The organism is Enterobacteriaceae endosymbiont of Plateumaris braccata, assembly GCF_012563325.1.
GTDB lineage: Bacteria > Pseudomonadota > Gammaproteobacteria > Enterobacterales > Enterobacteriaceae.
Genome location: NZ_CP046232.1, coordinates 117,663 through 175,333, shown reverse-complemented (window position 1 = coordinate 175,333; position 57,671 = coordinate 117,663). Strand labels below are relative to the sequence as shown.

Below are 57,671 nucleotides of genomic sequence, written 5' to 3'. Positions count from 1 at the left end.
TAGTACTGTCAAGAAAATTATTTTAAATTATATTAATAATATATAATTAAATAAAGTTTATATATAATTATTATGTTACAATCAAAATAAATTTTTCAAAATATTATACCGAAGTGGCGAAATAGGTAGACGCAGTTGATTCAAAATCAACCATCATTTTATGATATATCGGTTCAAATCCGATCTTCGGTAATTTATAAGGATTATTATGTTATTTTATAATAAAACATCTAATATTAAATTAAAAAAAATCATGTTTAAAAAAAATGAAGAAAGAAAAATATTATCTTTTTATAAATATTTTTTTATAAAAAATCCATTATCATTATGTAATGATATTTATATTTTGTTCAATGCTTTAGATATTTTAGGTAGAATATATATTTCTCATGAAGGAATAAATGCACAAATTAGTATTCCTTGTTATTTTTATGAAATAATAAAAAATTTTTTATATAAATTACATCCTAAATTAAAAAATTTATATATAAATTTAGCAATAGAACATAAAAAAAATGCATTTTGGGTTTTAAGGGTCATACATAAAAAAAATATTTTAAATGATAATATAAAAAATTTTAATTTTTTAAAATTTAATACTGTTGGAAAATATTTAAATGCTTTTCAGGTAAACAAAATGATAGATAATGTCAATACTATTATTGTTGATATAAGAAATTATTATGAATATGAAATAGGGCATTTTAATAATGCTATTATATTCAAATCATCAAATAGTTTTAGAGAACAAATGTCAATGTTATTATATAATTTAAAAAAATATAAAAATAAAAACATTATTTTATATTGTACTGGTGGTATTCGTTGTGAAAAAGCTACTTCTTGGTTAATATTTAATAAATTTAAAAATATTTTTCATATTAAAGGTGGGATTATTAGTTATATTAATAATGCCAAAAAAAATAATTTACCTATTAAATTTAAAGGCAAAAACTTTGTTTTTGATAATAGAATGTCAGAATTAGTAACTAAGGATATTATCTCACATTGTTATCAATGTAATAATTATTATGATATTCACACTAATTGTAAAAATAATTATTGTCATTTATTATTTATTCAATGTCCTTCATGTAAAGAAAAATATCATAATTGTTGTAGTAAAAATTGTAAAAATATTATTTCTAAATAATGAAGAAATTTCATTAAAATATTTTTTATAAGTTTTTTAATTTTTGAAAATAAATTTCATATTCTTTATTAATATTATCTCCTATAAAATTTTGCCATTCACCCTTTTTAATTATTTTATCATTTGGATATAATGTATTATCATTAATCATATTTTTAGGTAATAATTTTTTTGCTTCTAAATTTGGTGTAGAATATCCTGTTATTTGTGCTACTTGTGCTGCTATTTTAGCTCTTAATAAAAAATTAATTAATTTTAAAGCACCTTCTACATTTTTTGCATTAGAAGGAATAGCAAAACTATCCATCCAAAAAATTCCACCTTCTTTAGGCCAAATAATTTTTAAAGGAATACCTAATTTTTTAACTGCATATGCAGACCCATTCCATATCATTCCTAATGTAGCTTCTCCTTCTATAAAAGGAATACCAGGATTATCTGAATTAAATGTAATAATATTAGGCATTAATTTTTTTAATTCTTCAAATGCAGTTTTAATATGATTTAAATTGGTATCATTCCCTGGATAACCTAATTTCATTAATGCCATTTGAAAAACTTCTCTAGCATCATTAACTAATGAAACGGAATTTTTATATTTAGGATTCCATAAATCAGACCAACTATTTATATTATTTAAATTTATTTCATTACTATTTATGGCAATAGTTGTAACACCCCATATATATGGAATTGAATAATCATTATTAGGGTCAAAAGATTTATTCAAAAATTTAGAATCTAAATTAACAAAATTTGTTAATCTTTTTTTATTAATTTTTTGTAACATTCCTTCATTTCTCATTTTAGCAATAAAATATGTAGAAGGTACAATAAGGTCATAAGATTCTTTTTTATAAGTTTTTAACTTTGCATACATATTTTCATTAGATTCATATGTTGAATAAATAACTTTGATTCCAGTTTCTTTAGTAAATTCTTCTAATAAACCTGCGGGAACATATTCTGTCCAATTATAAAAAACAACTGTATTATTATTAGTAATTGCGTATAAACATTTAATTTGTATATTAAATATCAAAAAAATAAATATTAATTTTATCCAAAAAATCATATTATTTACCTTATTAAGAATAATTATTTTTTATTACTTTATGGCTATAGCTTCAATTTCAATTTTTGCATTTTTAGGTAAACGTGATACTTCTATACAAGTTCTAGCAGGATAATGTGCGTTATTTTTAATAAAAAAATCTTTGTATATATTATTTATAATATTTAAATCATCTAAATTTATTAAATATATTGTAGTTTTTACTATATTTTGAATAGAATAATTTGCTTTATTAATAATATATTTAATATTTTTTAATACTTGTATTGTTTGTTTTTCTATATTAAAACTTTCAATCTTATTATTTAAAGGATTAATAGGTATTTGACCTGAAGTAAAAATTATATTATTAGATATAATTCCTTGTATATATGGTCCTATAGGTATAGGAGCTTTTTTACTATAAATGATATTTTTCATAAAAAATAAATGCCTAAATAAATTTATATTAATTTAATATTTAATATAATTTTACTAATATTATAATATAATTTTAATAATATTGAAAATAAATTATATTTAATAAAATTAATAATTAAAAAATTTTTATATATTGTAAGATATATTTAATATTTATTTTTTAATAAAGTTAATAATATTATTGCTTTAATAACATGAAGTTTATTTTCTGATTGTTTAAAAATAATACTATTTTTAGATTCAAAAACTTCATCTGTAATTTCTAATCCATTAAATAAATTATATTTAGATATAATTGTATTATTAAAATATTTTTTATAATGATTATATAAATGTAATGATGGTAAACAATGCATAACTTTTACATTTTTATTTTTAGTTTTTAATAACAATTTTTTGTTTATTTGATAAATATGTAAATCATGAATTCTTGATTCCCATAATTTAGAAGATTCTCCCATTGACAACCATACATCAGTATAAATAAAATCTGTATTATTTATACCTTCATCAATATTATCTGTTATAAAAATTTTATCTTGATTTAATAAATTATTTAATAATGTATTATTATTAGGCCATAATTTTTTTGGTGATATTAAATTTAAACGAAATCCAATAATTAATGATGCTTCTATAAGACTATTAGCAATATTATTATTTATATCACCTATATACGTTAATATTATTTTGTCTAAAGATTTATTAATTAAATATTCTTGTATTGTTAGTAAATCTGCTAATATTTGGATAGGATGAAATTCTTTTGTTAAACCATTCCAAACAGGAATATTTGAATATTGTGATAAAATTTCTATATCTTTTTGACTTTTTCCTCGAAAAACTATTCCATCATATATTTGACTTAATATACGTGCAGTATCTTTAATTGATTCTTTATATCCTATATGACTGTTATGTTTATCTAAATATGTTATTTTAGCATCTTGATCATAACATGCTATTTCAAAAGAACATCTCGTTCTAGTTGATTCTTTTTCAAAAATCAGAATAATATTTTTATTATATAATTTTTTAATTTCTTTATTTTTTTTTTTATCATTTTTAAGTTTTAATGAAATTCTAAGTAATTCAAAAATATCTCTTTTAGAAAAATCTGATAATTTTAAAAAATGGCGATTATAAAATTGATTCATAATGATTACCCATAAATAAAATTTATATTTAACATAAAATAATTGAATATTTAATATTATAAAATTTTAATTAATTTTTGTTTTTTTATTAACTCTATTTCTATTTTTTTACACTTTTTTAATTTTTGAATATTACTTTCAACAATATTTTTAGGTGCATTTTTTAAAAAATTTTTATTATTAATCATGTTGTTTAAATAATCTATTGATTGTTTATTATATTTTAATTCTTCATTAATTTTAATTAATACATATTTTTTATCAATTAAATCATTATTTATAGGAATCGATAATTCAATATCATCTATTTTTTTTATAAATGATATTTTAGGAAATAATTCTTTTGGTAAAATAAAAAAAATTTGATTAATATTTAAAAAATTTTGCAATAAATTTGCATTATTTTTTAAAAATAAAAATATTTCCTTATTTTTATTTTTTAAATAAAGATTAATTTTTTTATTATTTTTTATATATATTTCAATTTTTATTTTACGAATAACAGTAATTAATTTCATAAAAATTTTAAAAAAATTTACAGCTTCATTATCTATTTCCATTTTATTAAATTTTGGAAAAGATTGTATCATGATACTATCATTATATTGTTCTTCTTTTTTTTTCTTAATTTTCTGCCATATAACTTCAGTTATAAAAGGAATAATAGGATGAGCAAGTTTTAATAGTGACTCAAAAACATTATATAATGTATAAGATATACTCATATATTGAATTTTAATTTTATTTTTAAAAATTATTTTTGCATATTCTAAATACCAATCACAAAATTTATTCCATATAAAATTATATAAAATATTAGTAGCTTGATCGAAACGATATTTATTTAATGCATGTGAATATAATTTTATTACTATATTATATTCACTAATAATCCATTTATCAGCAATAGATAATTTGTCTTTATTACTAATATATTTATATTTTATATTTTTTAAAATAAAAATACTAGCATTCCAAAGTTTATTACAAAAATTACGATAACCATCTAAACGATACATATCCCAATATATATCTCTTCCTGTAGAAGATAAAGCAGCCAATGTAAATCTTAAAGCATCTGTTCCATAACTTTTACTACCATTTGAAAATTGTTTCTTTGTATGATTTTTGATTAATTGTATATATTTTTCTTCTGTTATATTAACAAGTCTTTTTTTTAATAAATCATTAAATGAAATACCATCAATAATGTCAATTGGATCAATAACATTACCTTTGGATTTTGACATTTTTTTCCCTTTTTCATCTCTAATTAATCCAGTCATTAAAATATCTTTAAATGGAATTTGTGGTGTATTATCTTTATTTTTAACAAAATGCATTGTCATCATAATCATTCTAGATATCCAAAAAAATATGATATCAAAACCACTAACAATAACATTTGTTGGATGAAAAAGGGAAAATTCTTTTGTATAAGTTGGCCAATCTAAAGTAACAAAAGTCCATAAACTAGATGAAAACCAAGTATCTAATACATTTTTATCTTGTTTAATAAAAAAATTTTTTTTTAAATTATATGCAACACGTATTTCTTTTTCATTTTTTCCAACATAAATTTTTTTATTAATATCATACCATATTGGTATTTGATGTCCCCACCATAATTGACGAGATATACACCAATCTTGAATATTGTTCATCCAAGAATAAAACATATTTTCATAAATTTGAGGAAAAAATTTAATCTGTTTTTTTTTAACTGCATTTATTGCTGTTTTAGCTAATTTTTTAATATTTAAATACCATTGACTAGTTAACATAGGTTGAATAATAGTATTACTACGAGAACTATATGGTACTAATATTAATTTTTGTTCATATAATTCAAGTAATCCATCATTTTTAATCATATTAATAATAATTTTTCTTGCTTTTATATAATGTAAATTTTGAAATATATTAGGTATATTGTTAGAATAAATTTTTATTTTTTTACCATAAATATCATAAATTTGGTATTTATTTAAAATAATACCATGACTATTAAATATATTTATTAAAGGTAAATTATTTCTTACTGCTACTTGATAATCATCGAAATTATGTGCTGGACTTATTTTTACACATCCAGTTCCTTTATTTATATCTGCATGATTATCTATAATAATAGGTATTTTTCTATTTATTAATGGTACTATTACAAATTTTCCTATTAAATTAGAATAACGTTTATCTAATGGATTAATAGCTATAGCAGTATCAGCTAATAATGTTTCTGGCCTTGTAGTAGATATAACTAAATAATTTTTACCAGTTAATGTTGTTATATTTTTTTCTAATGAATAACGAATATACCAAATGTAAGTATTAAGTTTTTTATGTTCTACTTCTAAATCAGATATTGCAGTATGAAGTTTTAGATCCCAGTGTGTTAATCTCTTTTTTTTATATATTAATCCTTCTTTATAGAGAGATATAAAAATATTTATTACAGATTTAGAAAAATTATCATCCATGGTAAATCTTTTACGATTCCAATCTGCAGACAAACCTAATCTACGCATTTGATTAAATATTATATTACAACATTTTTTTTTCCATTTCCACACTTCATTTAAAAAAAAATTTTTATCATATTGACATCGAGTTTTATTTTTTTTTATAAAAAATTTTTGTTCTATCATACTTTGAGTAGCAATTCCTGCATGATCAGTACCTATTTGACATAAAATATTTTTTCCTAACATACGTTGATAACGTGTTATTATATCAATAATAATATATTGTAATGCATGTCCCATATGTAAAGAACCAGTAATGTTAGGTGGTGGTACCATAATAGAAAAATTATTTTTTGATTTATCCGTTGTACATTTAAAATATCCATTATTTTCCCAAAAAAAATATATTTTTTTTTCAAATTCTTTAGGATTATATATTGTATGCATTATAAAATAATATCCTTTTATATAAAATTATTTATAATAATTAATTCTTATTATTTGAATAATTTAATAAAAATTGACATAACATATTAACAGGTCTACCAGATGCAAAAGCTTTATTATTTTCATTATAATTCCATGCTGTTCCTGCAATATCTATATGAGCCCATTTATATTTTTTAGTAAATTTTGATAAAAAACATGCTGCTGTAATAGCTCCACCAGCATTAGAATTTCCAGTATTTCTTATATCAGCGATATCTGATTGTAATTGATCATAATAATTTTTATCATTAATAGGTAATTCCCAAACACGATCATCTACATCTAGTGATGCTTTTATTATGTTTTTTGATAATTCTAAATTATTAGACATAAGTCCACTAATATTATTTCCTAATGCTATTACACAAGCTCCTGTTAATGTTGCAATATCAATAACTATAGAAGGATTAAATCTATTTACATATGTTAATACATCACATAAAACTAATCTTCCTTCTGCATCAGTATTAATTATTTCTACTGTTTTTCCTGACATTGTTTGAATAATATCACTAGGACGAAATGCATTACTATCAGGCATATTTTCACATCCTGCAATAATACCAATAACTTTAAGTGGTAATTTTAATTCAGATATAATATTCATTACTCCATATACACATGCTGCACCACACATATCATATTTCATTTCATCCATATTAAAACTTGGTTTTAATGATATTCCTCCTGAATCAAAAGTTAAACCTTTGCCTATTAAAACTATAGGTTGACTATGATCAAATAAATTATCATATTTAATAACAGACATTACTGATTTATTTTTTGAACCATGACCTACAGCTAAGTAAGCATTCATACCTAAATGTTTCATTTTTACTTCATCAATAATTTCTACCGAAATATTTTTTATATATTTTTCAGATAATTTATATGATTTTAAAGATAAATATTGAGGATTACATATATTAGGAGGTAAATTTGCAATATTTTTAGTTTGTATTATTCCAATACTAATTGCTTTAGAATGTGTAATTGCTTTTTTATAAACTTGAATATTATTATTATTTATATTAAATTTAATAAGATCTAATGTATATTTTTTTATTTTTTTAAATTTGTTAAAAGTATAGATATTTTCTTCGATAATACTTATCGTATCTCTTATATTCCAATATAAGTCAATATTTTTAATGATTAAATCTGTTAAACACCAAAAAATATCTTTTATTTTAATTGTTTTTAATTGATTTATTACTTTTTTAATAATAATTTTATTTTTTTTTCTATTAAATTTTTCTTTAATACCACATCCAATAATTAATATTTTTTTTATTAAAATATTAGGTACTTCATATAACATAATTATTTGATTCATTTTTCCTTTAAAATTATTATTTTTTAAAATATTTAATATATAATTATTAGATATCGTATTTAAAATATTAGCAATATAAGATAATTGATATTTTTCAAATATTCCAATAACCATACAATCTGATTTATATTTTTTTGAAAAATTTATTTTTTCTGCTAAATATTTCATCATTATTCTCCAATTATATTACAAAAACAAATTAAATTATTATATTATTACATATAATATAAAATTGTGAAAATAATTGTTTCTATATAATTTTATATTATACAAAAATATATTTAATATATAAATTAATTTAAATATTTATTTTAAATCAAATTTAAAATAAATTTTACATTTAGACTTGATGCTTTGAGATGAGTCCCCATTTTCCTTTCATCAAGGATTATGATTTTTAAAAATATATCATGTTAAATTTATTAAATGATTTATATAATTAAATAATATTTTATAGAGGAGTACTATTTGAATGGGTAAAATAATTGGTATCGATTTAGGTACAACTAATTCTTGTGTTGCTATAATAGATGGGACAAAAGCTCGTGTACTAGAAAATGCAGAAGGTGATAGAACTACTCCTTCTATTATTGCTTATACTAAAGATGGTGAAATTTTAGTAGGTCAACCAGCTAAACGTCAGGCTATTACTAATCCACAAAATACTCTTTTTGCAATTAAGAGACTTATTGGCCGTCGTTTTCAAGATGAAGAAGTACAACGTGATATAAAAATTATGCCTTATAAGATTGTTGAATCTAATAATGGTGATGCATGGTTACATGTTAAAGGAAAAAAAATAGCACCACCACAAATATCTGCTGAAGTATTAAAAAAAATGAAAAAAACTGCAGAAGATTTTTTAGGCACTAAAGTTAGTGAAGCTGTAATTACAGTTCCTGCTTATTTTAATGATGCTCAAAGACAAGCTACTAAAGATGCAGGTCGTATAGCGGGATTAGAAGTAAAACGTATTATTAATGAACCAACAGCTGCAGCTTTAGCCTATGGATTAGATAAAGGAAAAGGTAATCATACTATTGCAGTATATGATTTAGGTGGTGGTACATTTGATATTTCAATTATTGAAATAGATGAAGTTGATGGAGAAAAAACTTTTGAAGTATTAGCAACAAATGGTGATACTCATTTAGGAGGAGAAGATTTTGATAGTCGTTTAATTAATTATTTAGTATCAGAATTTAAAAAAGATCAAGGAGTTGATTTGACTAATGATCCATTAGCAATGCAACGTTTAAAAGAAACTGCAGAAAAAGCAAAAATTGAATTATCATCAACTCAACAAACAGATGTTAACTTACCATATATTACTGCAGATTCTTCGGGTCCTAAACATTTAAATATCAAAGTGACAAGAGCAAAATTAGAATCTTTAGTTGAAGATTTAATAAATAAATCAATAGATCCATTGAAAATGGCTTTAAAAGATGCACATTTATCTATTTCTGATATTAATGATGTAATTTTAGTAGGTGGACAAACAAGAATGCCTATGGTTCAAAAAAAAGTTGCTGAATTTTTTGGTAAAGATCCTAGAAAAGATGTTAATCCTGATGAAGCAGTTGCTATTGGAGCTGCTGTTCAAGGTGGTGTATTAGCTGGTGATGTAAAAGATGTATTATTATTAGATGTTACTCCTTTATCATTAGGAATAGAAACAATAGGAGGTATTATGACTCCTTTAATTAATAAAAATACTACTATTCCTACAAAACATAGTCAAATTTTTTCAACTGCTGAAGATAATCAATCTGCTGTTACTATTCATGTTGTTCAAGGAGAACGTAAAAGAGCAAATGATAACAAATCTTTAGGACAATTTAATTTAGATGGTATTAGTCCTGCACCTCGTGGTATTCCACAAATAGAAGTTACTTTTGATATAGATGCTGATGGAATATTACATGTATCTGCAAAAGATAAAAAAAGTGGCAAAGAACAAAAAATTATAATAAAAGCTTCATCCGGTTTAAATGAAAAAGAAGTAGAAAAAATGATAAGAGATGCAGAATCTAATGCAGAATCAGATCTTAGATTTGAAGAATTAATTAAAATACGTAATGAATCTGATCAACTTATTCATAGTACAAAGAAAAAAATGGTAGAAGTTGGTGATAAACTTACTAAAGAAGATAAATCTTTTATTACAAATGCAATAGATCAACTTAACATATCATTAAAAAAAGAAGATAAAAATGACATTCAAACAAAAATGCAATTATTAATTCAAGCATCTAGTAAAATTTCAGATATTATGGAAAATAATAATCAACAAAAAATGAATAATAATAAAAATAATAGTAAATCTAAAAATAAAAATAATAATGTTGTTGATGCTGAGTTTGAAGAAGTAAAAAATAATAAAAAATAATTGCCTTCTCAATCATTAAATTATTTTCACTAATTAATTATAGAAATTATATTAATACCGATTTATTATATTAATAAATTTTATTTTTAATATATAAACGGTATTAAAATTATAAGATTAGGAAAGGTAGTAATATATTATGTCAGAAAAAGATTATTATGAAATTTTAGGTGTTGCTAAAAATGCAAAAGATCGTGAAATTAAACAAGCTTATAAACGTTTAGCTATAAAATTTCATCCAGATCGTAATCAAGGAAAAAAAGAAGCTGAAAATAAATTTAAAGAAATTAAACAAGCTTATGAAATTTTAAGTGATAAACAAAAAAGATCTGCTTATGATCAATATGGACATTCTGCTTTTGAACAAGATAATATTAATAATACAACCGATTTTGGTGATATTTTTGGAGATGTTTTTGGAGATATTTTTGGAAATTCAAGAAATTATAAATCTAATAAAGGTAATGATTTAAAATATGCTATTAATATTTCTTTAGAAGAAGCAGTTAAAGGAACAATAAAAGAAATAAAAATTCCATTTTTAAAAAAATGTACTAATTGTAATGGTACTGGAGCTCAAGGTTCTCTTCAGAATTGTTATACTTGTAATGGTCATGGACAAATACAAATGAGACAAGGATTTTTTACTGTACAACAAACTTGTCCTAATTGTAATGGTAAAGGTACCTTAATAAAAAAATTATGTATTACATGTAAAGGAAAAGGGAAAGTAGAAAAATATAAAATTTTATCTATAAAAATTCCATCAGGTATTAATACTGGAGATCGTATTAGATTGAATGGAGAAGGAGATTTAGGTAATAATGGTGCCCCTTCTGGGGATTTATATATAGAAATAAGGATTAAAAAACATCCTCTTTTTGTAAGAGAGGAAAATAATTTGTTTTGTGAATTACCTATTAATTTTTCTATAGCAGCATTAGGTGGGAATTTAGATATTCCGACATTAAACGGATATGTAAAAATTAAAATTCCTCCAGAAACTCAAACAGGTAAAATATTTAGATTACGTAATAAGGGGATTAAATCTATAAGAGATAATCTTATTGGAGATTTATTATGTAAAATTATTGTAGAAACACCAGTAAATTTAAATGATAAACAAAAAATAATGTTACATAATCTGGGAAAAACTTTTTTTAAATCAAATAATTATAAAAATATTCCTAAATATAAAAAATTTATAAAAAATATAAAACTTTTTTTTGATAATTTAAAAAATTAATTACAATAGAGGGTATAGAAAATAAAATTTTATTTTCTATACCCTCTATTGTAATTTTAAATGTTAACTATTTAATTTTCCATGACAAAATTTATATTTTTTTTTCGAAGAACATGGACATAAATCATTTCTACCAATTTTTTTTAACGAATAAATATTATTATTTTGTTTTTTTTTATCTATAAAATAACGATAATCTTCTTGAGAAAGATTTAAACTATTTATAATTTTTTCGTTATTTTTATTTCTAAAATTTTTTAATTGTATTGAAGATTTAATTCTATTTTTTTCTGGTAAACTGATTGATATTTGACTTATTATAATAATAATTTCTTTTTTTAATAAATCTATCATTGAACGAAACATATGAAAAGATTCAATTTTATATTCTTGTTTAGGATCTTTTTGTGCATATCCTCTTAAATGAATTCCTTCTCTTAAATAATCCATAGCAGAAAGATGTTCTTTCCATAAACTGTCTAATAATTGAAGCATTATATTTTTTTCAAAATTACGTATAATATCATTACCTAATATTATTTCTTTTTTATTATATTCTTGCTCAGAAAACTCAATTATTTTTTTTAAGAAATTTTTCTTATTAATAGTTTTTACATTATTCTTTTCAGAAACTTGTAATAATTTATTAATAGGTAAATATATATGAAATTTTTTTTTAAAAAAATTATCTAATTTTATTAAATTCCATTCATCTTCTGAAAAAAAATTAGATTTTATACATTTATCTATAATTTTTGTAAATACATCAATTCTAAATTGTTTTATAATTTTATAAACATTAATAGTTTGTAATAATTTATTTCTTTGTTTATATATAGCTAAACGCTGATCATTAGCTATATTATCATATTCTAATAATTGTTTACGTATATCAAAATTATAATTTTCTACTTTTTCTTGTGCTCTAGCTATAGCTTTAGTTATCCATGGATGTTCAATAGATTCATTTTCTTTCATACCAAATTTATACATAATTTTTGATATTTTATCTGGAGCAAAAATACGCATTAATGAATCTTCCATAGATAAATAAAATCTTGAAGAACCACAATCACCTTGACGTCCAGAACGTCCTCTTAATTGATTATCAATTCTTCTAGATTCATGACGTTCAGTACCGATAACATGTAATCCTCCTAATAATAAAACTTCATTATGTTCTTTTAACCAAGACAACTTTATATTTTGTATTTGATCTTCACTTAATTTATTATCTAATTTTAATTGAATATTACCACCTAAAACAATATCTGTACCTCTTCCTGCCATATTAGTAGCAATAGTAACAGCATTTTTTTTACCTGCTTGAGATATAATTTCAGCTTCTTTCAAATGTAATTTTGCATTTAAAACATTATGTTTAATACCCATTAAAGTTAATTTTTTTGAAATTAATTCTGATTTTTCTATTGAAATGGTACCAACTAATACTGGTTGACCTTTATAATATTTATTTTTTATATCATTTATAATAGCTTTAATTTTTTCTTTTTCAGTAATATATACTAAATCAGATAAATCTTCTCTTATCATTGGTTTATTAGTAGGAATAACAATAGTATCTAATTTATAAATTTCTTTAAATTCAAATGCTTCCGTATTAGCAGTACCTGTCATTCCTGATAACTTTTTATATAACCTAAAATAATTTTGAAATGTAATAGAAGCTAAAGTTTGATTTTCACTATTAATTTTTACATTTTCTTTTGCTTCTATAGCTTGATGTAATCCATCTGACCATCTTCGTCCTTGCATAATACGTCCTGTGTGTTCATCTACTATAATAATTTGATTATTTTTTACAATATAATCAATATTTTTCTTAAATAATTTATGAGCTCTTAAACCAGCAATAATATGATGCATAATAATAATATTAGAATTAGAATATAGTGATTCTTCTTTCTTTATAATTTTTTTTTCTACTAAAATTTTTTCTATATAAATTAATCCATTTTCTGTTAAATATGCTTGACGTGATTTTTCATCTATAAAGTAATGTCCTTCACCTTTAGAAAGGTTAGAATTTTCTTTTTCTTGATATATTAATTTTGGAATAATTTTGTTAATTTGAATATATAATTTTGAATTATCTTCAGTAGGACCAGATATTATTAATGGAGTTCTTGCTTCATCTATAAGAATAGAATCAACTTCATCTATTATAGCATAGTATAAATTTCTTTGTACTTTGTCCGAATAATGAAAAACCATATTATCTCTTAAAAAATCAAACCCAAATTCATTGTTTGTACCATAAGTAATATCGGCTAAATAAGATATTTTTTTTTCACTAGGTGACATTCCTGATAAATTAACACCAACAGTTAATCCTAAAAATTCAAATAATATTTTATTATTTTCTGCGTCACGTTTAGCTAAATAATCATTTACAGTAACAATATGAACATTATTACCGGTCAAAGCATTAAGATAAGCTGGTAATGTTGCTGTTAAAGTTTTTCCTTCACCTGTGCGCATTTCAGCAACACAATTATTGTTTAATACTATTCCTCCTATTAACTGGACATCAAAATGTCTCATACCAAATAATCTTTTACTTGCTTCTCTAACTACTGCAAAAGCTTCTGGTAAAATATTTTCTAATGTAATATTTTCTTTTATTTTTTTTTTAAATAAAAAAGTTTTATTTTTTAATTCTAGATCAGTTAATTTTTCAAAATTTTTTTCCAAACTATTTATATAGTTGACTATTTTTTTTATACGGCGTAAAACATGATCATTATGACTACCAAAAATTTTTGATAAAAAATTTTTTAACATATATATACTCTTAAATAAAATTTATGATGATATTTAAAAAGTGTAAAATTATTAATTTAAACTATTAAATAATTATTTAAATTAATTATATTAAAAGGATAAATATTTTTATGCGTAATAATAAATTACTTTCAATTAAAAAAATATTTTATAATAGACATAATTATTCATATTATTCAAAAATATTTATAAAATTAAAATTACATATAAATATTCTAAACAAAATCAATCAAATAATTAAAAATTATTTTCCAAAAAAATTACATAATTGGTATAATGCAAAAAGTTTTGTAAACAATATTTTAATTATAGAAACAAATAATTCTAGTTCTATGATGAGATTTTTATATGTAAAACAAAATATTATATCACTTTTAAAAAAAAATATTTTACCTTCTTTAAAAAATATAAATATTAAAATTAATCCAACGTTATTAACAAGTAATAATACTACTCATAATAAATATTTATTTAAACAAAATATTTTAAGTAAAAATAGTGCTATAAAATTACTTAATTTAGCTAAAAAAAGTCCTATAAAATTACGTTATATCATAGAACAATTAGCATCTTTAGCTAATTTAAACTAATTAAAATATAAATTTTGCATTATAATATAATAAAAAAATTATTTAGCTAAAAACAATATTTCATCAATAACATCACAAAAAGATAAACCAGCTTTTTTTGCAGCCATTGGAAATAAACTATTAGGGGTCATTCCAGGACAAGTATTTATTTCTAGTAATTGAAAATTATTTTTTTTATCTAAAATTATATCTACTCTTCCCCAACCACTACATTCTAGTACATTCCATGCTTTCATAGCCAATTCAGATAATTCTTTTTCTTTATACTGATTTAATCCACTAGGACAAAAATATTGAGTATTTTTATCAATATATTTTGCTTCATAATTATAAAATGAATAAAATGATTTAATTTTAATTGATGGTAATGTTTTATTACCCAATATACCAACTGTATATTCTATACCTTCAATATATTTTTCAATTAATATATTATTACTATATACAAAAGCTTTTTTTATAGCATCTAATAAATAATTAACATTGTTTATTTTTGAAATACCTAAACTTGATCCAGTAGAATTAGGTTTTACACATACAGGAAAATTTAATTTTAAAATATTTTTTTTAATTTCTAAGTAATTTTTTTTTATAAAATCTATTTTTCTTAAAAAAACATGAGGATAAACAGGTAAACCATATTCTTTCCATAAAGTTTTTGCAATAAATTTATTAAAGGTTATAGAAGAAGCAAATGATTTACTACCAGTATAAGGAATATTTAAATATTCTAATATAGTTTGTATACTACCATCTTCTCCACCTTCACCATGTAAAGCAATAAAGATTTTTTTAAATTTCTTTTTTTTTAATAAAAATAGTGGGAAATCTCTAATATCTAATCCATAAGCTTCAATACCCATTTTTTTTAATGCGTTTAATATTGTATTACCTGAAATTAAAGATATTTCTCTTTCTGGTGAATTACCACCATATAAAACAGCTATTTTATTAGACATATATAAATTTTTTATAAAAAATATTTAAATCTTATAATATAAATTATAATTTAAATTTTTTTTTCACTAATAGTGATGATATTTTATTAATATCTCCAGCTCCTTGAATTAATAGTATATCATTTTTAGTAAATTTTGAATATAAATTTATAATTATTTCATGATAATTTTTTCCTAAACCAAAAATTGGATTAATTTTTCCATAATTTTTAATACCTTTATATAAAGAAATACTATCTCCACCTGAGATATAATCTTCTCCTGCAGAATATACATTTAATATAAATAATACATCAACAGTAGATAATGTTTTAATAAATTTATTTAATAAATTTGCAGTTCTAGAATATCGATGTGGTTGGAATATCATTATAATTTTTTTTTGTGGCCAAATTTCGCGTACTGTATTAATTGTTACATTTATTTCTGTTGGATGATGTCCATAATCTTCAATAAGTGTAATATTATTTATTAAATTATTTTTTTTATATTCAAAAGTACCTAAAATATCAAATCTTCTTTTTATACCTGAAAAATTTTCTAATGCTTTTAATATGTTTTTATAATTCATTCCTGTATAAGAAGATACAGCAAAAGCTGCAGTAGCATTTAAAACATTATGTTTACCTGGTAAATTTAAACTTACTTCTAAAGATATATTTTCTTTTACTTTTAACAAATTAAATTTACTTTTTAAATTACATTGTTGATAATTATATATTTTTATATCAGCATCTTTACTAAAACCATAAGTAATAATATTATTATGTATTAAATTATTTTTTAATAAATCTCTAATAGCAAGATTATCAATACAAATAATTATACAACCATAAAAAGGTATATTTTTTAAATAATTTAAAAAATTTTTTTTTAATATTTCAATATTATATTGATAATATTCTAAATGTTCATCTTCAATATTAGTAATTACATTAATTATAGGTCTTAAATTTAAAAAAGAAGCATCACTTTCATCTGCTTCTGCTATGAAATATTTACTTTTTCCTAAATGAGCATATAATGATGATTTTTTTAAAATTCCTCCATTAATGAATGTTGGATCAAATCCTAATAATGAGTATATGTAATATATCATTGCAGTAGTAGTAGTTTTACCATGACTACCTGTGATTGTTATACTATAATAAAATCTCATTATTTCAGATAACATTTTAGCTCTACTAATTATAATAATATTATTTTTTTTAGCCGCAATTATTTCTGGATTATTATCTTTTATTGCTGAAGAAACTACAACAACATTGGTATTATTAATATTTTTAGCATTATGTTGAAAATATATTTTTACTCCTAAAGAAATTAAACTATTTGTAATTTCATTAGAGATTATATCTGATCCGCTTATTTTATATCCTTGTTTAACTAAAATATAAGCTATACCACCCATACCAAAACCACCAATTCCAATAAAGTGAATATTGTGAATATTATCCATTTTAGGTGTTATATAATCTGTTTTTTTAGAAAATTTTTTATTTATCATATATTTAATTTTATATTATAGATAATTACAATTAATTGAAATATTCATTTATTTCTTTATAAATTAATTCTGTAGAATTAATTAAAGAAACACTACGAGATTTTTTTGAAATTTGTATTAACATTTGTTTATTCCAAGATAATAAAACATTTATAATATTATGAATATTTATATTATCTTGATCAAAAATTTCTGCTGCACCAATTTGTTTTAATCTTAATGCATTAAAATATTGTTGATTATCTTTATGTTTAAAAGGTATAAAAATAGCTGGTAATCCTATAGCAGAAATTTCACTTACAGTCATAGCACCTGATCTACTAATAATAATATCTGCCCACTTGTATGCATAATGTATTTTATAAATATATTCTGTAATAAAATAAAATTTTTTTTCATTTTTATTTAGAAAAGATAAAGAAATATCCTTTAAATTACCTTTACCTACTTGATGTAATATTATTACTTTATTTTTTAAAATTTTTGCTAAATTTATTCCTATAGAATTTATTATATTAGATCCTTGACTACCACCCATAATTAGTAAGTGTAATGGATTATTATTTTTTAAAAATTTTTTTTTACATAAAGATAATTTAGTTATTTCTTTACTTAAAGGATTACCAACCAATATACCATTTTTAAATGTATGAGGGTATGCTTGCATACTTTTTTTAGATATTTTTGATAAAAAATTATTAGTAAAACCTGGAATACTATTTTGTTCATGGATTATTAATGGAATACCACATAACCATGCTGCTATTCCACTTGGTCCTGATATATAACTACCCATAGCTAAAACTATATTAGGTTTATAAGATTTATAAATTAAAATAGTTTTATACATAGGTTTTATTAATTTAAATAGGGTAATTATTTTTGACCAAATATTTTTTTTTTTAAATTTTAAAAATTTAATTAAATAAATTTTAATTTTTTTTTTAGGAATAATTTCTGCTTCCATTCTATCAATTGATCCTATCCAACGAACATCCCATCCTTTTTCTATTAGTTTATACGCTATATTAAGAGCAGGATAAATATGTCCACCTGTTCCACCAGATACTATAATAATTCTTTTAGACATTTTATTATTTATATAATTTTAAATCAATTAAACAAGAACATAATTCTATCATAATTTAAATTAATTAAATTAAAACATTTGAATATTTTTAATTATTAAAAATATTACTTTTATGAATAATATTTTAATTATTTTGTTTAACTAATTCAATAAATTTTATACCTCGATCTTTAAAATTTTTAAATTGATCAATACTAGAACATGCTGGAGATAATAAAACTATATCACCATATTTTAATAGTTTTGAAATATTTTTTATAGCATCGGCCATAGTTCTTACTAGTATTGCTTTAGGATATAAAGACATTATTTTTTTACTAGCTAATCCAAAACAATAAATATGAATTTTATTATTCATTAAATATTTTTTTAATAAATGAAATTCACAATTTTTATCATATCCTCCTAATAATAACCATATTCTTTTATCTTTACCTAAAAAATTTAAAGCTGCTTTTGTACTATTTACATTAGTAGATTTAGAATCATTAATCCAAATCACTCCATTTTTTCTATGTATAATTTGTAATGTATGATTATTTAATTCATAATTACAGATATATTTTAAAGATATTTTTCTAGGTATATGTAATATATCTGCTATAGCTAATACAGCTAAAGCATTAACATAATTATGTGTTCCTAGTAGTTTTGTATGATTAAAATTTAAAATTATATCATTATTAATTTTTAAATAATTATTATTTTGATTTTTATATAATTGATATTTTCCTTTATTTATACCAAAACTAATATATTGTTGATGTATTTGTAAATTATTAGGATATGTTAAAAAATCATTAGCATTATATATACATATAGAAGAATTTTTATAAATTTTTAATTTTGTTTCTTGATATTGTTTGATTCCTAAAGGATAGCGATCCATATGATCAGATGAAATATTTAGTATAACAGAAATAAATGGCTTAAATTTTTTTACAGTTTCTAATTGAAAACTAGATAATTCTATTATATAAAAATTTTGAAAATTAGATAATAAATCTAATACTGGACATCCAATATTTCCTCCAATACCTGCACTATAATAATTATTTATAATTTTACCTATCATATTAGTAACTGTACTTTTACCATTAGTACCTGTAATAGCAATAATAGGAGTTTTTGTTGAATTATAGAATAATTCAATATCTCCTATTATTTTTATTCCTTTTTTTGCAGCATCTTTTAATAATGGATGAAATAAAGAAATACCTGGACTAATAACAATTAAACTAGCTGTTAAAATCCAATCTTTATTCAAATACCCAACACAATATTTAACTGAAGATGGTATTTTTTTTATAAAAGGAGGATTAGTTCTACTATCCATAACATATGGTATAATTCCCTGTTTAATAAAAAATTTAATACATGAAAAACCAGTAACTCCTAAACCTATAATTAATACTTTTTTAGTCATATTTATTAGCATACCTTTAATATTGATAAAGTAATCAATAATAATATTAATGATATAATTCCAAATCTAGCAACAATATGAGATTCTGGATATCCTTTTAATTCAAAATGATGATGTATAGGTGCCATAAGAAATACACGATATTTTTTATATTTATAAAAAAAAACTTGTATTATAACCGATAATGATTCCAATAAAAATATTCCACCCATTATTAGTAATAATATTTCTTGTCTTATTAATATAGTAATTATACCTATAGCACTTCCTAAAGATAATGATCCTATATCTCCCATAAATATAGTTGCTGGATATGTATTAAACCACAGGAAACCTAATCCTGAACCAATAATAGCAGTACATATAATTACTAATTCTTTTGTATATTTTAAATATGGTAAATTAAAATATTTAGAATATTGTATATCTCCTGTAATATATGATAATAGAGCTAAACCAAAAACAATTAATATTACTGAAATAATAGCCATACCATCTAAACCATCTGTTAAATTTACAGAATTACTAATCCATAATATAATTAGATAAGAAATTATTAAATATGTAATAAAATTTAAATAAATTTTTATATGTTTAAAAAATGGAATTATAAATTGTAATGCAGATTTTTCTGTATTATTTACATAAAATAATGTAACAATTATTATTGTTATAATTGTTTGTAAAAAAATTTTTTTAGAAATTGTTAAACCAATAGAATTATCTAATATTATTTTATAAAAATCATCAATAAAACCAATTAATGCATAAAATAATATTATCGTTAATACATACCATAAGTATGGATTATATAAGTCTGACCAAAATAATACTGAAGTAATAAATGATATTAATATTATAATACCACCCATGGTAGGAATATTTTTTTTTTTTAAATGAGATTTTGGACCATCTAATCGTATTACTTGAGAAAAATTTTTTTTTTGAAAAAAAGTAATAAAATATGGAGTAATACACAATGAAATAATAAAAGATGTTAAAAGACTAATAATAGCACGCAAAGTAAAACTAATAAGAAAATTAGATATTTGAAAATAAAATTTTAAATATTTAGCTAATATTAAAATCATTTAAATTGCTCCTGTTTTAATAACATATTTATTAAAACTTCTACTTGAGCTTTTCTTGATCCTTTAAATAATATAGTAAAATTATTTAAATTAGTTAATATTTTAATTAATCGTGTTATTAATTTTTTTTTATTTAAAAAATATTCAAAATTATTATTATATTTTGTAATATATTTACTATATAAACCAATACTTAAAACAAAATCTAAATTAGATTTTAAAATAAAATTTTTAATTTGATTATGATAAAAAAATGAATATGAACCTAATTCCATCATATCTCCAATAACCAAAATTTTTTTTCCATTCATTTTTTTAAGAACGTTAATAGCTGCTATAACTGATTGAGGATTAGCGTTATATGTATCATTTAAAATCAATTTATTATATCCTAATTTTATAGGGGAAAGCCTACCAGATATTGATCTAAAACTAGCTAAACCTTTAGATATATCATCTAAAGAAGCACCTGCAGATAATGAAAGTGCCGATGCAGCTAATGCATTACTTACATTATGTAATCCACCAATAATAAATAAATTAATAAATATTTTTCCTATTGGTGTATGTAAATTAAAACAAATTTTGTTTTGTAAAATTTTTAGATTACTAGTAAAAAAATTAGCATTATGATTTTTTATAGAAAATGTCCATTTTTTTTTATTAATTAATTTATATAAAATTTTTTTATGATTTACATCATCAAAATTAATAATAGCTCTATCACTATTTAATAAATATTGAAATATATGACTTTTACATCTAACAATATTTTCAAAAGATTTAAATCCCTCTAAATGAGATACTGATATATTATTAATTATAGCAGTATTAGGTCTAACTAAATTACTTGAATATTTAATATCACTTAAATTATTACCTCCTAATTCAATAATTATATATTTATGTTGACTATTTAAATTTAATAAAGTTAAAGATACTCCAATAATATTATTCATATTATCTTTAGTAAATAATATCTTTCCAATATTTTTTAATATTGATACAGTCATTTCTTTAACAGATGTTTTACCAGATGAACCTGTTATTCCTATAAAATGAGATTTTGATTGTAATCTTTTCCATAAACTAATTTTGCCTAAACTAATAATTGTATCAAATACAATTATTTGAGGTATTGAAATTTGTAAATATTTATTAACAATTACAGCTAATGCTCCATTATTTATAGCATCTTGAACAAAATTATGTCCATCAAAATTTTTTCCACGAATAGCAATAAATAAACATTTAAAATCAATTTTTTTGCTATTTATAGAAAAATTTAATATATCAATATTTTCTCCAATTAATTTACCATTAACAATTTTTGTTAACTTTTTTAAATTAATTATTTCATTCATGAGATATTTTTTTTAAAAAAATTATTAACAACATCATAATCAGAATAATTAAAAATTTTATTTCCAATAATTTGATATTGTTCATGACCTTTACCTGCTATAAGTATAGTATCATTTTTATCAGCATTATTTATTGCGTAATGTATTGCTTCTAATCTATTTAAAATTATATGTAAATTATTTTTATTTTTATATTCTTTTGTAATATCATTAATAATATTTATTATATTTTCTGATCTAGGATTATCAGTAGTGATAATTACAATATCTGAGATATTTTTTGCAATAATGCCCATAATTGAACGCTTTCCAATATCTCTTTCTCCACCACACCCAAATATACACCATATTTTATTTTTACAATATAATTTAATAGTCAAAAGTACATTTTTTAATGCATCAGGAGTATGTGCATAATCAATGATAATTGTTGGATAATTTTTATACAAAGGCAATATTTCCATTCTTCCATAAACAGAATGTAATTTAGTAGAAGTGTTTATAAGATCTTTTAAAGAAAAATTTAAAGTTAATAATGTAGTTATACTTAAAATGATATTAATTACATTAAAATATCCAATCAAAAATATTTGAATAATTCCTTTACCCCAACTTGAATTAAATTCAATAATAGTATTGGTTTTAAAAAAATTTATTTTAGTAACCTTAAAATATAAATTGTTTTTTACATAAATATTTTTTTTAGTAGTAACAGCAATAGTTTTGTTATAAGATAATTTTTTAAACCAATTATATCCCACAATATCATCAATATTTATAATATTTTTTTTGATTTTATGTTCAGAAAAAAATTTCCATTTAGTTAACTCATAATCTTTCATATTCAAATGATAATCTAAATGATCTCTACTTAAATTTGTAAAAATTCCTACTTCAAATTTTAAACTAGAAATTCTACTTTGATTTAACCCATGTGAAGAAATTTCTATAATAACTATATCTGCTTTTTGTTCTATAAAAGTTTTTAATTTATATTGAATTTCAATAGCAGAATCTGTTGTATTATTAGTAGATACTAAATTATTATAAAAACCATTTCCTAATGTACTACAAATTGCTGCTTTTTTCCCTAATAAGTTAATCCATTGCATCAAAAAACTAGTAACACTTGTTTTTCCATTAGTTCCTGTAATTCCAATAACAGGTATTTTATAACTAGGATTATTATATAATTTTCCTGCAAAAAAAGAAATTTTTTCTTGTAAATTTGATAGAAAAATTATAGGAATATTTTTTTTAAAAATTATATTATAAGGTTGTAATTTATTGTTATTTTCAGTAATAATAGCAACAGCTCCATTTTTAATAGCATCATCTATAAAAATTCTACCGTCTAATTTATGACCTTTAATAGCTAAAAATAAACAATTTTTACCCTCAATTTGTCGACTATCTAAAACTATTTTTTTTATTAAAATATTAGGTAATGTGTAATTATTTATATAATTATCTAATAATTCTAATAAACTTAAACTATAATTGTTCAATTTTATACCTTATAAAATATCTGTTTTAAATTTTATTAAATTATATTCATATTATGAATATATAAAAGATAAAAAATAATATAATAAAATTTTATATTTTTTGTCCTACACGTAATATTGCACTTCTTGATCTAGGATTATTATAAATTTCTTTAGGGTTAGGAAATATTCTATTAATTATTTTTAATTTATAATTTTTTTTAGATAAATTATTTATTTCTTTTTCGGTTAAGGGTACACCAAAATGATATTTATCATTATTTATACTGTGCATTTTCATAAATTTTTTTATAATACGATCTTCTAATGAATGAAAACTAATTACAGATATTATACCTCCTTTTTTTAATATTCTTAATGAATTATACAAAGCTTTTTTAAGTTCTTCTAATTCTTTATTAATAAAAATTCTTATTGCTTGAAATGATCTTGTTGCTGGATGTTTATATTTTTTTTTATTTTTTTTAAATTTATATACAATAGAACATATTAATTTGCTTAAATCGATAGTATTATTTAATTTATTTTTTTTAATATATTGTTTAATATTACATGCTATTTTTTTAGCAAATTTTTCTTCACCATATTTTTTTAATACGTAAGATAATTTATCTTTACTAACTTTTTGAATCCATTGAGCAGCAGTTATTCCATTACTTTGATTAAAACGCATATCTAAAGGACCATTAGATATAAAAGAAAAACCTCTTTTGGGATCATTTAATTGAAAAGAGGAAAAACCTAAGTCAAATAAAATTCCATCTATTGTGCCCAATACTTTAGAATCTAAAATATTTATTAAATTAGAAAATTTTTCATTTATGTATATAATACGTTTATCAATAATTTTATTAAAAAGTATTGTTTTTATATCACAATCTACTGCGTATATACGACCTTTTTCTCCTAATTTAGATAAAATTAATTTTGTATGACCTCCACATCCATATGTAGCATCTATATAAATTCCGTTTTTTTTTACATTTAGACTATTAATAGATTCTTTTAACATAACCGGTATATGTTTTATCATAATTTATATTTATTATTTAATTAATAAAATACTTATTTTTTAATAAATTTTACTTAATATAATTTTTATTAATATATTATTATATGTATATATTACAAAAATATTTTAAAATAAACTTTTAGTTTAAAATTATATAATTTATTTTGTAAAGCATTTATTTTTTTGATTTATATATTCTATATTATTATGATATTGAAATTGTTGTATTTAAAATTTTTTATAAAATAAAACATTTAATTTTAAATTTTATCAATTTAATATATATTATATTAATAAATAACAATTAAAATATTTTTTAAAAAATATATTACTAATAATAAAAAAATTAAAAAAATCTGATTTTATTATTTTAAATAAAATATAAAATTTATTATTTTATTTTTTATAAAAATTGTATTTGAATATTATTTAAAATAACTTTGAAAATAAAATTCATAAATTTAAAAAAAATATTCTTAAAAATTTTTTATTAATATAATTTAATTATATATTTAATATAAAACATTATAAAATTTTACTTAATTATGAATATAAACAATATTAAATGTACTCCTATAATGAAACAATATTTTAAAATAAAAAATCAATATCCTAATATTTTACTTTTTTATCGTATGGGTGATTTTTATGAAATGTTTTTTGAAGATGCTAAAAAAGCATCAAAAATATTAAATATTGTTTTAACGAAAAGAGGCGTATTAAATAATGAACCTATACCGATGGCAGGAATACCATATCATAGTTTAAATAATTATTTATCTAAACTAATTAATTTAGGTGAATCTGTAGCAATTTGTGAACAAATTAATAATACAAATAAAAATAAAACTTCTAATAAAATATTAGAGCGTAAAATTGTACGTATTATTACTCCTGGTACTGTAAGTGATGATATTTTATTGAAGAATAATCAAGATAGCTTATTAGCATCTATATGGCAAGAAATAAATTATGGTTTTGGATATGCAACTTTAAATATGAGCTCTGGAAGTTTTAAAATTATAGAAAGTAAAAATTATGATATAATATCTGGTGAATTACAAAAAACTAATCCTAGTGAATTGTTATATCCAGAAAATTTTCATTATATGAAGTTAATAGAAAATAGAAATTGTATTAGACGTAGACCTATATGGGAATATGATCTTGAAACTGCTCATCAACAATTAAATATGCAATTTAATACTAAAAGTTTAAAGAGTTTTGGTGTTGAAAAAGCATCAATGGCTATTAAAGCTGCTGGATGCTTAATACAATATGTTAAAGATACACAACGTGTTTTTTTACCTCATATAAATAATATCAAATTAAAAAATTCTTCTAGTGAAATTATAATGGATGAGAATACTAGAAAAAATCTTGAAATTACAGAAAGTATATCAGGTAACAAAGATAATACTTTAATAAGTATTCTAGATTATACTAGTACTTCAATGGGTAGTCGTTTATTAAAACGTTGGTTGCATTCTCCAATACGTAATATTAAAATTATTATTGATCGTCAAAATAGTATTTCAAAATTACAAAAACATTTTGTAGATTTTAAAAAATTATTAATTAAAATTAATGATATTGAGAGAATTATTGCAAGATTATCATTACGAACGGCTAAACCTAAAGATTTAGTTTCTTTAAGAAAAACTTTTAATATTTTACCTAAAATACATAATATTTTAAATATTACAGAAGATTGTTATATTAAAAATAAAATTTTTGATATAGGATTATTTAAAAAATTAAAATATTTATTAGAAAAATCAATTAAAAAAAATCCATCTTCTACATTAAAAGATGGGAATGTTATTGCTACAGGATATAATAAAACCTTAGATAAATTAAGAAAAATATCTAAAAATTCTAAAGAATATTTAATTTCTTTAGAAAAAAAAGAACGTCAACTATTAAATATAGAAAAATTAAAAATAGGATTTAATACTATCCATGGATATTATATCCAAATAACTAAAAATCAAAAAATTAAAAAGTTACCAAAAAAATATTTAAAAATTCAAACATTAAAACATTGTCATAGATATATTATTCCTGAATTAAAAAATTATCAAGAAATGGTTTTTTTATCTAAAAATAAATTATTTCTTTTAGAAAAATTTTTATATAATCAATTATTTGATTTTATCAACCCTGAATTAAAAAAATTACAAAAAGTAGTTTTATTAATATCTGAATTAGATGTATTATGTAATTTAGCAGAAAGATCGATAACATTAAATTATACATGTCCTATTATTACTAATAAGTTAGGTTTGTTTATAGAAAAATCTCGTCATCCTATTGTAGAAAATATTCTTAAAGATCAATTTATTCCTAATAATTTATTGTTAACTCCTGAAAATCATATGTTAATAATTACTGGTCCTAATATGGGTGGTAAAAGTACTTATATGCGTCAAATTGCATTAATTATTTTAATGGCTTACATAGGTAGTTATATACCTGCAGATAAAGCTATTATAGGCCCAATAGATCGTATATTTACAAGAATTGGTTCTATGGATGATATTTCTTCTGGTTTATCTACTTTTATGATAGAAATGATGGAAACTGCAAATATTTTAAGAAACGCTAATAAATATAGTTTAGTATTAATGGATGAAATTGGAAGAGGTACATCTACATATGATGGATTATCAATTGCTTGGGCTTGTGCTGAAAATATTGTAAAAAAAATAAAATCAATGACTTTATTTTCTACAAATTATATTGAATTAACTAATTTATCTTTAAAAAATAAAGGAATTAAAAATGTTTTTTTTGATGCTATAGAGTTTAATAAATCTATTGTATTTATGTATTCATTGAAAAATGGCATCATTAATAAAAATTATGGTTTGTTTGTTGCTTCTTTAGCTGGTATCCCTACAGAAGTTATTAAATTAGCTAAAAAAAAAATTATTAAATTAGAAAAAATATATAAGTATTAATTTTTACTAAAAATATGTTTTGTTATAATTTAATTATTATAATAATAAAAAATTTTTATCAAATAGTAATTAATAATTTTAGTTTAATCTTATTAAGATTATTTCTAAAAAAATTAATAGAATATAATTAATTATGTTAAAATTAATATAATAATATATTAATATATAGTTAAAGGATAATAATTTATATGGGTTCTTTTTCTAAAGAAATTAATTCAATTCATATTGAAGAAGAATTAAAAAATTCATATTTGGATTATGCTATGTCTGTTATAATAGGCAGAGCATTACCAGATGCAAGAGATGGATTAAAACCTGTACATAGAAGAATGTTATATGCTATGTATATATTAGGTAATACATGGAATAAACCTTATAAAAAATCAGCTCGTATTGTTGGAGATGTTATAGGAAAATACCATCCTCATGGTGATTCTGCAGTTTATGATACTATAGTAAGATTGGCACAATCATTTTCTTTAAGATATACATTAATAGATGGTCAAGGTAATTTTGGTTCTATTGATGGTGATTCTGCTGCAGCTATGCGTTATACTGAAATAAGAATGACTAAAATAACTCAAGAAATAATTAACGATCTTGAAAAACAAACAGTAGATTTTCTGCCTAATTATGATCTTACAGAAAAAATTCCTGAAGTAATGCCTACAAAAATTCCTAATTTATTAATTAATGGATCTTCTGGAATAGCTGTAGGAATGACTACTAATATACCTCCACATAATCTTACAGAAGTTATAAATGCGTGTTTAGCATATATAAAAAATGAAAATATTTCAATTCATCAATTAATGAAATATATTAAAGGACCAGATTTTCCTACAGCAGGAATTATAAATGATGATAATGGTATTGAAAAAGCTTATATAACAGGAAAAGGAAAAATTTTTATTCGTGGACGCAGTAAAATTATTGTAAATAATAATTTTAAATCAATTATTATATATGAATTACCATATCAAGTAAATAAAGCTAAACTAATAGAAAAAATTGCAGAATTAATCAAAGAAAAAAGGATTCATGGTATTAAAAATTTAAGAGATGAATCAGATAAAGATGGAATTAGAATTGTTATAGAAATTAAAAAAGATATATCTACAGATTTTATCTTAAATAATTTATATTCTTTAACTCAATTACAAATTTCTTTTAGTATTAATATGGTCTCCTTATATAAAGGAGAACCTAAAATTATGTCTTTAAAAAATATTATTGAAGCATTTATATCACATCGTCGTGAAGTAGTAATCCGTAGAACTAATTATGAAATTAATAAATTTCGTAATAAAGCTCATATTTTAGAAGGATTAATAGTAGCATTATCTAATATACAATCAATAATAAAAATTATTCGTTCTTCTTCTGTTATAGAAGTTATAAAAAATAAAATTTATTCTAAACTATGGAATGTCAATAATGTATTATCTAATTTAAAATTACAAGAAAAAAAAGAAGAAAATATTTATTTAAATAGTTTAAATTTAATTCAATCTAATAATAGTTATTCTTTTAGCCATGATCAAGTACAAGCTATTTTAGATTTAAAATTACATAAATTAACCAGTTTAGAACATACAAAATTATTTCAAGAATATCAAAATATTATATATAAAATATCAGAACTTATTAAAATAATTGATGATTATCAATGTTTAATGAAAGTTATTTATAAAGAACTAATTTTTATTAAAGAAGAATTTGGTGATAAAAGAAAAACTGAAATTATTAGAAATAAATCTTTTATAAATATGGAAGATTTAATTAATGCTGAAGAAGTCATAATTACATTATCATATCAAGGTTATATTAAATATCAAAAATTATCTGATTATGAAGTTCAACATAGAGGTGGAAAAGGAAAAATAGCAGTTAAAACAAAAGAAAAAGATTTTATTAACTGTATAATTATAGCTAATACACATGATACTCTTTTATGTTTTTCTAATATAGGACGTGTATATTGGATTAAAGTATATAATTTACCAATATGTAATAGATATGCCAAAGGTAGACCTATTGTTAATATTTTGTCACTAAAAAATTATGAAAGAATTACTAATTTACTTGTAGTAAATAATTATAATAATAATTTAAATTTATTTATGGCTACTAAAAAAGGAATAATTAAAAAAATTAATTTAAAGAAATTTAAAAAACCTAGAAATGGAGGAATTATTGCAATAAAATTTAAAAAAAATGATTCTTTAATAGATGTTTCTATTACTAGTAAAGAAGATAAAATAATGTTATTTTCATCTTTAGGTAAAGTTGTGCAATTTAACGAAAATGAAGTTAGATCTATGGGAAGAATATCAATTGGTGTAAGAGGTATAAAGCTTTCATCTAAAAAAGATAATGTTGTTTCGTTAATTACTTTAAAAAATAAATGTCAAAATGATATTTTAACTATCACTCAAAATGGATATGGTAAAAGAACACGAAATAAAGAATATCCAATTAAATCACGATCTACTAAAGGTGTGATTTCTATAAAAATTAATAAAAGAAATGGTTTAGTAGCAAATGCTATAGAAGTTTCTCCTAATGATCAAATATTAATAGTAACGAATATAGGAACTTTAATACGTACATATGTTTCAGAAATTTGTACAGTTAGTCGTAATACTAAAGGAGTAATTATAATGAAAATAAATAAAAGTGAAAAAATTATAGCATTAGAAAAAATTTCTATAAAATAATATATATGTTATATATTGAAATTAATAATAATAAAATTATTGAATTTCAGACATTGCTAATAATTCATTAATTTTATCTATTTTTTCCCATGTAAAGATATTTCTTCCAAAATGTCCATAAGAAGATGTTTTCTTATATATTGGATTTAAAAGATTTAACATTTTAATTATATTTAAAGGTCTTAAATCAAATAATTTTTGTATTAATAAAGTTAATTTTTCATTAGAAATTTTACCTGTTCCAAATGTTTCTACCATTAGAGATATAGGCTTAGAAATACCAATTACATAAGCTATTTGAATTTCACAGCGTTCTGCTAAAGAAGAGGCAACTATATTTTTTGCTATATATCTTGCTATATATGCTCCAGATCTATCTACTTTTGTAGGGTCTTTTCCTGAAAATGAACCACCACCATGACGAGCCATACCACCATATGTATCTACAATAATTTTACGTCCTGTTAATCCACAATCTCCCATTGGACCTCCAATTACAAAACGACCTGCAGGATTAATAAAAAACTTTGTATTTTTATGTAACCATTTACTAGGTAATATTGGTTTTATAATTTCTTCCATAACCGCTTCTTGTAATTTTTTATATGATATATCTTCTGAATATTGAGTAGATAAAACTACTGTTTCTATTCTTAAAATTTTATTATTTTTATATTTAAAAGTAATTTGACTTTTAGCATCGGGTCTTAACCATGGTAAAATTCCATTTTTTCTAACTTCAGATTGTTTTTGTACTAAACGATGAGCATAAGTTATAGGGGCAGGCATAAAATTTTCTGTTTCATTAGTTGCATAACCAAAAACTAATCCTTGATCACCTGCACCGTTTATTAAACCATTTTTATTAAATATTCCTTTATAAATATCTTCAGATTGTTTACCTATATTATTTAATATAGCACAAGAATTAAAATCAAATCCCATGCTAGAATCAATATATCCTATCTCTTTTATAGTTTTTCTTATAATATTTTCTATATCTACACTAGCAGTAGTAGTAATTTCACCTCCAACTAGTACCATTCCAGTTTTAATATAAGTTTCACATGCAACACGTGATGTTGTATCCTGTTTAATAATGTCATCTAATATAGCATCAGAAATTTGATCTGCCATTTTATCTGGATGTCCTTCAGATACAGATTCTGAAGTAAAAAGATATTCACTCATTATTTTTCCTTTTATAGTAATTAAAATAAAATTTAATTTTTAATTAATATTAAATTATATTTAATAAAATTTTTATTTTAAAATGACTTAATAAGTAAAAATTAAATTATTAATAATATCTTAATTAAAATAATTAATCCAATTTTTTAAAAATATAATAAATAGATTTTAATATTATTTAAGTATATATTTATTTTATATGTAAATAAAAATTTATAAATATAAATTTTTATTTTTTTAAAACTTATATTTTAAATAATATTAATAATAATTATTAGGAGTCATAATTAATGCCTTCTCGAAGAGATCTTGCTAATGCTATTCGTATATTAAGTATAGATGCTATACAAAAATCTAATTCTGGCCATCCTGGAGCACCAATGGGTATGGCTGATATAGCAGAAGTATTATGGCGTGATTATTTAAATCATAATCCTGCAAATCCTAAATGGATAAATCGTGATAGATTCATCTTATCTAATGGTCATGGTGCAATGTTAATATATAGCTTATTACATTTAACTGGTTATGATTTAACAATATCCGAATTAAAAAATTTTAGACAATTAAATTCTCAAACTCCTGGACATCCTGAATTTGGATGTACACCAAGCATAGAAACAAGCACAGGACCATTAGGTCAAGGATTAGCTAATGCTGTTGGTATGGCTATAGCTGAAAAAACATTAGCATCACAATTTAATAAGCCAAACTATGATATAATTAATCATTATACTTATGTATTTATAGGTGATGGTTGTTTAATGGAAGGTATATCTCATGAAGTATGTTCTTTAGCAGGTACATTAAAATTAAAAAAATTAATAGTATTTTATGATAATAACAATATATCTATTGATGGTAATATTAGTGGATGGTTTACTGATAATACTAAAAAAAGATTTGAATCATATGGATGGAATGTTATTCCTAATATAGATGGACATAATTATAAAGATATTCAAAAAGCAATTGATAAAGCTAAATCTTCCATAGAAGAAAAACCATTTTTATTAATATGTAATACTACTATTGCTTTTGGTTCACCTAATAAATCTGGTAAAAATATATCACATGGATCTCCATTAGGAGAAATAGAAGTTTCCTTAACTAGAAAAAAATTAAATTGGCATCATAAACCTTTTGTTATACCAAAATCAATTTATGATAAATGGAATGCAAAAGATATAGGTAATTTAAAAGAATTAAAATGGATAAATAAATTTAATGATTATTCTACAATATTTCCAGAATTATCTAAAGAATTAAAAAGAAGAATAAATAATTTATTACCTAATGATTGGATTATTAAATCAAAACAATTTATTCGAAAACTATATAAAAATCCTATTGATATATCTACTCGTCAAGCATCTCAAGAATGTTTAGAATTTTTTTCAAAAATATTACCTGAATTTTTAGGTGGTTCAGCAGATTTAGCCTCTAGTAATTTAACTTTATGTACAGAGTCTAAAGCTATAAACAAATTTACATGTGGAAATTATATTCATTATGGTGTAAGAGAATTCGGAATGGTTGCTATAGCGAACGGAATTTCTTTATATAAAGGATTTATTCCATATACAGCAACTTTTTTAACATTTTCTGATTATTGTCGTAATGCTATTCGTATGGCTGCATTAATGAAAATTAGAAATATAATGATTTATACTCATGACTCTATAGGAGTAGGAGAAGATGGACCTACTCATCAGCCAATAGAACAAATATCTAGTTTAAGATTAATTCCAAATTTAAGTATTTGGCGTCCATGTGATCAAGTAGAAACAGCTATAGCATGGAAATATGCAATTGAAAATATTCATAGTCCAACTGGACTAATATTATCTCGTCAAAATTTACCAGTACAAATTAGAAATCAAAGTAAAATACCATATATTACATATGGTGGTTATATTTTAAAAGATTGTTTAGAACAAAACCCTGATGTTATTTTAATAGCAACAGGTTCAGAAGTTTATTTAGCAGTAGAAACATATAATCAATTAACTAAATTAAAATATAAAATTAGGGTTGTTTCTATGCCTTCTACAGATGTCTTTGATAAACAAAATGAAGAATATAAAAATTATGTATTACCTAAAAAAATTAAATTAAGAATTGCAATTGAAGCAGGTCAAACTGATTTTTGGTATAAATATGTAGGTTTAAATGGAATTGTAATAGGAATAAATAAGTTTGGTTATTCTGCACCCGCTGAAAAATTATTTAAAAAATTTGGTTTTACAGTAGAAAATATTATTTTAAAAATCCAAAAAATTTTACAATATAATTAAAATAATTAATTACATAAAGGAATTATATATGTCTATATTAAGTATTTTAGATATTAATATTACAAATAAAATTTTATTAATTAGATCTGATTTTAATGTTCCTATCAATGATAAAGGTAATATAATTTCTGATATTAGAATTCGTTTGTCATTACCAACTATAAAATATGCTATAAATAAAGGAGCTAAAGTTATTATAGCTTCTCATTTAGGACGTCCTGTAGAAGGATTCTATAATCATATTTTTTCTTTAAAAAATATTAGTAAATATTTAGAAAATATTTTAAATTGTAAGATTTATTTACAAAAAGATTTTTTTAATAAATTAAACTTTAAAAAAAATGAAATAATTATGTTAGAAAATGTTCGATTTAATATAGGTGAAAAAAACAACGATAAAACATTATCTAAAAAATATGCTTCTTTATGTGACATATTTGTAATGGATGCATTTGCGACAGCACATCGTAAACATTCTTCTACTTATGGAATAATAAAATATGCAAAAAAATCTTGTGCTGGTTTATTATTAATTAATGAATTAAATAATTTAAATAAAATTTTTAAAAATCCTAAACATCCTATTGTTTCTATTGTAGGAGGATCAAAAATATCAACTAAATTTAATTTTTTAAATAAAATAGCTAAACTATCAGATAAAATTATTGTTGGTGGTGGTATAGCTAATACATTTTTAGCAATAAATAATAATATTGGTCAATCATTATATGAACCAAAAGCTTTAAATTTAGCAAAAAAATTACAAGAAAAATATAACAATTTTATTGTTCCTATAGATTGTAAAGTAGGGACATCATTTTCAAATGATACATTAGTTAAAACAAAAAAAATAAATAATATATTATCTAATGAAATAATAATGGATATAGGTAAACATACTATAAAAATTATAATAGATATTTTAAATAAAGCAAAAACCATATTATGGAATGGACCTTTAGGAGTTTTTGAATTAACTAATTTTAGTCAAGGTACAAAAGATATAGCTTATACTATTGCTAATAATAATTCTTTTTCTATTGCTGGAGGTGGAGACACATTAGCTGCAATAGAGTTATTTAATTTATTTAATAAAATTTCATATATTTCAACTGGAGGTGGATCATTTTTAAATTTTATAGAAGGCAAAAAACTACCTTCAGTATTTATGTTAGAAAAATATCATAGTATGAATACTATATAAAAAAATAAATATTAAATATTTATTTATCAATAATAAGGCAAAGTTTATATGTCTAAAATTTTAAATTATGTCAAACCAGGCGTTGTTGTTAGTCATGATGTACAAACTATATTTAAAATAGCAAAAGAAAATAAATTTGCTTTGCCTGCAATCAATTGCATAGGAACTGATTCTATAAATACAGTTTTAGAAACAGCTGCTAAAGTTAAATCTGCAGTCATTATTCAATTTTCTCTTGGTGGTGCTTCTTTTATTGCAGGTAAAGCGTTACAAATTAAAAATTCTCAATTAGCATCTGTTATAGGAGCTGTATCAGGTGCATACCATGTACATAAAATTGCTCAATATTATGGAATACCAGTAATACTTCATACAGATCATTGTGCTAGAAAAACTTTATCTTGGATAGATGCTTTATTATATGAAAACGAGAAATATTATTTATTAAATGGTAAACCTTTATTTTCTTCCCATATGATTGATTTATCAAAAGATTCTGTAAGAGATAATATTTATATATGTAGTAAATATTTTCAAAGAATGTCTAAAATGAATATAACATTAGAAATTGAATTAGGTTGTACAGGAGGCGAAGAAGATGGTTTAGATAATAGTCATTTAGAAAAAAAATCATTATATACTGATCCTAAAGATGTAAATTACGCTTATGAAAAATTAAATTCTATTAGTTCACAATTTATAATTGCAGCTTCATTTGGAAATGTACATGGCGTATATAAATCTGGAAATGTACAATTATTACCAAAAATTTTAAAATATTCACAAAATTTTATAAGTAAAAAACATAATCTTATTCATAATCCTATAAACTTTGTTTTTCACGGAGGATCTGGATCTTCTGCAAAAGAAATTAAAGAGTCTATAAATTATGGTGTAGTAAAAATGAATATTGATACAGATACTCAATGGGCAAGTTGGAAAGGAGTATTAAAATTTTATAAAGAACATAAAAAATATTTACAAAAACAATTAGGTAATCCAGAAGGTTTAAATGAACCAAATAAAAAATATTATGATCCAAGATCATGGATTAGAGCATCTCAAATATCAATGAGTAAAAGATTAGAAAGAACTTTTCAAGAATTAAATGCTATTAATACATTATAAAATAATATAACTTTTTTATAATTATTTTATATATAACAAAAATATTATTTTATTAATATATCGATAATTAATAATGAATAAATTAATTCATAAAATAGATTTTTTAAAAAATTGGATTATATATAAAAAAATGTTTATTTTTTATCAATCATTACATATGCTTACAGCAGGCTGTATTCTATTGACTGGATTATTAATAATTCGTTTATTTACAAAAATTTTATATAATATTTTTATTGTAAAAAAAATAGATCCTATTGCCATAGGATTTATTTCAAATATTCTGAAATATCTTATTACAATTTTTGTAATAGTTAGTACATTAAGTAATATGGGTGTACAAACATCATCAATAATCGCAGCTTTTGGTACAATAGGTCTAGTTATTGGTTTAGCTTGGCAAAGTGCATTGTCAAACTTAGCATCAGGATTATTAATTATTACTTTCCGTACGTTTAAAATAGGTGATTATGTAAATGTTTGTAATAATATCAGTGGTCAAGTAACTAAAGTAGAGATTTTTTCTACTCGTTTGAGAACATTTGATGGTATTATTATAGCAATACCTAATGGTAAAATATTAGCAGATAACATTACTAATCTTTCTCAATGTCATGAATATCGTAATAAAATTACTTTAGGACTTTCTAGAATATTAATAAGTGAAGATCTAAATATGATAAGAAAAATATTATTAGATACAATTTATTTAGATCAAAGAATAATTAAAAATTCTAAAATTATTATTATTTTAGATGAAATAACCAATATTTCAATTAATATTACAGTATTTTTTTGGATTAGTGATTTTCTTTACAAAAGAGAAATATGTTCTGATTTAACTAATATAATTAAACATAATTTAGAATTATATAAAAATTCATGTGTTTTATGGATTAATAATAATAATTAAAATAATATTAATAAAATATTATTTTAATTTTTAACGGTGCGAACGGGATTTGAACCCGTGACCCCCGACGTGACAGGCCGGTATTCTAACCAACTGAACTATCGCACCAATAAATAATTCTATTATAAATTATATATGCATATCGTCAATACTTTTATTTAGATTTTTTAAATTCATTCCATAAATGAAAACCACACTTTTTTTTGATAAAATCTAATTTTAACTGATGTAATTTATATTCTTCTTTAGAAGGATATATTATTAATAATTTTTTTTTTGCCAAATTTTTTTGAATATTATTAATTTTATTTATATTATTTTTTTTTGAAAATTCTAATATAAATGAATTTTGTGTGCTAGTCATTGATAAAAAAACACTAGCTAAAAGTTTAGCGTCTAATAAAGCTCCATGTATATTACGATTGCTTTTATCAATATTAAAACGTGAACATAATGAATTCAAAGAATTTCGTTTTCCAGGAAATAATTTACGAGATATTTTCAATGTATCTATTATAGAACAAATATTTTCAATATTAGGTATATTTTTTTTTAATAAAGATAGTTCATAATTTAAAAAATTAATGTCAAATTGAGCATTATGAATAATTAATTCAGAATTTTTTATATAATCTAAAAAATTATCTATGATTTCATTAAAAATAGGTTTATCATCTAAAAATTTATTAGTAATACCATGAATATTTAATGCTTCTGAACTTATAATTTTTTTAGGATTAATATATACATGGAAATTATTTCCAGTAATATGACGGTTTATTATTTCTACTCCACCTATTTCTATAATACGATGTCCTTTATAATATGGAGGATAAGAATTTATTCCTGTTGTTTCTGTATCTAAAACTATTTGACGAAAATTTAATTTCTTCATAATGTAATTAATATATTTATAAATTTTATATAGAGAATTAATATATGTACAAAAATATAAAGATTTTTACTGATGGTTCTTGTATTTACAATCCTGGACCTGGAGGATATGCTGCTATAATAAAATATTATACACATAAAAAAATTTTTACCAAAGGTTTTTTTTTTACTACAAATAATAGAATGGAATTAATGGCTTCTATTATAGCTTTAGAATCTTTAAAAGAACATTTCAATATAAATATTTTCACTGATAGTAAATATTTAGAAAAAGGAATAACAATTTGGATACATAATTGGAAAAAATACGGATGGATATGCTCTAATAAAAAACCAGTTAAAAATGTTGATTTATGGAAAAGATTAGATTTAGCATTAATTAATCATAATATTAGTTGGTATTGGATTAAAGGACACAATGGAAATATTGAAAATGAAAAATGTGATCAATTAGCTCATTTTTCTGCTAAAAATCCTCAATATCAGGATATTGAATATATAAATATGTTAAAAAAAAATAAATTTTTATTTTAATAAAAAAATTGTTGTTATTTTTAAATAAGTTGTTTAGGTTAAGTTAAGTATATTAAACAAATTATTATTTATAATTTCAGAATTAATATTCATTATATTTTTTTAAATTAAATTTTATTTTTATAGTCAATACCTGATATATTTAAAATAAACAAACTTAAAACATTCTGAATAAAAATAAAAGGATGATAAGTCATGTTAGATAACAATCGTTTACGCATAGCTATTCAAAAATCTGGTCGTTTAAGTGATGATTCTCGTGAATTATTAAAGAAATGTGGTATTAAAATTAATTTACAACAACAAAGGTTAATAGCTTTTGCAGAAAATATGCCGATTGATATCTTAATGGTACGTGATGATGATATACCAGGGTTAATAATGGAAAGAGTTGTAGATTTAGGAATTATAGGACAAAATGTTCTAGAAGAAGAAGTTTTAACTCGTAATTCTAGAGGAGAAAACGCTCATTATTTAACATTACGTAGATTAGATTTTGGTATTTGTAGATTATCAATAGCAATACCAATTGATAAAAATTATACAGGTCTTAAATATTTACACAATACATGTATTGCTACATCATATCCTAATTTATTAAAAAGATATCTTGATAATTATGGAATAAAATTTAAATCTTATATGTTAAATGGATCAGTAGAATTAGCACCTAGAGTAGGTTTAGCAGATGCTATATGTGATTTAGTTTCTACTGGTGCTACATTAGAAGCAAATGGTGTTAAAGAAGTAGAAATAATATATATTTCCAAAGCATGTCTTATACAACGATATGGAAATATAATAAATATTAAACAAAAATTAATAAATAAATTGTTGACCCGTATTAAAGGAGTAATTAAAGCTAGGGAATCAAAATATATTATGTTACATGCACCTAATGATAAATTAAAAGATATAATTGCTTTATTACCAGGAGCAGAACATCCAACAATATTACCTTTAGCTGGAGAAAATAATAAAGTTGCTATGCATATGGTAAGTAGTGAAACATTATTTTGGGAAACCATGGAAAAATTAAAATTACTTGGTGCTAGCTCAATTTTAGTTTTACCTATTGAAAAAATGATGGAGTAAAAAATGAATTTCTTTAAAAATATTATTTATTGGGATTTATGTGACACTAAAAAACAAAAAAAAATATTAACTAGACCAGTAATGTTCTTAGATAAAAAAATACAAACAGAAGTAACAAATATTATACATAAAGTTAAACAAGAAGGAGATAGTGCTTTAGAATATTATAATTTATTATTTGATAATATTAAAGTACAAAAATTAGAAATACCAATTGAAAAAATTAATAATGCCAAATTAAATCTTAAACAAGACATTAAAAATGCAATTAATAGTGCTTATTATAATATACATAAATTTCATTCTTATCAAAAATATAAAACTAAAAGAATAGAAACTACATCTGGAGTATATTGTCAAGAAATTTTTAGACCTATTAATTCCATAGGTTTATATATTCCTGGAGGAACAGCACCTTTGTTTTCTACAGTATTAATGTTAGGTATCCCAGCACAATTAGCATTATGTAAAAATATTATAATGTGTACTCCAGCACCTATATCTAATGAAATATTATATACTGCTAATTTATGTAAAATAAAAAAAATTTTTCAAATTGGTGGTGCTCAAGCTATTGCAGCTATGGCTTTTGGAACAAATTCTATACCAAAAGTAAATAAAATTTTTGGCCCAGGAAATTCATTTGTTACTGAAGCTAAAAAACAAATTAGTTATCAAAAAGAAAATATAAAAAATGTATCTATAGATATGCCAGCTGGTCCATCTGAATTAATGATAATAGCTGATAAATTTGCATATTCTCACTTTATTGTAGCTGATTTAATTTCTCAAGCAGAACATGGAGTAGATTCTCAAGTTATTTTACTTACTCCAGAAGAAAAAATTGCTAAAGAAGTAATTAATGGAATTAATAGTCAAATTATAAATTTACCTAGAAAAAATATAATACAACAATCTCTTAGTAAGAGTTATATTATAATTACAAAAGATATCAATCAATGTATAGAAATATCAAATAAATATTCTCCTGAACATTTAATGATTCAATGTCATAAATATGAAAAAATATTACCTAATATTATAAATGCAGGATCAATATTTTTAGGTAATTGGGCACCAGAATCAGTTGGAGATTATGCATCAGGAACTAACCATGTATTACCTACATATGGATATGCTTTAACTTATTCTAGTTTAGGAGTTTCTGATTTTCAAAAAAGAATGACAGTTCAAGAACTAACACCACAAGGATTATTAAATATATCTAATACAGTTGAAATTATGTCAAAAACAGAAAAATTAATAGGTCATAAAAATTCAGTTACTTTAAGAAGTACATTTATTAAAAAAAAATTACTTTCAGAAAAAAATTATAAAAATAATATAAGTAAAATAGTTAGAAAAAGTATTCTTAATTTCATACCTTATCAATCAGCAAGACTATTAGATAATAGTAGATTTGATCATATTTTATTAAATGCTAATGAATCTCCAATAACACCTGTTTTTAAACTTATTAAAAATACATTTAATAGATATCCAGAACCTCAACCAAAAAGATTAATTAAAAATTATAGTAATTATTGTGGAATAAACATTACTAATATTTTAGTAAGTCGTGGTGCAGATGAAGGAATAGATTTACTAATTCGTGCATTTTGTAATCATAAAAATGATAAAATACTATTTTGTCCACCTACATATGGTATGTATTGTATAAGTGCAAAAATTTTAGGCATTAAATATAATTCTGTTAAAAGTTTAGAAAATTGGCAGTTAGATTTATACACAATAAAAAAAACATTAGATAATGTTAAAATTATTTATATATGTAATCCTAATAATCCTACAGGAAATTTGATTAATCAAAATGATATTATTGAATTATTGGAAATTACACAAGACAAATCTATTATTGTTATTGATGAAGCATACATAGAATTTTGTATAAATCATACGATGGTACATTTAATAGAAAAATATCCTAACTTAGTTATTTTGAGAACTTTATCTAAAGCATTTTCTTTAGCTGGACTACGTTGTGGATTTGTTTTAGCTAATGAAGAAATTATTAATTTATTATTAAAAATAATTGCTCCTTATCCTGTTCCAGAACCTATATCAGATATAGCAGTACAAGCATTAAACCGTAAAAACTTAATTTTAATGCATAATAATGTTAATAAATTAATGAATAATAAAATATGGTTAATTAAAAATTTAAAAAAATGTCATGTTGTGAAAAATATATTTCATAGTCAAACTAATTATATTTTAACTAAATTTTTTAATTCTAATTACATTTTTAAAATATTATCACAAAAAGGAATAATAGTAAGAAATCAAGATCATCAAATAGGATTATCTAATTGTTTAAGAATTTCTGTAGGTACTGATTACGAGTCAACAAGATTAATTTCTATTTTACAAGAATTATCTTCTTATTAGAAGGAAATATAAAAATGCTTAATAAAGTATTATTTATTGATAGAGATGGAACTTTAATTTCAGAACCTAAGGATAATCATCAAATAGATCATATTAATAAATTAATTTTTGAGCCAAATGTTATTTTTACATTATTACAATTAATAAAATTTTCTTATTCATTAGTAATGATTACAAATCAAAATGGATTAGGATCAAAAAATTTTCCTAAAAAATCTTTTGATATTCCTCATAATTTTATGATTAAAATTTTTAAATCTCAAGGTATAGAATTTAAAAATATTTTTATATGTCCACATTATCTTAATGATAATTGTATATGTAGAAAACCTAAAATAACTATGTTAAAATCATATTTAAATAATACCTTAGATAAAAAAAATAGTTATGTAATAGGAGATCGTTCAACTGATATGGAATTATCTAGAAATATAGGAATACAAGGAATTTTATATAATAAAAAAAAATATAATTGGAACTATATTTTATTAAAATTAACAAAAAATAATAGACATGCGATAGTTAAAAAAATTACAAATGAAACTTCAGTTGTAGTAGAATTATGGTTAGATAAAAAAGGTAAAAGTTCTATTAATACTGGAATTAATTTTTTTAATCATATGTTAGAACAAATAGCTATACATGGAGATTTTGTTTTAAATATTAGTGTAAAAGGAGATTTACATATTGATGATCATCATACTATAGAAGATACTGCATTAACATTAGGTTCAGCTTTATTAAAAGCTTTAGATCACAAAAAAGGAATTAATAGATTTGGTTTTGTACTACCGATGGATGACTCATTAGCTGAATGTGCTATTGATCTTTCTGGTCGACCTTATCTACAATATTATGCTACATTTAATCATAATAAAATTAGTGATTTTAGTACTGAAATGGTTAAACATTTTTTTTATTCTTTATCATATTCTATGTTATGTAACATATATTTAAAAGTTAAAGGAGAAAATGATCATCATAAAATTGAAAGTTTATTCAAATCTTTTGGTAAATCACTTAAACAAGCAATTAATATTATTAATGATAAAATTCCTAGTTCTAAAGGAATATTATAATGAATATTATTATTATAAATACATCATGTGGAAATTTTTTTTCTTTAAAATCTACTATTAAAAAAATTGGTTTTTACTCAAAAATTACCAATAATCCAGATAGCATCTTGAATGCTGATAAAATTTTTTTACCAGGAGTAGGATCAATTAAATCAGCAATGACTAAATTAAAAAATGATAATTTACTAAATATTCTTAAAAGTTGTAAAAAAGATATATTAGGAATTTGTTTAGGAATGCAATTATTAGGAAAATATAGTCAAGAAAATAAAGGAGTTTATACTTTAGGAATATTTGATGTACAAGTAAATTTAATAAAAGACAAATTTTTACCCATCCCCCATATGGGATGGAATACTGTTAATTATATTAATAATCAACCATTATTTAAAAATATTAAACAAAATTCTTATTTTTATTTTGCTCATAGTTATGCAATGAATATTAATGATTATACAATTGCTTATAGCAATTATGTACAGTTATTTAGTTCTGTTATCCAAAAAAATAATTTTTTTGGAGTACAATTCCATCCAGAACGTTCTGGAATTAATGGTATCCGATTAATTAAAAATTTTTTAGAAATGTAAATATATGATAATTCCAGCAATAGATTTAATACATGGTAAAGTTGTAAGATTGTTACAAGGAAAGTTTGATTGTAAACATGAATATTTTTTTGATCCTTTATTTTATATAAATAAATATATTAATGATGGTGCAAAAAAAATACATCTAGTTGATTTAGATGGTGCTAAAAATCCTCAAAAAAAACAAATAAATTTATTTAAAAATATATTAACTAATATTAAAATACCATTACAAATAGGTGGAGGAATTAGGAAACAAAAAGACATTGATTTTTTATTTAATTTAACACCTATATCACAAGTTGTTATAGGATCGTCTGCAATTCAAAATTTTGAAACAGTAAAAAAATGGTTTCAAATATATAATCCTGCTAAAATTATTTTAGCTTTTGATATAAAAATTGATATTAATAAACAAAAAATATTATTTATTAATGGATGGCAAAATAATAGTGATATAAATTTAGAATTAATAATAGAAAAATTTATTGATATTGGATTAAAAAATGTATTATGTACTGATATCTCTAAAGATGGGACACTATTGGGTCCTAATATAGAATTATATTCTGATATTACTAAAAAATATCCTGAAATATCTTTTCAAGCATCTGGTGGTATTCATTCTTTAAATGATATAAAAATTTTAAAAAATAATAATGTAAAAGATATTATTATAGGTAAAGCATTTCTAGAAAATAAATTTACTTTTAAAGAGGCTAATTCATGTTGGCAAAAAGAATCATTCCATGTTTAGATGTTTATAATGGAAAAGTAGTTAAAGGAGTAAATTTTAAAAATCATAAAGTTATTGGAGATATTTTAACTTTAGCTAAAAAATATTCTCAAGATGGTGCAGATGAATTAGTATTTTATGACATTACAGCTTCCATTCAAAATAGATCTATTAATAAAAAATGGATATCACAAATTGCAAAAATTATTAATATACCATTTTGTGTTGCAGGAGGAATTAAATCAATAGATGATGCATCAAAAATATTGTTTTTAGGAGCTGAAAAAATATCTATTAATTCTCCTGCGTTAGATAATCCAAATTTAATTACTCAATTATCTAAATATTTTGGTAAGCAATGTGTAGTTATAGGAATTGATTCTTGGTATAATGCAAATAAAAAAAAATATTATGTTTATAAATATACAGGAGATGAAAATTATACTCAAATTACTCATTGGGAAACATCTGAATGGATTAAAACAGTTCAGGATTTAGGAGCTGGAGAAATTGTATTAAATATGATGAATGAAGATGGTGTATTAAATGGTTATGATTTAATTCAATTAAAAAAAATGAGAAAAATATGTAAAATACCTTTAATAGCTTCAGGAGGTGCAGGATGTAAAAATCATTTTTATCAAATATTTCATAAAAACATTAATGTTGATGGAGCATTAGCAGCTTCTGTATTTCATAAAAATATAATTAATATTAAAATTTTAAAAAAATTTCTATTGAAAAAAAATATAGAGATAAGAATATGAATTTCGATACAAATAAATTAAATCAATTAAATTGGACTAAAACAAATGGATTAATACCAGTTATTATACAACATAAAGTTTCTGGTCAAATCTTAATGCATGGTTTTGTTAATAAAGAATCTTTACAAAAAACCCTAAAAATTAAAAAAGTTACTTTCTTTTCTCGAGTAAAAAATCGTTTATGGACAAAAGGAGAAAAAACAGGAAACTTTCTTTATGTTAAAAACATTATTGCAGATTGTGATAAAGATAGTTTACTAATTTTAGTAGATCCTATAGGTAAAACTTGTCATTTAAATACTAATAGTTGTTTTAAAAATACTAAGATACCCAGATTTACCTTTTTATATTTTTTAGAAAATTTATTAGAAGAACATAAAAAAAAGAAATTTAATAATTCTTATACTTACAGTTTATATAAAAAAGGAATAAAAAGAATATCTCAAAAAGTTGGTGAAGAAGCTATAGAAACTATATTAGCTGCTAATTATGATAATCCTAAAGAAATTATTGATGAAACATCTGATTTAATATATCATTTATTAGTTTTATTAAAAAATAGAAACATAAATTTTAGTGATATTTTAAAAAATTTACAAAATAGAAATAAAGAAAAATAATAAAAAATTTTCATTTAGAAAAATTTAAAATATTTATTAATTAATAATATATATATACTATAGTATATATCTACTAATATCTTCATTTAAAATTAATGTATCTAAATGTTTACTAACATAATACTTATCAATAGTAATTGATTTATTATTATATTCACTAGCATCATAAGAAATATCAGACATTAAATGTTCTAAAACAGTATGTAATCTTCTAGCTCCTATATTCTCTGTAGTTTCATTTACCTTCCAAGCAGATTCAGCTATACGCTTAATGCCATCTTTAGTAAAAATAATATTTACTTTTTCAGTAGCTAATAATGCTTTATATTGAACTGTTATAGATGCATTTGGTTCTGTTAAAATTCTTTCAAAATCATGTATAGTTAATGCTTTTAATTCTACTCTAATAGGTAATCTACCTTGTAATTCAGGAATTAGATCTGAAGGTTTAGATAGTTGAAAAGATCCTGAAGCAATAAATAATATATGATCTGTCTTTACCATTCCATGTTTTGTTGATACTGTACATCCTTCAACTAAAGGTAATAAATCTCGTTGTACACCCTCTCTTGAAATATCAGAGGATATATTATTATTTCTTCTACAAATTTTATCTATTTCATCTAAAAAAACAATACCATGTTGTTCTACTGCATCTATTGCTCTATGTTTTATTTCTTCATTATTAACTAATTTATTTGCTTCTTCTTCTATTAATAATCTAATAGCATTTTTAATTGTTAATTTACGTTTTTTTTGTTTGTTACCGCTAAAATTTTGAAATAATGATTGTAATTGATTAGTCATTTCTTCCATTCCTGGTGGAGCCATTATTTCTATTCCCATAGGAGTAGTAGATAAATTAATCTCAATTTCTTGATTGTCTAGTTCACCATTTCTTAATTTTTTTCGTAATTGTTGTCTATTAGATAATAAGTTATTATTATTTTCTTTATTCCAATTAATTTTATAATTAGGTATAAGCACATCAAGAATACGTTCTTCAGCCATTTCTTTAGCTCTATAACAATTTTTTTTAAATTCTTGTATACGAATCATTTTAATAGCAAAATCTGTTAAATCTCGAATAATAGAATCTACTTCTTTCCCAACATAACCAACTTCAGTAAATTTTGTTGCTTCAACTTTAATAAAAGGTGCATTAGCTAATTTTGCTAAACGACGAGCAATTTCTGTTTTTCCAACACCAGTTGGTCCTATCATTAAAATATTTTTAGGAGTTACTTCTTGTCTTAAATTTTCATCCAATTGCATACGTCGCCAACGATTTCTTAATGCTATAGCAACTGCTTTTTTTGCACTATCTTGACCTATAATGAATTTATTTAATTCATCAACAATTTCACGTGGAGTCATTTCGGACATAATAAATATTTACCTCATGATTATTTAGATAATAATTTTTCAATAGTAAAATTATGATTAGTATAGATACAAATATCTCCTGCTATATTTAATGATTTTTTTACTATATCGTATGCACTTAAATTAGTATTATCAAATAAAGCTCTTGCGGATGCTTGTGCATATGGACCACCAGAACCTATTGTAACTATATTATTTTCAGGTTGAACAACATCCCCACTTCCTGTTATTATTAATGAAGTCATTTTATCTGCAATAACTAATAATGCTTCTAACTTACGAAGTAAACGATCTGTTCTCCAATCTTTTGCTAATTCTACAGCTGATTTTGTTAAATTACCTTGATACATTTCTAATTTTTGTTCAAATAATTCAAATAAAGTAAAAGCATCAGCAGTTCCTCCTGCAAAACCAGCTATTACTTTATCATTATATAATTTACGAATTTTTTTAACATTTCCCTTCATTATAATATTTCCAAGGGTAGCTTGTCCATCACCACCAATAACAACATATCCATTTCTTCTTACACTAACAATAGTTGTCATAAATTATCTTTAATTATTTTTTTAAGAATTTTATAAGAATAATATATTATATTAAATTTTTAAAAAATAATTTTAATTTTATATTAAAACATAAAAATATATTAATAAATCTTAATATTATTAATTTATAAAATTAATAACTTATTATTAAATAATTATATAAATATTTTTTTTAACTTAAAAATTAAAATTGTTATTTTAAATAAACGATAATTATTATATCATAAATTTTATTTAAAACAATAATTTTATATTATCAGACAATTATAAATAGTAATTAATAATGTATAAAAATATTTTAGCTATTGATACTACTAATAAATATTGTTCTGTAACATTATTTAAAAAAAAAAATATTTTTAATATAAAAAAGTATTGTCCTAATAAACATACAAAATATATATTATTAATAATAAATGATATTTTAAAAAATTCAAAAATGATGTTATCAGATATTAATTTGTTAGTTTATAATTCAGGACCAGGAAATTTTTCTAGTATGAGAGTAGGTATTACAGTTATTGAAGGATTATCGTATTCTTTGAATATTGATAAAATTGGATTATCACATTTAATGATGATAGCAGAACAAGCATGGATAGAAACAAAAATTAAAAATATTATAACAACAATTAAATACAATAAAACAAATATTTATTTTGCTTTATATAAAAAAAATAAAAAAGGGTTATGGATTGGGAAAAAAAGTGAATGTATAATAAATAATTGTGATTTAATTAAAAAATTATTACAATTAAAGGGGAAATGGATATTGGTTTCTGATATTAATAATTATATAAAATTTAATGAAATACATTTATTAAATAAAAATTTACAACTACAACTAATAAAAGATGTATCTATATCATCTAAATCTATTATTAATATTATTAAAAATTTAACTTTAAATAATAAAAAAATATATAATAATATTAATTATATTAATAATATTTTTTAAATTATAAATTTAAAAATTAAATTTTTAAATAATATTTATATATTATAATCTTAATTATAAAAATAAAATTTACTAATTTAATGATAAAATTTAAATTTAAATTTTAACTTATAATAATTATATAAAAAAGCTTATATTATGAATGATTCATTAAAATTAGATTTATTATCTTATAGATTTAGAGGATTTTATCCTGTTGTTATTGATATAGAAACTTCAGGTTTTAATCCAAAAAATAATGCTATATTAGAAATAGGTTTAATAACTCTGAAAATGAATAATGGATGGTTAGAAAAAAATGAAATTTTACATTTTCATATTATACCATTTAAAGGTTCATATATATCTCCTGATGCTTTAGCTTTTAATAAAATTAATATAAATTCTCCTTTAAGAGGAGCTGTAAGTGAAAATATAGCATTTACTATTATATTTAAAAAAGTTTATAATGAATTAAAAAAAAATAAATGTAAAAAAGCAGTAGTTGTAGGTCATAATGTTAGTTTCGATCATAGTTTTATTATGGAAGCTTCAAAACGTATTAAAACAGAATGGAAAAATCCATTTCATAACTTTGTTACTTTTGATACAACATCTATGAGTAGTTTATTATTAGGACAAACTGTATTAGCTAAATCTTGTCATGCTTTAGGTATATCTTTTGATAATAATCAAGCACATTCAGCATTATATGACACAGATCGTACAGCTGAATTATTTTGTAAATTAGTAAATAAATGGAAAAAAATAGGGGGTTGGCCACCTATAAAATAAAAAAAATTTATAATTATTGAATTTATTTAATAAAATTTTTTTTTAAAATATTATCTAATTCTTTATTACAATACATATTATATATAATATCATAACCTCCTATTAATTCTCCATTAATCCATAATTGTGGAAAAGTTGGCCAATTAGCATATTTAGGCAAATATTTTCTTATATCTGGATTATTTAAAACGTCAATATAAATAAATTTTATATTATATGATATTAAAATGTTTACAGTTTTATCTGAAAATCCACATTTTGGGTTCTTAGGTGATCCTTTCATATATAAAATAATAGGATTATCAGATATTTGTTTCTTAATTTTTTCAAATATTTTCATATAAAAATATACTCTATATTGGTTTTTTAAAATTATATTGTATTTAAAACTAAATCTAAATAACATATCCATTGTATTATAAAATTTATAAATATAAAAGTAAATATATAAAAAATATAAAAATACATATTTATTAATATACTATTAAAAAATATCACTAAAAACAAATATTTCATTAGATTATATAGATTATAAAAAAATTAAAGGTATATGTGTGCAAAAATATTTTATAGAAACAAAAAAATTATTTAAGCTTGCTATTCCTGTTCTTTTTGCACAGATAGCTCAAATTTCTATAGGATTTATTAATACTATAATGATAGGAGCTTTTAGTACTACAGATATGGCATCAATATCTATCGGAACTTCAATATGGTTGCCTATAATATTATTAGGACATGGAATATTATTGTCCTTAATACCCATTATTTCTCAATTAAATGGATCTGGAAATCGTATTCATATAGCAAATCAAATAAAACAAGCATATTTATTAGTAATTATTATATCAATATTAATTATGTTTTTTTTATATAATATTGGTTATTTTCTTGTATTTATACCAAATATTAATGCATTACTAGTATTAAAATCTGATTTTTATTTAAAAATTATTTTATGGAATACACCAGGATATTTATTTTTTCAAATTTTGCGTTGTAAATGTGAAGGTTTATCATTAACAAGACCTTGCATGATTATTAGTTTTATAGGTTTATTATTATTTATTCCCTTAAATTATGGTTTAATATATGGTTATTGGATTTTACCAAAATTAGGTGGTATTGGCAGTGGTTTTTCTATAATTATAATATATTGGATAATGTTTTGTATTATAAAATTATGGATTTCTAATTCGATGTATTTTTATGATATTAAAATAATTAATAGATTAAGTAAACCAAATAAAAATATATTATATCAATTTATTAAAATCGGTTTTCCTATTGCTTTATCTATTTTTTTTGAAGTTACATTATTTACTTTAGTATCTTTATTTATATCTCCTATGGGTGTAGAAAAAATCGCTAGTCATCAAATAGCTTTAAATTTTAGTTCATTAATATTTGTTTTTCCTTTTTCTTTTAGTGTAGCTGTAACTATCAGAATAGGACATTGTTTAAGATATAGAAAAAAAGCAATTATAATTAGTTGGTGTGCACAATTTATTGGAATAATTATATCTATAATTACTTCTTTTATTAGTATATTTTTTAGAAAAAATATTTCTTCTTTATATAGTTCTAATCAAGAAATAATTTATTTATCTTCATATCTAATTTTATTATCAGGAATTTATCAAATTTCAGATTCTATTCAAGTTATAGGTTGTGGTATATTAAAAGGATACAAAGATACTATAGCTATTTTCTTTATTACTTTTTTTTCTTATTGGATTATAGGTTTCCCTATTGGTTATGTTTTATCAATTACTAATTGGATTATGTCTCATCCAATGGGGCCTGCAGGATTTTGGATCGGTTTTATTATAGGTTTAACTACATCTGCTATATTAATAATATATCGTATTATATACTTACAAAAATTTTTATATTAGTTATTTTTATGATATCATCACTAAAATTTTATGCGTTCTTAGCTCAGTAGGTTAGAGTATCATTATGACATAGTGATGGTCAGAGGTTCGAATCCTCTAGAACGCATAAATTATTTTTTTTATTAATTTTTTTATAAATAAATATTTTTAATTATAATTTTATTGATATGAATCAAAACAAAAGATTAAAAATACTTAAGATTTTTAATCAACATTATTTGAAACTTAAATCTGAATTAATTTTTAATAGTTCTTTTGAATTACTGATTTCTTTAATATTATCATCAAAAACTAATGATGAAAAAGTTAATGCAGTAACTAAAAAATTATTTATTATTGCAAATAACCCATATTGTATGGTAAATTTAGGTATTTCAAAAATAAAAGAATATATTCGTCCCTTGGGGCTATATAATAACAAATCTAAATATTTAATACAATCGAGTAATATTTTAATAAAATTATATAATGGTATTATTCCTAATAATAGAAAAGATTTGGAATCATTACCTGGAGTAGGCAGAAAAATTTCAAATATAATTTTAAATACTATTTTTAAAAAATTAGAAATTGCTGTAGATACACATGTTTATAAATTTTGTAATCGTACTAAATTTGTTATAGGTAAAAATACATATGAAATAGAAAAAAAATTGTTAAAATTTGTTCCCAATAAATATAAATTATATTGTCATAATTGGTTTATATTTCATAGTAAAAATATATGTAAAATCAAAAAACCATTATGTCATATATGTAAAATATTTTATTTATGTGAATTTTCTTTAAAAAATATTAATAAAATTTAAATAATTATATTATTATATTATTTCCAATATAATAAGCAAAAATTTTTTTTACCTCTACATAATAATGTAAAATGATTAAAAATTTTATCTTCTTCAGTAAAAAAATATAAAAGATTAGATCTTTTTTTATTATTTATATAAATTGAATTAGATTCAATCATATTTTTTGCATGACTTCTAGATTTAGCTAATTTACTTAATATTAATATTTCTTGTAAAGAATAATTTTTATTTTTTAATATTATATTATTAATTCCATTAGTTAATAGCATATGAAAATCATTTTTAGATAAATAATTTAACTTTTTATAAAAAATATAATCAGTGATTTTTTTAGCAGATTCTAATGCATTTTCACCATGAACTAAATAAGTCATATGTTCAGCTAATAAATTTTGAGCGCTAACTTTTTTTATTGAATTATCATTAGATTTTTGTAAATCTTCTATAGTACTTATTTCAATAGAAGTAAACATTTTTAAAAAATTATAAACTAAATTATCATGAATATTTAACCAAAATTGGAAAAAATCATATGGACTTGTTTTAAAAGAATCTAACCATATTGTTTTATTTTCTGTTTTACCAAATTTAGTTCCATCATTTTTAGTAATTAATTTATGAGTTAAACCAAATACTTGTTGTTTATGTATTTTTTTAATTAAATCAATCCCTGAAACTATATGTCCCCATTGATCCGATCCACCTATTTGTAAAATTACATTAAAATATTTATTTAAATAAGCAAAATCATAAGATTGTAATAAATTATATGAAAATTCAGTAAAAGAAATTCCTTGTGTATTTTTATTTATTCTTTTTTTTATAGATTCTTTATTCATCATTTGATTAACACAAAAATATTTACCTATTTTTTTTAAAAAAAATAAAACATTCATTTTACTAAACCAATCATAATTATTTACTATTAATGCACTATTAGATCCACAATTAAAATCTAAAAAAAGTTTTATTTGTAAACTAATTTTATTAATCCATTCATTTATTAAATAAATTGGTTGTTTTTTTCTTTCTTGTAATTTAAAACTAGGATCACCTATTAATCCTGTTGCTCCTCCCAATAAAATAATAGGTTTATGTCCTAATTTTTGAAAATATCTTAATACAATTAATGGTATTAAATGACCAATATGTAAGCTGTCAGCCGTAGGATCAAAACCACAATATAAATGAATTTTTTTTTCTGTTATAATATTTTTTAAATTATTTTTATCTGTAATTTGATTAATAATATTACGATTTTTTAATACTTCTATTAAATTTATTTCATTATTTTTACTTATAATCATTAAATTTATATCTCTTGGTTTATTTTATTTAAATAAATAATTTATTGATTAAACAATTTTTCTATAGTATTTACAGCTATTTTAGTATATAGATCTACTTCAATATTAACACTTTGATTAATTTTTTTACTTGCTAATACAGTTTTTATAATTGTTTCTGGAATAAGATTAATACTAAATTGATTAATATAAACTTTATCTATTGTTAAACTAATACCATCTATACATATAGATCCTTTTTGAAAAATATATTTCATTTGAGATTGATGATATGGTTTTAACCATATTGTTTTAGAATTAATATAATTTGTTACTTTAATAATTGTAGCAACATCTGTAATATGTCCAGAAACTAAATGACCACCAACAAAATCAATTAATTTTAATGATTTTTCAATATTTAAACAATCTCCTTTTTTTAATTTTTTAAATGTTGTAATATTTAATGTATTTTTAATAATATGAAAACATATTAAATTATTAATTATATTACTTATAGTTAAACAACACCCATCATTTGCAATAGAATCTCCTTTTTTTAAATCAAAAGTAAATAAATTAGGTGTTTTTATTATCATATATATAAAATTTTTTTTTTAATTAATAATTTTATTATCGCTATACATTGAATAATTCCACTAAACATAAACTTAATCCTATTAATATTTATATTATATATAAATACAATATTATTTATTAATAGTAAATTAATTTAATATTATTTAATAAATAAAAAAAAATAATAATTTTATTAAAATTTAATTTTATTTTTTTTATTTAATGAAATATTGTATAAATTTTTTTTTATTTTTTGACATGCTTTAAAAGTTATAACTTTTCTAGCATGAATAAGTATAAATTTTCCTGTTTTTGGATTACGACCTGGCCTAAAATTTTTATTATGTATTTCAAATTTACCGAAACCAGATAATTTTACTATTTCTCCTTTTAATAAAGTTTTTTTTAATTCTTTAAAAAATAAACATACTAAATATAATGCATCTTTTTTATATATTTTAAATTTTTTAACTAAATATTGAGAAATTTTTTTTTAGTTAAAGTCACAGTTTTTGTCTCTTAATGTAATTTGAAATTTTATTTTTAATTTATTTATACATAATTGTATAATATTATTAATTTCTTGATCTTTTAATGTGTGAGTATTATCTTGTATAATAAAACTTATTGTAAAACTTTTATATCCTTTAGGAATCTTTATACCTTTATATACATCAAATAAATTTATATCAATAATTTGTCTTATTGAAAAATTTTTACATTCTTGTATAATACTTATAAAAGGAATATTTTCTTTTACTATTAAAGAAATATCTCTACGATTTACTGGTAAATTTGATATTGTTTTAATTTTTGTTTCTGTATAATTTAATATTTTATTACATTCTAATTCAAATAAAATAGTATTTTCATTAATTCCTAAATATGTTTGAATATAAGGATGTATTACTCCAATATATCCAATAAAAATATTATTTAAATATATAGATGCTCCTTGATTAGGATGTAAAAAATTTATATTAGATATCGTTCTAAATTCTATTTTATCTGTTTTTCCTAAAAGGTCAAATATATATTCTATATCACCTTTTAAATCATAAAAATCTACATTTCTATTAGATAAAGACCAATGTTCTTCATGTAATTTACCATTTATTATTCCTCCAAACATTAACTTTTGAGATATTCCAAATTCTAATTTTTTATTTATTTTAAAACATAATCCACTTTCAAAAAAACGTAAAGATTTTTGTTGTCTATTCTGATTATAAATTATATTATTTATTAATCCACATAATAAAGAAGTACGCATAATAGACATTTCTGTTGAAATAGGATTACATAATTTAATAAATTTTTCTTTAGGAAAGATTAAAGATTGTATTTTAGGATTTATAAAACTATAGTTAATAACTTCATTATATCCTTTACTAATTAGAGAATTTTTTATTTTTTTTATATTATTAAATTTTAAAAGTAAATCAAAATTAATATTTTTTTCAATTAAATTTAGTTTAATATATTTATTAGGAATATTATTATATCCATATATACGTATTATTTCTTCTATTATATCAGCTTCAATTTTTATATCATATCTCCAACTAGGTATTTGAACAGTACAATCAATATCTGTTTTTAATATAAATTTAAATCCTAGTTTATTAATTATATTGAATATTTTATGTTTTTTTATAATAAACCCTAATGTTTTTTCAATTTTTTTAAAATTTAATTTAATTATTTTTAATTTTAAAAAATTATTAATATAATTATCTGTGTTTACTACTTTAATTTTACTTCTTTCACCACCATATATTTGTAATATTAGATTTATAGTTCTTAATACTATTTTTTTTTGTATTAATGGATCTAATCCTCTTTCATAAAGATTTGTAAACAAATTAAATATTTTATATTTATTAGATAAATTTTTTATTGTACTAGCATCCAAAAAAAAACATTCTAATAAAATATTTTTAGTATCTATATTAATAATAACTTTTTTGTTTTGTGCTAAAATTGGAACAGATAGTATTTTTTCTTTATCTTTAATTATTAAAGTATCTTTTAATAAGGATATTTTATTATTTTTTTCATCTATGAAATAATCGTTATTAACATTTTTATATTTTTTTATGTATATGTCATTACCTGTAATCTTATTAAGATCATAAAAATATACTGGAAATCCTAATTCTAAATTTATATAATTACTAATATTTAATAAAGGATTGTTATTTGATATTAATATTCCCGATTTTTGTAATCTTTGTTCTATTAAAAATGGAATTTTATTTCGTAAATTAATATTTTGTATAACGCAATAAAAATAACTTAAATTATATTTATTAGCATTTTTATTTATATAAACATTTATTTTATTAATTTGTTTTTTTTGAGTTGTATGATATTCATAAGGAAATGTGAATAAATAATTTTCATTTTGTATTTTAGTTGATAAATCTCTTGCTATACCCATAATACTTAAACAATCAGAACGATTATATGGTATATTAATATGTAGTATATTATCATTTAATTGTAAATATTTATAAGCATTTTGTCCTATTTTAACATTATTATTTAATATAAATATATGATTAACATTTTCATATATATTGTTTTTTAATCCTAGCATTTTTTTAGAACACAATAATCCTTCTGATTGGAATAAAAAATTAAATTTTTGATTATGTATGTTTTTTTTATATAAAGATGATTCTACAGTTGCAATAACTACTTTTATTTTATTTTTACAATTAATTGCATTTGATTTTACTTTATATAATTTATTATTTCCTATATCTATAGTTAAATCATAAATATTTTTATTATTGTTAAACTGACAAGCAATGACTTGGCCTATAAATATATTATCTATCTTTGTTTTACAAACTGCTTCAATTTTTTCTACTTCAAATCCTAACATTGTTAATTGTTCAGATAATAATTTAATATTATTATAGGGAATCCATTTTTGTAACCATAATTCACTTAATTTAATCATATTTTTATTTAAATTGTTTAAGAAAACGTATATCATTTTCAAAAAATAAACGTATATCGTTAATATTATAACGTAACATAGCTAAACGTTCTACTCCAATACCAAAAGCACAACCTGAATAATTTAATAAATTAATATTAATATTACCTAATACATTAGGATGTACCATACCTGCTCCTAAAACTTCAATCCATTTATTATTTGTACCCATAATATCTACTTCTAAAGAAGGTT

45 protein-coding genes, 3 tRNA genes and 2 pseudogenes (1 of these 50 only partly in view) are annotated in these 57,671 nt (G+C 21.0%); 25 read left to right on the top strand and 25 right to left on the bottom strand.

Annotated features, from left to right (window positions below; translation table 11 throughout):
• The first annotated feature begins 107 nt into the window (after positions 1–107).
• Together GJT80_RS00825 and trhO are read left to right on the top strand one after the other, a co-directional pair.
• Positions 108–192 (top strand) — tRNA-Leu (locus GJT80_RS00825).
• Between the two features lie 16 nt (positions 193–208).
• Positions 209–1,153: an oxygen-dependent tRNA uridine(34) hydroxylase TrhO gene (gene trhO, locus GJT80_RS00820; protein WP_246208519.1), complete on the top strand. Its 945-nt coding sequence runs from the start codon at positions 209–211 to the stop codon at positions 1,151–1,153.
• 25 nt (positions 1,154–1,178) lie between these two features.
• On the opposite strand, the pseudogene GJT80_RS00815 reads toward trhO, so the two are convergent.
• From GJT80_RS00815 to GJT80_RS00795, 5 genes and pseudogenes are all read right to left on the bottom strand, one after another.
• Positions 1,179–2,153, bottom strand: a pseudogene (locus GJT80_RS00815) (extracellular solute-binding protein); the annotation flags it as partial.
• 108 nt (positions 2,154–2,261) lie between these two features.
• Positions 2,262–2,648 carry a Rid family detoxifying hydrolase gene (locus GJT80_RS00810; RefSeq protein WP_168867506.1) on the bottom strand — a complete coding sequence of 129 codons (387 nt, stop codon included), beginning with the start codon at positions 2,646–2,648 and terminating at the stop codon, positions 2,262–2,264.
• 146 nt (positions 2,649–2,794) lie between these two features.
• Entirely contained in the window at positions 2,795–3,805 is a 1,011-nt protein-coding gene (argF, locus tag GJT80_RS00805; protein WP_168867505.1) for an ornithine carbamoyltransferase, read from the bottom strand.
• 56 nt (positions 3,806–3,861) lie between these two features.
• A complete protein-coding gene (locus GJT80_RS00800) occupies positions 3,862–6,717 on the bottom strand; it encodes a valine--tRNA ligase (protein WP_168867504.1) in 2,856 nt (951 codons plus the stop codon).
• Positions 6,718–6,757: 40 nt separating this feature from the next.
• On the bottom strand, positions 6,758–8,263 hold the full coding sequence (locus GJT80_RS00795; protein WP_168867503.1) for a leucyl aminopeptidase: 1,506 nt from the start codon (positions 8,261–8,263) through the stop codon (positions 6,758–6,760).
• A gap of 304 nt (positions 8,264–8,567) precedes the next feature.
• Here GJT80_RS00795 and dnaK point away from each other — a divergent pair, with 304 nt between their 5' ends.
• Together dnaK and dnaJ are read left to right on the top strand one after the other, a co-directional pair.
• Positions 8,568–10,487, top strand: coding sequence for a molecular chaperone DnaK (gene dnaK, locus GJT80_RS00790; protein WP_168867502.1), 1,920 nt, complete (start codon positions 8,568–8,570; stop codon positions 10,485–10,487).
• 139 nt (positions 10,488–10,626) lie between these two features.
• A complete protein-coding gene (gene dnaJ, locus GJT80_RS00785; RefSeq protein ID WP_168867501.1) occupies positions 10,627–11,733 on the top strand; it encodes a molecular chaperone DnaJ in 1,107 nt (368 codons plus the stop codon).
• Between the two features lie 63 nt (positions 11,734–11,796).
• Here the strand turns inward: dnaJ and secA are convergent, their stop codons facing one another.
• Positions 11,797–14,538, bottom strand: a complete 2,742-nt coding sequence (secA, locus tag GJT80_RS00780; RefSeq protein ID WP_168867500.1) for a preprotein translocase subunit SecA — start codon at positions 14,536–14,538, stop codon at positions 11,797–11,799.
• 110 nt (positions 14,539–14,648) lie between these two features.
• On the opposite strand from secA, the gene GJT80_RS00775 reads away from it, so the two are divergent.
• Positions 14,649–15,128, top strand: a complete 480-nt coding sequence (locus GJT80_RS00775; protein ID WP_168867499.1) for a DUF721 domain-containing protein — start codon at positions 14,649–14,651, stop codon at positions 15,126–15,128.
• 38 nt (positions 15,129–15,166) lie between these two features.
• Here the strand turns inward: GJT80_RS00775 and GJT80_RS00770 are convergent, their stop codons facing one another.
• The 8 genes from GJT80_RS00770 to rsmH all read right to left on the bottom strand — a co-directional run bounded on the left by GJT80_RS00770 (position 15,167) and on the right by rsmH (position 25,106).
• Complete coding sequence (locus tag GJT80_RS00770) at positions 15,167–16,087, bottom strand: D-alanine--D-alanine ligase (protein WP_168867498.1); 921 nt, start codon at positions 16,085–16,087, stop codon at positions 15,167–15,169.
• Between the two features lie 43 nt (positions 16,088–16,130).
• Positions 16,131–17,594 (bottom strand): UDP-N-acetylmuramate--L-alanine ligase, encoded by a 1,464-nt coding sequence (gene murC / locus GJT80_RS00765; RefSeq protein WP_168867497.1) that lies wholly within the window; start codon positions 17,592–17,594, stop codon positions 16,131–16,133.
• A 31-nt stretch (positions 17,595–17,625) separates the two neighbouring features.
• Positions 17,626–18,684 (bottom strand): undecaprenyldiphospho-muramoylpentapeptide beta-N-acetylglucosaminyltransferase, encoded by a 1,059-nt coding sequence (gene murG / locus GJT80_RS00760; protein ID WP_168867496.1) that lies wholly within the window; start codon positions 18,682–18,684, stop codon positions 17,626–17,628.
• Between the two features lie 124 nt (positions 18,685–18,808).
• Complete coding sequence (gene murD, locus GJT80_RS00755; RefSeq protein ID WP_246208518.1) at positions 18,809–20,110, bottom strand: UDP-N-acetylmuramoyl-L-alanine--D-glutamate ligase; 1,302 nt, start codon at positions 20,108–20,110, stop codon at positions 18,809–18,811.
• A gap of 5 nt (positions 20,111–20,115) precedes the next feature.
• Complete coding sequence (gene mraY / locus GJT80_RS00750; protein WP_168867494.1) at positions 20,116–21,201, bottom strand: phospho-N-acetylmuramoyl-pentapeptide-transferase; 1,086 nt, start codon at positions 21,199–21,201, stop codon at positions 20,116–20,118.
• Positions 21,198–22,565 (bottom strand): UDP-N-acetylmuramoyl-tripeptide--D-alanyl-D-alanine ligase, encoded by a 1,368-nt coding sequence (murF, locus tag GJT80_RS00745; protein ID WP_168867493.1) that lies wholly within the window; start codon positions 22,563–22,565, stop codon positions 21,198–21,200. Before murF ends, mraY begins: the two co-directional genes overlap by 4 nt.
• Positions 22,562–24,073, bottom strand: a complete 1,512-nt coding sequence (murE, locus tag GJT80_RS00740) for a UDP-N-acetylmuramoyl-L-alanyl-D-glutamate--2,6-diaminopimelate ligase (RefSeq protein WP_168867492.1) — start codon at positions 24,071–24,073, stop codon at positions 22,562–22,564. The genes murF and murE overlap by 4 nt, the downstream gene beginning before the upstream one ends.
• Before the next feature lie 91 nt (positions 24,074–24,164).
• Positions 24,165–25,106, bottom strand: a complete 942-nt coding sequence (gene rsmH, locus GJT80_RS00735) for a 16S rRNA (cytosine(1402)-N(4))-methyltransferase RsmH (protein ID WP_168867491.1) — start codon at positions 25,104–25,106, stop codon at positions 24,165–24,167.
• A 524-nt stretch (positions 25,107–25,630) separates the two neighbouring features.
• On the opposite strand from rsmH, the gene mutS reads away from it, so the two are divergent.
• Together mutS and gyrA are read left to right on the top strand one after the other, a co-directional pair.
• On the top strand, positions 25,631–28,048 hold the full coding sequence (mutS, locus tag GJT80_RS00730; protein ID WP_168867490.1) for a DNA mismatch repair protein MutS: 2,418 nt from the start codon (positions 25,631–25,633) through the stop codon (positions 28,046–28,048).
• A 188-nt stretch (positions 28,049–28,236) separates the two neighbouring features.
• Positions 28,237–30,768: a DNA topoisomerase (ATP-hydrolyzing) subunit A gene (gene gyrA / locus GJT80_RS00725; protein WP_168867489.1), complete on the top strand. Its 2,532-nt coding sequence runs from the start codon at positions 28,237–28,239 to the stop codon at positions 30,766–30,768.
• A 36-nt stretch (positions 30,769–30,804) separates the two neighbouring features.
• Here the strand turns inward: gyrA and metK are convergent, their stop codons facing one another.
• Positions 30,805–31,959 (bottom strand): methionine adenosyltransferase, encoded by a 1,155-nt coding sequence (gene metK, locus GJT80_RS00720; protein WP_168867488.1) that lies wholly within the window; start codon positions 31,957–31,959, stop codon positions 30,805–30,807.
• Between the two features lie 290 nt (positions 31,960–32,249).
• Between metK and tkt the strand changes: the two genes are divergently transcribed.
• The 4 genes from tkt (at position 32,250) to GJT80_RS00700 (ending at position 37,501) form a co-directional block, all read left to right on the top strand.
• On the top strand, positions 32,250–34,256 hold the full coding sequence (gene tkt / locus GJT80_RS00715; protein WP_168867487.1) for a transketolase: 2,007 nt from the start codon (positions 32,250–32,252) through the stop codon (positions 34,254–34,256).
• A 28-nt stretch (positions 34,257–34,284) separates the two neighbouring features.
• On the top strand, positions 34,285–35,460 hold the full coding sequence (locus tag GJT80_RS00710) for a phosphoglycerate kinase (protein ID WP_168867486.1): 1,176 nt from the start codon (positions 34,285–34,287) through the stop codon (positions 35,458–35,460).
• A 48-nt stretch (positions 35,461–35,508) separates the two neighbouring features.
• Complete coding sequence (gene fbaA / locus GJT80_RS00705) at positions 35,509–36,588, top strand: class II fructose-bisphosphate aldolase (RefSeq protein ID WP_168867485.1); 1,080 nt, start codon at positions 35,509–35,511, stop codon at positions 36,586–36,588.
• Positions 36,589–36,661: 73 nt separating this feature from the next.
• Entirely contained in the window at positions 36,662–37,501 is an 840-nt protein-coding gene (locus GJT80_RS00700) for a mechanosensitive ion channel domain-containing protein (RefSeq protein ID WP_168867484.1), read from the top strand.
• Positions 37,502–37,535: 34 nt separating this feature from the next.
• Here the strand turns inward: GJT80_RS00700 and GJT80_RS00695 are convergent.
• Positions 37,536–37,609 (bottom strand) — tRNA-Asp (locus GJT80_RS00695).
• Between the two features lie 46 nt (positions 37,610–37,655).
• Entirely contained in the window at positions 37,656–38,396 is a 741-nt protein-coding gene (gene dnaQ, locus GJT80_RS00690) for a DNA polymerase III subunit epsilon (protein ID WP_168867483.1), read from the bottom strand.
• A gap of 44 nt (positions 38,397–38,440) precedes the next feature.
• Between dnaQ and rnhA the strand changes: the two genes are divergently transcribed.
• The 9 genes and pseudogenes from rnhA to hisIE all read left to right on the top strand — a co-directional run bounded on the left by rnhA (position 38,441) and on the right by hisIE (position 46,225).
• Positions 38,441–38,929, top strand: coding sequence for a ribonuclease HI (rnhA, locus tag GJT80_RS00685; RefSeq protein WP_168867482.1), 489 nt, complete (start codon positions 38,441–38,443; stop codon positions 38,927–38,929).
• 195 nt (positions 38,930–39,124) lie between these two features.
• The gene (gene hisG / locus GJT80_RS00680) at positions 39,125–40,024 is read left to right on the top strand and encodes an ATP phosphoribosyltransferase (protein ID WP_168867481.1); all 900 of its coding nucleotides are present in this window, start codon (positions 39,125–39,127) and stop codon (positions 40,022–40,024) included.
• A gap of 3 nt (positions 40,025–40,027) precedes the next feature.
• Positions 40,028–41,341, top strand: a pseudogene (gene hisD, locus GJT80_RS02485) (histidinol dehydrogenase); the annotation flags it as partial.
• Entirely contained in the window at positions 41,327–42,433 is a 1,107-nt protein-coding gene (gene hisC, locus GJT80_RS02480) for a histidinol-phosphate transaminase (protein ID WP_246208522.1), read from the top strand. The pseudogene hisD and the gene hisC, both read left to right, overlap by 15 nt.
• A 14-nt stretch (positions 42,434–42,447) precedes the next feature.
• Positions 42,448–43,512 carry a bifunctional histidinol-phosphatase/imidazoleglycerol-phosphate dehydratase HisB gene (gene hisB, locus GJT80_RS00670; RefSeq protein ID WP_168867480.1) on the top strand — a complete coding sequence of 355 codons (1,065 nt, stop codon included), beginning with the start codon at positions 42,448–42,450 and terminating at the stop codon, positions 43,510–43,512.
• On the top strand, positions 43,512–44,102 hold the full coding sequence (gene hisH, locus GJT80_RS00665) for an imidazole glycerol phosphate synthase subunit HisH (protein WP_168867479.1): 591 nt from the start codon (positions 43,512–43,514) through the stop codon (positions 44,100–44,102). The genes hisB and hisH overlap by 1 nt, the downstream gene beginning before the upstream one ends.
• A 4-nt stretch (positions 44,103–44,106) precedes the next feature.
• The gene (hisA, locus tag GJT80_RS00660) at positions 44,107–44,859 is read left to right on the top strand and encodes a 1-(5-phosphoribosyl)-5-[(5-phosphoribosylamino)methylideneamino]imidazole-4-carboxamide isomerase (protein ID WP_168867478.1); all 753 of its coding nucleotides are present in this window, start codon (positions 44,107–44,109) and stop codon (positions 44,857–44,859) included.
• On the top strand, positions 44,829–45,605 hold the full coding sequence (hisF, locus tag GJT80_RS00655) for an imidazole glycerol phosphate synthase subunit HisF (protein ID WP_168867477.1): 777 nt from the start codon (positions 44,829–44,831) through the stop codon (positions 45,603–45,605). Before hisA ends, hisF begins: the two co-directional genes overlap by 31 nt.
• Entirely contained in the window at positions 45,602–46,225 is a 624-nt protein-coding gene (gene hisIE / locus GJT80_RS00650) for a bifunctional phosphoribosyl-AMP cyclohydrolase/phosphoribosyl-ATP diphosphatase HisIE (RefSeq protein WP_168867476.1), read from the top strand. The genes hisF and hisIE overlap by 4 nt, the downstream gene beginning before the upstream one ends.
• Before the next feature lie 57 nt (positions 46,226–46,282).
• Here the strand turns inward: hisIE and hslU are convergent, their stop codons facing one another.
• Both hslU and hslV read right to left on the bottom strand, forming a co-directional pair.
• Complete coding sequence (hslU, locus tag GJT80_RS00645) at positions 46,283–47,611, bottom strand: ATP-dependent protease ATPase subunit HslU (RefSeq protein ID WP_168867475.1); 1,329 nt, start codon at positions 47,609–47,611, stop codon at positions 46,283–46,285.
• A 20-nt stretch (positions 47,612–47,631) separates the two neighbouring features.
• Positions 47,632–48,159: an ATP-dependent protease subunit HslV gene (hslV, locus tag GJT80_RS00640; RefSeq protein ID WP_168867474.1), complete on the bottom strand. Its 528-nt coding sequence runs from the start codon at positions 48,157–48,159 to the stop codon at positions 47,632–47,634.
• A 283-nt stretch (positions 48,160–48,442) separates the two neighbouring features.
• On the opposite strand from hslV, the gene tsaB reads away from it, so the two are divergent.
• Positions 48,443–49,117: a tRNA (adenosine(37)-N6)-threonylcarbamoyltransferase complex dimerization subunit type 1 TsaB gene (tsaB, locus tag GJT80_RS00635; RefSeq protein WP_168867473.1), complete on the top strand. Its 675-nt coding sequence runs from the start codon at positions 48,443–48,445 to the stop codon at positions 49,115–49,117.
• A gap of 138 nt (positions 49,118–49,255) precedes the next feature.
• Positions 49,256–49,891, top strand: coding sequence for a ribonuclease T (gene rnt, locus GJT80_RS00630; RefSeq protein WP_168867472.1), 636 nt, complete (start codon positions 49,256–49,258; stop codon positions 49,889–49,891).
• A 22-nt stretch (positions 49,892–49,913) separates the two neighbouring features.
• Here rnt and grxD read toward each other — a convergent pair whose 3' ends face one another.
• Positions 49,914–50,231 carry a Grx4 family monothiol glutaredoxin gene (grxD, locus tag GJT80_RS00625; protein ID WP_168867471.1) on the bottom strand — a complete coding sequence of 106 codons (318 nt, stop codon included), beginning with the start codon at positions 50,229–50,231 and terminating at the stop codon, positions 49,914–49,916.
• A gap of 214 nt (positions 50,232–50,445) precedes the next feature.
• Here grxD and GJT80_RS00620 point away from each other — a divergent pair, with 214 nt between their 5' ends.
• The 3 genes from GJT80_RS00620 to GJT80_RS00610 all read left to right on the top strand — a co-directional run bounded on the left by GJT80_RS00620 (position 50,446) and on the right by GJT80_RS00610 (position 52,598).
• Complete coding sequence (locus GJT80_RS00620; protein ID WP_168867470.1) at positions 50,446–51,789, top strand: MATE family efflux transporter; 1,344 nt, start codon at positions 50,446–50,448, stop codon at positions 51,787–51,789.
• 32 nt (positions 51,790–51,821) lie between these two features.
• Positions 51,822–51,895, top strand: a tRNA-Val gene (locus tag GJT80_RS00615).
• A gap of 61 nt (positions 51,896–51,956) precedes the next feature.
• Positions 51,957–52,598 (top strand): endonuclease III domain-containing protein, encoded by a 642-nt coding sequence (locus tag GJT80_RS00610; RefSeq protein WP_168867469.1) that lies wholly within the window; start codon positions 51,957–51,959, stop codon positions 52,596–52,598.
• A gap of 17 nt (positions 52,599–52,615) precedes the next feature.
• Here the strand turns inward: GJT80_RS00610 and tyrS are convergent, their stop codons facing one another.
• From tyrS to pheS, 5 genes are all read right to left on the bottom strand, one after another.
• On the bottom strand, positions 52,616–53,908 hold the full coding sequence (tyrS, locus tag GJT80_RS00605) for a tyrosine--tRNA ligase (RefSeq protein WP_168867468.1): 1,293 nt from the start codon (positions 53,906–53,908) through the stop codon (positions 52,616–52,618).
• 41 nt (positions 53,909–53,949) lie between these two features.
• On the bottom strand, positions 53,950–54,492 hold the full coding sequence (locus tag GJT80_RS00600; protein ID WP_343033602.1) for a riboflavin synthase subunit alpha: 543 nt from the start codon (positions 54,490–54,492) through the stop codon (positions 53,950–53,952).
• Between the two features lie 167 nt (positions 54,493–54,659).
• Positions 54,660–54,953 (bottom strand): HU family DNA-binding protein, encoded by a 294-nt coding sequence (locus GJT80_RS00595; protein ID WP_168867805.1) that lies wholly within the window; start codon positions 54,951–54,953, stop codon positions 54,660–54,662.
• 6 nt (positions 54,954–54,959) lie between these two features.
• Entirely contained in the window at positions 54,960–57,437 is a 2,478-nt protein-coding gene (gene pheT, locus GJT80_RS00590) for a phenylalanine--tRNA ligase subunit beta (protein WP_168867466.1), read from the bottom strand.
• Positions 57,438–57,441: 4 nt separating this feature from the next.
• Positions 57,442–57,671 carry the final stretch of a phenylalanine--tRNA ligase subunit alpha gene (gene pheS / locus GJT80_RS00585; RefSeq protein WP_211080449.1) on the bottom strand. Its footprint extends 754 nt past the window's final position, so the window shows 230 of its 984 coding nt (coding positions 755–984); its start codon lies off the right edge, out of view — the gene reads right to left on this strand; its stop codon occupies positions 57,442–57,444.

Excerpts from the sequence above, each read along its gene's own strand:
- hisH (WP_168867479.1), top strand. The coding sequence starts at position 43,512 with ATGAATATTATTATTATAAATACATCATGTGGAAATTTTTTTTCTTTA.
- fbaA (WP_168867485.1), top strand. The coding sequence starts at position 35,509 with ATGTCTAAAATTTTAAATTATGTCAAACCAGGCGTTGTTGTTAGTCAT.
- pheT (WP_168867466.1), bottom strand. The coding sequence starts at position 57,437 with ATGATTAAATTAAGTGAATTATGGTTACAAAAATGGATTCCCTATAAT.
- argF (WP_168867505.1), bottom strand. The coding sequence starts at position 3,805 with ATGAATCAATTTTATAATCGCCATTTTTTAAAATTATCAGATTTTTCT.
- tkt (WP_168867487.1), top strand. The coding sequence starts at position 32,250 with ATGCCTTCTCGAAGAGATCTTGCTAATGCTATTCGTATATTAAGTATA.
- hisA (WP_168867478.1), top strand. The coding sequence starts at position 44,107 with ATGATAATTCCAGCAATAGATTTAATACATGGTAAAGTTGTAAGATTG.
- gyrA (WP_168867489.1), top strand. The coding sequence starts at position 28,237 with ATGGGTTCTTTTTCTAAAGAAATTAATTCAATTCATATTGAAGAAGAA.
- GJT80_RS00795 (WP_168867503.1), bottom strand. The coding sequence starts at position 8,263 with ATGAAATATTTAGCAGAAAAAATAAATTTTTCAAAAAAATATAAATCA.
- hisF (WP_168867477.1), top strand. The coding sequence starts at position 44,829 with ATGTTGGCAAAAAGAATCATTCCATGTTTAGATGTTTATAATGGAAAA.
- mutS (WP_168867490.1), top strand. The coding sequence starts at position 25,631 with ATGAATATAAACAATATTAAATGTACTCCTATAATGAAACAATATTTT.
- GJT80_RS00770 (WP_168867498.1), bottom strand. The coding sequence starts at position 16,087 with ATGTCTAATAAAATAGCTGTTTTATATGGTGGTAATTCACCAGAAAGA.
- hslV (WP_168867474.1), bottom strand. The coding sequence starts at position 48,159 with ATGACAACTATTGTTAGTGTAAGAAGAAATGGATATGTTGTTATTGGT.
- murF (WP_168867493.1), bottom strand. The coding sequence starts at position 22,565 with ATGAATGAAATAATTAATTTAAAAAAGTTAACAAAAATTGTTAATGGT.
- murD (WP_246208518.1), bottom strand. The coding sequence starts at position 20,110 with ATGACTAAAAAAGTATTAATTATAGGTTTAGGAGTTACTGGTTTTTCA.
- metK (WP_168867488.1), bottom strand. The coding sequence starts at position 31,959 with ATGAGTGAATATCTTTTTACTTCAGAATCTGTATCTGAAGGACATCCA.
- trhO (WP_246208519.1), top strand. The coding sequence starts at position 209 with ATGTTATTTTATAATAAAACATCTAATATTAAATTAAAAAAAATCATG.
- dnaK (WP_168867502.1), top strand. The coding sequence starts at position 8,568 with ATGGGTAAAATAATTGGTATCGATTTAGGTACAACTAATTCTTGTGTT.
- GJT80_RS00700 (WP_168867484.1), top strand. The coding sequence starts at position 36,662 with ATGAATAAATTAATTCATAAAATAGATTTTTTAAAAAATTGGATTATA.
- mraY (WP_168867494.1), bottom strand. The coding sequence starts at position 21,201 with ATGATTTTAATATTAGCTAAATATTTAAAATTTTATTTTCAAATATCT.
- rnhA (WP_168867482.1), top strand. The coding sequence starts at position 38,441 with ATGTACAAAAATATAAAGATTTTTACTGATGGTTCTTGTATTTACAAT.
- GJT80_RS00610 (WP_168867469.1), top strand. The coding sequence starts at position 51,957 with ATGAATCAAAACAAAAGATTAAAAATACTTAAGATTTTTAATCAACAT.
- dnaJ (WP_168867501.1), top strand. The coding sequence starts at position 10,627 with ATGTCAGAAAAAGATTATTATGAAATTTTAGGTGTTGCTAAAAATGCA.
- dnaQ (WP_168867483.1), bottom strand. The coding sequence starts at position 38,396 with ATGAAGAAATTAAATTTTCGTCAAATAGTTTTAGATACAGAAACAACA.
- hisG (WP_168867481.1), top strand. The coding sequence starts at position 39,125 with ATGTTAGATAACAATCGTTTACGCATAGCTATTCAAAAATCTGGTCGT.
- GJT80_RS00800 (WP_168867504.1), bottom strand. The coding sequence starts at position 6,717 with ATGCATACAATATATAATCCTAAAGAATTTGAAAAAAAAATATATTTT.
- rnt (WP_168867472.1), top strand. The coding sequence starts at position 49,256 with ATGAATGATTCATTAAAATTAGATTTATTATCTTATAGATTTAGAGGA.
- murG (WP_168867496.1), bottom strand. The coding sequence starts at position 18,684 with ATGTCTAAAAGAATTATTATAGTATCTGGTGGAACAGGTGGACATATT.
- GJT80_RS00810 (WP_168867506.1), bottom strand. The coding sequence starts at position 2,648 with ATGAAAAATATCATTTATAGTAAAAAAGCTCCTATACCTATAGGACCA.
- murC (WP_168867497.1), bottom strand. The coding sequence starts at position 17,594 with ATGATAAATAAAAAATTTTCTAAAAAAACAGATTATATAACACCTAAA.
- hisB (WP_168867480.1), top strand. The coding sequence starts at position 42,448 with ATGCTTAATAAAGTATTATTTATTGATAGAGATGGAACTTTAATTTCA.
- rsmH (WP_168867491.1), bottom strand. The coding sequence starts at position 25,106 with ATGATAAAACATATACCGGTTATGTTAAAAGAATCTATTAATAGTCTA.
- tyrS (WP_168867468.1), bottom strand. The coding sequence starts at position 53,908 with ATGATTATAAGTAAAAATAATGAAATAAATTTAATAGAAGTATTAAAA.
- tsaB (WP_168867473.1), top strand. The coding sequence starts at position 48,443 with ATGTATAAAAATATTTTAGCTATTGATACTACTAATAAATATTGTTCT.
- secA (WP_168867500.1), bottom strand. The coding sequence starts at position 14,538 with ATGTTAAAAAATTTTTTATCAAAAATTTTTGGTAGTCATAATGATCAT.
- GJT80_RS00710 (WP_168867486.1), top strand. The coding sequence starts at position 34,285 with ATGTCTATATTAAGTATTTTAGATATTAATATTACAAATAAAATTTTA.
- hslU (WP_168867475.1), bottom strand. The coding sequence starts at position 47,611 with ATGTCCGAAATGACTCCACGTGAAATTGTTGATGAATTAAATAAATTC.
- hisIE (WP_168867476.1), top strand. The coding sequence starts at position 45,602 with ATGAATTTCGATACAAATAAATTAAATCAATTAAATTGGACTAAAACA.
- grxD (WP_168867471.1), bottom strand. The coding sequence starts at position 50,231 with ATGAAAATATTTGAAAAAATTAAGAAACAAATATCTGATAATCCTATT.
- GJT80_RS00775 (WP_168867499.1), top strand. The coding sequence starts at position 14,649 with ATGCGTAATAATAAATTACTTTCAATTAAAAAAATATTTTATAATAGA.